59 protein-coding genes (1 of these 59 running past the window's edge) are annotated in these 55,663 nt (G+C 69.0%); 25 read left to right on the forward strand and 34 right to left on the reverse strand.

Annotated features, from left to right (window positions below; all coding sequences use genetic code 11):
• Positions 1-955 carry the 5' portion of a TIR domain-containing protein gene (locus AC1DXJ_RS10925; RefSeq protein ID WP_477613394.1) on the reverse strand. It extends 158 nt beyond the left edge of the window, so 955 of the gene's 1,113 nt are visible here — the first part of the coding sequence; the start codon lies at positions 953-955; its stop codon lies beyond the left edge, outside the window.
• A 91-nt stretch (positions 956-1,046) separates the two neighbouring features.
• Entirely contained in the window at positions 1,047-2,366 is a 1,320-nt protein-coding gene (locus AC1DXJ_RS10930; protein ID WP_477636923.1) for a serine hydrolase domain-containing protein, read from the reverse strand.
• 238 nt (positions 2,367-2,604) lie between these two features.
• On the opposite strand from AC1DXJ_RS10930, the gene AC1DXJ_RS10935 reads away from it, so the two are divergent.
• The 3 genes from AC1DXJ_RS10935 to AC1DXJ_RS10945 all read left to right on the forward strand — a co-directional run bounded on the left by AC1DXJ_RS10935 (position 2,605) and on the right by AC1DXJ_RS10945 (position 5,382).
• Positions 2,605-2,907 carry a putative quinol monooxygenase gene (locus AC1DXJ_RS10935; RefSeq protein ID WP_477613396.1) on the forward strand — a complete coding sequence of 101 codons (303 nt, stop codon included), beginning with the start codon at positions 2,605-2,607 and terminating at the stop codon, positions 2,905-2,907.
• Between the two features lie 41 nt (positions 2,908-2,948).
• Positions 2,949-3,701, forward strand: coding sequence for an AraC family transcriptional regulator (locus tag AC1DXJ_RS10940; protein WP_477613397.1), 753 nt, complete (start codon positions 2,949-2,951; stop codon positions 3,699-3,701).
• A 769-nt stretch (positions 3,702-4,470) separates the two neighbouring features.
• Positions 4,471-5,382: an ATP-binding protein gene (locus tag AC1DXJ_RS10945; RefSeq protein ID WP_477613398.1), complete on the forward strand. Its 912-nt coding sequence runs from the start codon at positions 4,471-4,473 to the stop codon at positions 5,380-5,382.
• Positions 5,383-5,556: 174 nt separating this feature from the next.
• Here AC1DXJ_RS10945 and AC1DXJ_RS10950 read toward each other — a convergent pair whose 3' ends face one another.
• From AC1DXJ_RS10950 to nrdR, 3 genes are all read right to left on the reverse strand, one after another.
• Positions 5,557-6,015, reverse strand: a complete 459-nt coding sequence (locus AC1DXJ_RS10950; protein WP_477613399.1) for an SRPBCC family protein — start codon at positions 6,013-6,015, stop codon at positions 5,557-5,559.
• Between the two features lie 252 nt (positions 6,016-6,267).
• Positions 6,268-9,198 (reverse strand): vitamin B12-dependent ribonucleotide reductase, encoded by a 2,931-nt coding sequence (locus AC1DXJ_RS10955; RefSeq protein ID WP_477615317.1) that lies wholly within the window; start codon positions 9,196-9,198, stop codon positions 6,268-6,270.
• Between the two features lie 177 nt (positions 9,199-9,375).
• Positions 9,376-9,888, reverse strand: a complete 513-nt coding sequence (gene nrdR, locus AC1DXJ_RS10960; RefSeq protein ID WP_477615318.1) for a transcriptional regulator NrdR — start codon at positions 9,886-9,888, stop codon at positions 9,376-9,378.
• Positions 9,889-10,423: 535 nt separating this feature from the next.
• Here nrdR and AC1DXJ_RS10965 point away from each other — a divergent pair.
• Positions 10,424-10,912 (forward strand): hypothetical protein, encoded by a 489-nt coding sequence (locus AC1DXJ_RS10965; RefSeq protein WP_477615319.1) that lies wholly within the window; start codon positions 10,424-10,426, stop codon positions 10,910-10,912.
• Between the two features lie 30 nt (positions 10,913-10,942).
• Here the strand turns inward: AC1DXJ_RS10965 and AC1DXJ_RS10970 are convergent, their stop codons facing one another.
• Positions 10,943-11,668 (reverse strand): ZIP family metal transporter, encoded by a 726-nt coding sequence (locus AC1DXJ_RS10970; RefSeq protein WP_477615320.1) that lies wholly within the window; start codon positions 11,666-11,668, stop codon positions 10,943-10,945.
• A gap of 177 nt (positions 11,669-11,845) precedes the next feature.
• Between AC1DXJ_RS10970 and AC1DXJ_RS10975 the strand changes: the two genes are divergently transcribed.
• Both AC1DXJ_RS10975 and AC1DXJ_RS10980 read left to right on the forward strand, forming a co-directional pair.
• Positions 11,846-12,445, forward strand: a complete 600-nt coding sequence (locus AC1DXJ_RS10975; protein WP_477615321.1) for a GNAT family N-acetyltransferase — start codon at positions 11,846-11,848, stop codon at positions 12,443-12,445.
• Between the two features lie 79 nt (positions 12,446-12,524).
• On the forward strand, positions 12,525-13,358 hold the full coding sequence (locus AC1DXJ_RS10980) for a hypothetical protein (RefSeq protein WP_477615322.1): 834 nt from the start codon (positions 12,525-12,527) through the stop codon (positions 13,356-13,358).
• Here AC1DXJ_RS10980 and AC1DXJ_RS10985 read toward each other — a convergent pair.
• The 3 genes from AC1DXJ_RS10985 to AC1DXJ_RS10995 form a co-directional block, all read right to left on the reverse strand.
• The gene (locus AC1DXJ_RS10985) at positions 13,348-14,049 is read right to left on the reverse strand and encodes a DUF998 domain-containing protein (protein ID WP_477615323.1); all 702 of its coding nucleotides are present in this window, start codon (positions 14,047-14,049) and stop codon (positions 13,348-13,350) included. The two genes, AC1DXJ_RS10980 and AC1DXJ_RS10985, sit on opposite strands and share 11 nt — an antisense overlap.
• Before the next feature lie 116 nt (positions 14,050-14,165).
• Positions 14,166-14,765: a dihydrofolate reductase family protein gene (locus AC1DXJ_RS10990; RefSeq protein WP_477615324.1), complete on the reverse strand. Its 600-nt coding sequence runs from the start codon at positions 14,763-14,765 to the stop codon at positions 14,166-14,168.
• A 113-nt stretch (positions 14,766-14,878) separates the two neighbouring features.
• Positions 14,879-15,307: an SRPBCC family protein gene (locus AC1DXJ_RS10995; RefSeq protein ID WP_477615325.1), complete on the reverse strand. Its 429-nt coding sequence runs from the start codon at positions 15,305-15,307 to the stop codon at positions 14,879-14,881.
• Positions 15,308-15,354: 47 nt separating this feature from the next.
• Between AC1DXJ_RS10995 and AC1DXJ_RS11000 the strand changes: the two genes are divergently transcribed.
• Entirely contained in the window at positions 15,355-16,506 is a 1,152-nt protein-coding gene (locus AC1DXJ_RS11000) for a winged helix DNA-binding domain-containing protein (RefSeq protein WP_477636924.1), read from the forward strand.
• Between the two features lie 20 nt (positions 16,507-16,526).
• Here AC1DXJ_RS11000 and AC1DXJ_RS11005 read toward each other — a convergent pair whose 3' ends face one another.
• Complete coding sequence (locus AC1DXJ_RS11005; RefSeq protein ID WP_477636925.1) at positions 16,527-17,024, reverse strand: hypothetical protein; 498 nt, start codon at positions 17,022-17,024, stop codon at positions 16,527-16,529.
• 106 nt (positions 17,025-17,130) lie between these two features.
• Positions 17,131-17,529: a LysM peptidoglycan-binding domain-containing protein gene (locus AC1DXJ_RS11010; RefSeq protein WP_477615327.1), complete on the reverse strand. Its 399-nt coding sequence runs from the start codon at positions 17,527-17,529 to the stop codon at positions 17,131-17,133.
• Between the two features lie 255 nt (positions 17,530-17,784).
• Here AC1DXJ_RS11010 and lexA point away from each other — a divergent pair, with 255 nt between their 5' ends.
• Positions 17,785-18,510, forward strand: a complete 726-nt coding sequence (lexA, locus tag AC1DXJ_RS11015; RefSeq protein ID WP_477615328.1) for a transcriptional repressor LexA — start codon at positions 17,785-17,787, stop codon at positions 18,508-18,510.
• Between the two features lie 211 nt (positions 18,511-18,721).
• Entirely contained in the window at positions 18,722-18,934 is a 213-nt protein-coding gene (locus AC1DXJ_RS11020; protein WP_477615329.1) for a hypothetical protein, read from the forward strand.
• On the opposite strand, the gene AC1DXJ_RS11025 is transcribed toward AC1DXJ_RS11020, so the two are convergent.
• Entirely contained in the window at positions 18,910-19,323 is a 414-nt protein-coding gene (locus AC1DXJ_RS11025; RefSeq protein ID WP_477615330.1) for a DUF4259 domain-containing protein, read from the reverse strand. The two genes, AC1DXJ_RS11020 and AC1DXJ_RS11025, sit on opposite strands and share 25 nt — an antisense overlap.
• Before the next feature lie 69 nt (positions 19,324-19,392).
• Positions 19,393-19,932, reverse strand: coding sequence for an N-acetyltransferase family protein (locus AC1DXJ_RS11030; RefSeq protein WP_477636926.1), 540 nt, complete (start codon positions 19,930-19,932; stop codon positions 19,393-19,395).
• A gap of 18 nt (positions 19,933-19,950) precedes the next feature.
• On the opposite strand from AC1DXJ_RS11030, the gene AC1DXJ_RS11035 reads away from it, so the two are divergent.
• Complete coding sequence (locus AC1DXJ_RS11035; protein WP_477615332.1) at positions 19,951-20,628, forward strand: class I SAM-dependent methyltransferase; 678 nt, start codon at positions 19,951-19,953, stop codon at positions 20,626-20,628.
• A gap of 6 nt (positions 20,629-20,634) precedes the next feature.
• Here AC1DXJ_RS11035 and AC1DXJ_RS11040 read toward each other — a convergent pair whose 3' ends face one another.
• Both AC1DXJ_RS11040 and AC1DXJ_RS11045 read right to left on the reverse strand, forming a co-directional pair.
• Positions 20,635-21,495, reverse strand: coding sequence for an NAD-dependent protein deacetylase (locus tag AC1DXJ_RS11040; protein ID WP_477615333.1), 861 nt, complete (start codon positions 21,493-21,495; stop codon positions 20,635-20,637).
• A gap of 19 nt (positions 21,496-21,514) precedes the next feature.
• A complete protein-coding gene (locus tag AC1DXJ_RS11045) occupies positions 21,515-22,798 on the reverse strand; it encodes a patatin-like phospholipase family protein (RefSeq protein WP_477636927.1) in 1,284 nt (427 codons plus the stop codon).
• A 294-nt stretch (positions 22,799-23,092) separates the two neighbouring features.
• Between AC1DXJ_RS11045 and AC1DXJ_RS11050 the strand changes: the two genes are divergently transcribed.
• Positions 23,093-24,022, forward strand: a complete 930-nt coding sequence (locus AC1DXJ_RS11050; RefSeq protein WP_477636928.1) for a LysR family transcriptional regulator — start codon at positions 23,093-23,095, stop codon at positions 24,020-24,022.
• A gap of 61 nt (positions 24,023-24,083) precedes the next feature.
• On the opposite strand, the gene AC1DXJ_RS11055 is transcribed toward AC1DXJ_RS11050, so the two are convergent.
• The 6 genes from AC1DXJ_RS11055 to leuS all read right to left on the reverse strand — a co-directional run bounded on the left by AC1DXJ_RS11055 (position 24,084) and on the right by leuS (position 31,973).
• A complete protein-coding gene (locus AC1DXJ_RS11055) occupies positions 24,084-24,470 on the reverse strand; it encodes a ComEC/Rec2 family competence protein (protein WP_477615336.1) in 387 nt (128 codons plus the stop codon).
• Positions 24,471-24,500: 30 nt separating this feature from the next.
• The gene (locus tag AC1DXJ_RS11060; protein ID WP_477636929.1) at positions 24,501-26,474 is read right to left on the reverse strand and encodes a ComEC/Rec2 family competence protein; all 1,974 of its coding nucleotides are present in this window, start codon (positions 26,472-26,474) and stop codon (positions 24,501-24,503) included.
• Positions 26,471-27,430, reverse strand: a complete 960-nt coding sequence (locus AC1DXJ_RS11065; RefSeq protein WP_477615339.1) for a ComEA family DNA-binding protein — start codon at positions 27,428-27,430, stop codon at positions 26,471-26,473. Before AC1DXJ_RS11065 ends, AC1DXJ_RS11060 begins: the two co-directional genes overlap by 4 nt.
• Positions 27,431-27,505: 75 nt before the next feature.
• A complete protein-coding gene (gene plsY / locus AC1DXJ_RS11070) occupies positions 27,506-28,141 on the reverse strand; it encodes a glycerol-3-phosphate 1-O-acyltransferase PlsY (protein ID WP_477615340.1) in 636 nt (211 codons plus the stop codon).
• The gene (locus AC1DXJ_RS11075) at positions 28,138-29,034 is read right to left on the reverse strand and encodes a DegV family protein (protein WP_477615341.1); all 897 of its coding nucleotides are present in this window, start codon (positions 29,032-29,034) and stop codon (positions 28,138-28,140) included. Before AC1DXJ_RS11075 ends, plsY begins: the two co-directional genes overlap by 4 nt.
• Positions 29,035-29,075: 41 nt before the next feature.
• On the reverse strand, positions 29,076-31,973 hold the full coding sequence (leuS, locus tag AC1DXJ_RS11080) for a leucine--tRNA ligase (RefSeq protein WP_477615342.1): 2,898 nt from the start codon (positions 31,971-31,973) through the stop codon (positions 29,076-29,078).
• 269 nt (positions 31,974-32,242) lie between these two features.
• Between leuS and AC1DXJ_RS11085 the strand changes: the two genes are divergently transcribed.
• On the forward strand, positions 32,243-32,776 hold the full coding sequence (locus tag AC1DXJ_RS11085) for a hypothetical protein (RefSeq protein WP_477615343.1): 534 nt from the start codon (positions 32,243-32,245) through the stop codon (positions 32,774-32,776).
• Between the two features lie 51 nt (positions 32,777-32,827).
• Here the strand turns inward: AC1DXJ_RS11085 and AC1DXJ_RS11090 are convergent, their stop codons facing one another.
• The gene (locus AC1DXJ_RS11090; protein WP_477615344.1) at positions 32,828-33,013 is read right to left on the reverse strand and encodes a hypothetical protein; all 186 of its coding nucleotides are present in this window, start codon (positions 33,011-33,013) and stop codon (positions 32,828-32,830) included.
• A gap of 160 nt (positions 33,014-33,173) precedes the next feature.
• On the opposite strand from AC1DXJ_RS11090, the gene gntA reads away from it, so the two are divergent.
• From gntA to AC1DXJ_RS11105, 3 genes are read left to right on the forward strand one after another with little or no spacing between them, the layout of a single operon-like run.
• Entirely contained in the window at positions 33,174-33,893 is a 720-nt protein-coding gene (gene gntA, locus AC1DXJ_RS11095) for a guanitoxin biosynthesis heme-dependent pre-guanitoxin N-hydroxylase GntA (RefSeq protein ID WP_477615345.1), read from the forward strand.
• Entirely contained in the window at positions 33,890-34,504 is a 615-nt protein-coding gene (locus tag AC1DXJ_RS11100) for a DUF1989 domain-containing protein (RefSeq protein WP_477615346.1), read from the forward strand. Before gntA ends, AC1DXJ_RS11100 begins: the two co-directional genes overlap by 4 nt.
• Positions 34,505-34,515: 11 nt before the next feature.
• Positions 34,516-35,238: a GAF and ANTAR domain-containing protein gene (locus AC1DXJ_RS11105; RefSeq protein WP_477615347.1), complete on the forward strand. Its 723-nt coding sequence runs from the start codon at positions 34,516-34,518 to the stop codon at positions 35,236-35,238.
• A gap of 49 nt (positions 35,239-35,287) precedes the next feature.
• Here AC1DXJ_RS11105 and AC1DXJ_RS11110 read toward each other — a convergent pair whose 3' ends face one another.
• From AC1DXJ_RS11110 to AC1DXJ_RS11120, 3 genes are read right to left on the reverse strand one after another with little or no spacing between them, the layout of a single operon-like run.
• Positions 35,288-36,880, reverse strand: a complete 1,593-nt coding sequence (locus AC1DXJ_RS11110) for a phytoene desaturase family protein (RefSeq protein WP_477615348.1) — start codon at positions 36,878-36,880, stop codon at positions 35,288-35,290.
• Positions 36,881-36,926: 46 nt separating this feature from the next.
• Positions 36,927-37,571 carry a lysoplasmalogenase family protein gene (locus AC1DXJ_RS11115; protein WP_477615349.1) on the reverse strand — a complete coding sequence of 215 codons (645 nt, stop codon included), beginning with the start codon at positions 37,569-37,571 and terminating at the stop codon, positions 36,927-36,929.
• A gap of 20 nt (positions 37,572-37,591) precedes the next feature.
• The gene (locus tag AC1DXJ_RS11120) at positions 37,592-38,062 is read right to left on the reverse strand and encodes a DUF4396 domain-containing protein (RefSeq protein WP_477615350.1); all 471 of its coding nucleotides are present in this window, start codon (positions 38,060-38,062) and stop codon (positions 37,592-37,594) included.
• Between the two features lie 80 nt (positions 38,063-38,142).
• Here AC1DXJ_RS11120 and AC1DXJ_RS11125 point away from each other — a divergent pair, with 80 nt between their 5' ends.
• Positions 38,143-38,781, forward strand: a complete 639-nt coding sequence (locus AC1DXJ_RS11125) for a hypothetical protein (RefSeq protein ID WP_477615351.1) — start codon at positions 38,143-38,145, stop codon at positions 38,779-38,781.
• Here AC1DXJ_RS11125 and AC1DXJ_RS11130 read toward each other — a convergent pair.
• Positions 38,769-39,665, reverse strand: coding sequence for an arylamine N-acetyltransferase family protein (locus AC1DXJ_RS11130; RefSeq protein ID WP_477615352.1), 897 nt, complete (start codon positions 39,663-39,665; stop codon positions 38,769-38,771). The two genes, AC1DXJ_RS11125 and AC1DXJ_RS11130, sit on opposite strands and share 13 nt — an antisense overlap.
• A gap of 356 nt (positions 39,666-40,021) precedes the next feature.
• Between AC1DXJ_RS11130 and AC1DXJ_RS11135 the strand changes: the two genes are divergently transcribed.
• Positions 40,022-40,750, forward strand: a complete 729-nt coding sequence (locus AC1DXJ_RS11135; RefSeq protein ID WP_477615353.1) for a helix-turn-helix transcriptional regulator — start codon at positions 40,022-40,024, stop codon at positions 40,748-40,750.
• A 26-nt stretch (positions 40,751-40,776) separates the two neighbouring features.
• On the opposite strand, the gene AC1DXJ_RS11140 is transcribed toward AC1DXJ_RS11135, so the two are convergent.
• Positions 40,777-41,325 (reverse strand): DinB family protein, encoded by a 549-nt coding sequence (locus AC1DXJ_RS11140; protein WP_477615354.1) that lies wholly within the window; start codon positions 41,323-41,325, stop codon positions 40,777-40,779.
• A 16-nt stretch (positions 41,326-41,341) separates the two neighbouring features.
• Complete coding sequence (locus AC1DXJ_RS11145) at positions 41,342-41,752, reverse strand: hypothetical protein (RefSeq protein WP_477636930.1); 411 nt, start codon at positions 41,750-41,752, stop codon at positions 41,342-41,344.
• Between the two features lie 102 nt (positions 41,753-41,854).
• Between AC1DXJ_RS11145 and AC1DXJ_RS11150 the strand changes: the two genes are divergently transcribed.
• A complete protein-coding gene (locus AC1DXJ_RS11150; RefSeq protein ID WP_477623461.1) occupies positions 41,855-42,064 on the forward strand; it encodes a DUF6582 domain-containing protein in 210 nt (69 codons plus the stop codon).
• A gap of 147 nt (positions 42,065-42,211) precedes the next feature.
• Here the strand turns inward: AC1DXJ_RS11150 and AC1DXJ_RS11155 are convergent, their stop codons facing one another.
• The 4 genes from AC1DXJ_RS11155 to AC1DXJ_RS11170 all read right to left on the reverse strand — a co-directional run bounded on the left by AC1DXJ_RS11155 (position 42,212) and on the right by AC1DXJ_RS11170 (position 46,290).
• Positions 42,212-43,285, reverse strand: a complete 1,074-nt coding sequence (locus tag AC1DXJ_RS11155) for a YihY/virulence factor BrkB family protein (protein WP_477615357.1) — start codon at positions 43,283-43,285, stop codon at positions 42,212-42,214.
• 122 nt (positions 43,286-43,407) lie between these two features.
• The gene (locus AC1DXJ_RS11160; RefSeq protein WP_477615358.1) at positions 43,408-44,298 is read right to left on the reverse strand and encodes an NAD(P)H-hydrate dehydratase; all 891 of its coding nucleotides are present in this window, start codon (positions 44,296-44,298) and stop codon (positions 43,408-43,410) included.
• Positions 44,295-45,044, reverse strand: a complete 750-nt coding sequence (locus AC1DXJ_RS11165; RefSeq protein WP_477636947.1) for a histidine phosphatase family protein — start codon at positions 45,042-45,044, stop codon at positions 44,295-44,297. Before AC1DXJ_RS11165 ends, AC1DXJ_RS11160 begins: the two co-directional genes overlap by 4 nt.
• A 550-nt stretch (positions 45,045-45,594) precedes the next feature.
• Positions 45,595-46,290, reverse strand: a complete 696-nt coding sequence (locus AC1DXJ_RS11170; RefSeq protein ID WP_477615359.1) for an ANTAR domain-containing protein — start codon at positions 46,288-46,290, stop codon at positions 45,595-45,597.
• 189 nt (positions 46,291-46,479) lie between these two features.
• Between AC1DXJ_RS11170 and AC1DXJ_RS11175 the strand changes: the two genes are divergently transcribed.
• The gene (locus AC1DXJ_RS11175; RefSeq protein ID WP_477615360.1) at positions 46,480-47,133 is read left to right on the forward strand and encodes a PAS and ANTAR domain-containing protein; all 654 of its coding nucleotides are present in this window, start codon (positions 46,480-46,482) and stop codon (positions 47,131-47,133) included.
• 36 nt (positions 47,134-47,169) lie between these two features.
• Here the strand turns inward: AC1DXJ_RS11175 and AC1DXJ_RS11180 are convergent, their stop codons facing one another.
• On the reverse strand, positions 47,170-47,400 hold the full coding sequence (locus AC1DXJ_RS11180; RefSeq protein WP_477615361.1) for a DUF3263 domain-containing protein: 231 nt from the start codon (positions 47,398-47,400) through the stop codon (positions 47,170-47,172).
• Positions 47,401-47,550: 150 nt separating this feature from the next.
• On the reverse strand, positions 47,551-48,180 hold the full coding sequence (locus AC1DXJ_RS11185; protein WP_477615362.1) for a DUF2231 domain-containing protein: 630 nt from the start codon (positions 48,178-48,180) through the stop codon (positions 47,551-47,553).
• 414 nt (positions 48,181-48,594) lie between these two features.
• Between AC1DXJ_RS11185 and AC1DXJ_RS11190 the strand changes: the two genes are divergently transcribed.
• From AC1DXJ_RS11190 to AC1DXJ_RS11215, 6 genes are all read left to right on the forward strand, one after another.
• A complete protein-coding gene (locus AC1DXJ_RS11190; protein ID WP_477615363.1) occupies positions 48,595-48,963 on the forward strand; it encodes a SpoIIAA family protein in 369 nt (122 codons plus the stop codon).
• Positions 48,960-51,143, forward strand: coding sequence for a response regulator (locus AC1DXJ_RS11195; protein WP_477615364.1), 2,184 nt, complete (start codon positions 48,960-48,962; stop codon positions 51,141-51,143). The genes AC1DXJ_RS11190 and AC1DXJ_RS11195 overlap by 4 nt, the downstream gene beginning before the upstream one ends.
• 349 nt (positions 51,144-51,492) lie before the next feature.
• The gene (locus tag AC1DXJ_RS11200) at positions 51,493-52,488 is read left to right on the forward strand and encodes an NADP-dependent oxidoreductase (protein ID WP_477615365.1); all 996 of its coding nucleotides are present in this window, start codon (positions 51,493-51,495) and stop codon (positions 52,486-52,488) included.
• Between the two features lie 44 nt (positions 52,489-52,532).
• Positions 52,533-53,399, forward strand: coding sequence for an alpha/beta fold hydrolase (locus tag AC1DXJ_RS11205; RefSeq protein ID WP_477615366.1), 867 nt, complete (start codon positions 52,533-52,535; stop codon positions 53,397-53,399).
• Between the two features lie 302 nt (positions 53,400-53,701).
• On the forward strand, positions 53,702-54,304 hold the full coding sequence (locus AC1DXJ_RS11210; RefSeq protein ID WP_477615367.1) for a TetR/AcrR family transcriptional regulator: 603 nt from the start codon (positions 53,702-53,704) through the stop codon (positions 54,302-54,304).
• A 492-nt stretch (positions 54,305-54,796) separates the two neighbouring features.
• Positions 54,797-55,606: a PaaX family transcriptional regulator gene (locus tag AC1DXJ_RS11215; protein ID WP_477636931.1), complete on the forward strand. Its 810-nt coding sequence runs from the start codon at positions 54,797-54,799 to the stop codon at positions 55,604-55,606.
• Positions 55,607-55,663: the final 57 nt, after the last annotated feature.

Raw genomic sequence — 55,663 nt, forward strand, 5'->3', positions numbered from 1 at the left:
GGGTGGTCCAGAAGCCGACGGCGCGGTCTTCCGTCTCAAGCTTGATCTCGCCCGTTCCATGGATTGCCGGTGCGTTCGGGTGACGCGGGCGCTCGCCCTTCCAGGCGTAGAAAATGCCGCCGGGGTCCTTCATCTCCTTGGTCGCCTCGCTCCAGTAGCGAGCGGATAGGGTGCCGTCCTCCTGCCAGGTGCGGCCGTTCACTTCTAGCAGGCGTTCGCGGTCCCGTGAGATCTGCAACAGGCTTACCGCAGAGGGCTCCAACGTGCTTCGCTCGGTCATCGAGAACTGCCACCACAGACCCACGATCCGGGACAGTCCACCGATATCCTCGATCGCCTTCCGCAACTTCTGGTTGACGGACTTGACCTCGGCCGCCTTGGTCGCGTCGCCATACCGGACGCAGGCAAGCCCAAGCAGTTCGGTCGGCAACTTTGCCCCATTGGCGTGCAGGATAAACGTTCGCTCCATACCAAGGACACCGCCAAAAAGGCCCGCCTCGAAGACGACGTTGTCGCGTGGGGAGGCCTTCCCCTGGGCTGCTGCATCGGCGTCGGGAGCGTTGGTTCGGCGCGGGTCCAGTCGTCCTGGGCGAAGACGAAGGCCGCGAAGTCGACCTCGCGAGTCAGCTCGACCAGCCGTCCGAGGGGTCGTGGTACCAGGATTGAAGGTCGCGGTCCACGGCTCGACGTTCGCTACGTCCTTGAGGCCACGGGTCAGAGCCTTGAGCGTCTGGCCTGACTGCCCGACGAGCCCAGGAAGATGCGGGGCTTGGCCATGGGTACTCCCACTTCTCACGTCGACCGGCTCTCTACCGATCAGCGCACCGAAGCAGCCTCGGGCACGGGGCCGGGCGGTTGGCCAGCTGCACTGCCTGCGCCCAGCGTCGTGGCATGGCCATGTCCGTGTCCTGCTCAACGCCAATGAACTGGACCCTCTGGATTGGCGAGCTGCCACCTTCTCAGCGATCGTCAGCTGATGGCGCGACCTGTTGCGTCGTATCGCCGCATGTCGGCAGTCCTGCTCGCGTTCTGTTGGCGCTTCCGGGTTAACCGCCAACAGCAGGCAGGATCGCGTCCGCCACCAGTCCGCGGAGGTGCTCGAAACGAAGGTTGTTTTCGCCAGCTTCGGTGGCGGTCACCACGACCAGGCGCAGGTCGGGGACGACTTCGACGAGCTGTCCTGCGAATCCGACGGCGGCATATGCGTGACGGCCGTTCTCCTTGGTGACCCACCATTGGTACCCGTAGTTCTCCGAGAATGTGAAACTCGTTCCTTGAGTGGCGACTTGCGCGGTGGTTGAGTCCTTCACCCACGCCTTGGGGACGAGTTGGCGGCCGTTCCACTGGCCACCGTCGAGGTAGAGCTGGCCGAGCTTGGCCAGGTCTCGTGGCGCCATTTTCAGGGCGCCAAAGCCGATCTGGATACCGGTGGGGTCTTTCGGCCACGCGAAGTTCGCCTTGTCGTATGCCGCGATGGCTGCGTGGTCCTCGATGTTCGGCTCGAAGGCGTTGCGGGTGTCGATGCCGAGTGGTTCGAAGAGTCGCGGTCTGGCGTACTCCAGCGCGGATGCGCCCACTGCGTCGGTGAGGATGGCGGAGAGCAGGTGCGATCCAGCGGATGAGTAGGCGAATGCTGTGCCGGGTGGCGTGACGGTGCCGGTCCGCAAGATATTGGCCACCCAGTCTGGCCCGGACATTGAGGCGGGTGGGTCCCCGTTGGGCAGGTCCGGCGGCAGTCCGGCTGTCATCGTGAGGAGTTGGCGCAAGGTGATGGCCGACACGGTCGGATCCATGTCAGCGGCGTGCTGGGGAAGCAACGTTGCCAACGTGTCGTTGAGGGAGTGCAGCCGTCCTTCGGATAGGGCGATTCCAACGAGGGTTGCCATGACGCTCTTGGTGACCGAGTGCACGTCGTGCGACTGCGCCGGCGTGCTGGAGCGGTAGAGCTGCACGATTGGGCGGTTGTCCACGGTGACCAGAACGGCGCGGACAGTGGAGGTCGCTGGGGACAGGATGTTCGACAGGTATTTTTCAGTGGCTGCGGTCAACTTCTCAGGGTGCGGTATCGCGGGCCTTGCGGTGGACGCCCGGCCTGCGCTGACCGACGTCCTGACGTCTGTGGCCGGACCCGTCCCTGCGCAGCCGCTGACCAGGACCACCCCCACCAGCCAGGCGATGACCGACCGGCCCGACCTTTGCCGAGCCGGCATGGGCGGTGCGGCGGATATTTGATTGGCTGAGATCATTCGCGCCTCCAGATCACCAAGTGTCCCGCTGACGTGGGCCGTCGTGAAGGGCCGCCAGCCTGTACCGACATCAGGATCTTGAGGTCGCAGAGCGTTGTGGAGGCGGCGCGCCGTCGCCACTGGTGGCGGGTCCACGAGTTTGCGGCACGTCCTAGTGCGTCGGCCACTCAGCCGCATCAGAGCGAGATCCGGGTTGGTCTTTCGCCGCATGTCGACTAGTCCGCCGATGGCGGTATTCGCGGTGATGGGTGGGTGTGTCCGTTAGCCGTGTGTATGGGTCCGCTGTACGGAGGCGGACCCGGGGTCCTGCAGGCGAGGCTGGAGCAGCCATCCACACCAGCAGCATTTAGGAGACAAAGTGTTCATCGCCATCCTGGATTTCGGGACCTCCGCAGCAGACCGCCCCCTCGCCTTGGACCAGCTCGAAAGCGAGCGGCCCCTGGTCCGCTCGATGCCGGGCAACCTTGCCTTTCGCGTCTACGAGTCGCGCGAGGACGACCGCATCGTGACCGTCGTTCATGAGTGGACTGACCAGCCGTCGTTCGTCGCCTACCTGGCCTCCGACGCCTTCACCCGGTCCAACGCCGTCCTGCGACCGTTGGTCACCGAGGGGCCGGTGAGCCGTCGGTTCCGCGCCGAACTCGTCGAGTCCGTCGCCTGACGGGTACTGCGTCCCTACGATCGGTGCGTGGGAGTCCACCCGTGACCCGTGAGGCGTTTGCGTTCACCCGGTCCTTCGCGCCGACCGGGCCAACCGAGCTGGTCGTCGACCGGCACTACTTGTTGTGTGCTTCCAAGGGCGCACTGCGGCTCGAGGCCCAGGGGCAGCGTTGGTTGCTGCCCCCGGCCCGGGCCGCCCTGCTACGCGCCGAGCGGCCGGCCACGGTCACTATCCCGCAGCCGGCGACGACTGCGTCGGTCCTCTTCCATGTCGACTTCGTGCCACCACCGCCGCAGGACCTCACGGTCTTCGACCTCGACCCGCTGGCTCGGGCACTCGTTGCCGAGTGCGGCGGGTGGCCGGAGGCGGACGAGCCGCTGCCCCTGTACGCCCGGACCATGTTCGCTGCGCTGGCTGCGGTGGTGTGGCGGCTGGCCGAGCGACCCAGCCCCGTCGTCATGCCGGCCGGGCGCTCGACCGAGGTGCGGACCGCGTTGCGGCTGACCGAGGAACGGCTCGCAGATGAGGTCCGGTTCGAGGCCGTCGCGGCTTTGGTCGGGCTCGTACCGCGCTCCCTGGCGCGCCGCTTCGAAGCCGAGGTCGGGATGACCTGGCGTGCCACCCTCCGACGGATGCGGGTCCTGCGGGCAGTCGAACGGCTCGCAGCCGACGACACCCCAGTCACCACGATCGCCCACGAGGTGGGCTACGGCTCACTGTCGGGATTCAACGCCGCCTTTCGCGAGCTCACCGGGAGCACACCATCGGAGTACCGCGCCACGTTCACCCGCTGAACCCTGCAACGAGCGCACCTCGCCGAACCGACCGCTCCAAGCTTGGGGGCAACCAAGACCATGCGGCCACGCCGACGGCCACGCTCCAGGGTCCGGTCGACACGGTCAGGAACGCGCAGCCAAAGGTCTGTCCGCCGCGATGTGAGCGGTGAATATGCCTTCATGGAGCCGACAAGCGGTGTCCCCGCGGCTGGGTGCCGGCTTGTTCCGGCACCGTGTGGCGTCAGTGATCTCAAGTGGGACGGTGAGGACGCTGACGTCTCCGTCATGGCAATCCCAAGACGAGAGTTGGGCATCGTGCGTCCAGGGACCATCGGGTAGATCTGTTTCCCCGTCTGCTGGTGCAGGTGGGCCGACGCCCTCACACTGGGGGCATGGACGTCAAGCGCGCGATGTGTCGTCTTGTTGGTCACCGATGGCACCACCACCGGTCCCCGGATAACGCAGTCAAATCCACCTGCCGCAGGTATGGCCTCATCGAGTTCGGTCACAACGACGGGCCCGATTGGCGCGCCCAGCACATTCCTTCGGGTGGAGGCCCGGCCGGCCCGGGCTGACGGGGGAGTTCTCGTCTTGCTCCGCCGCTGAAAGTGTCCAGCAGACCGATGGTGCGGACCTGACCTGGCTAGGACGCTTTGGGCTTCCCGAGGAGGATTCTTGGCCTATGCCCTCATCAACGTCCCTCACCGTCCCACGACGGTTGTGACGTAGAACCATAGGTACTGGCGCAGGGTTTCGGGCTTGGGTGGGACGTCGGTAGCCTGCGGGAGTGGCGCCTTACGTCGCAGGCAGACCCGTCCCTGAAGGGGAGACGTGGGCGCGGTCCGCGCTCGCCCAGCTGGCCGACGTGCCGGGCGCCTACCGGGCGGGGCTGGCACTCGCGGAAGGCGGTGGGCGGCGGCTGCTGTTCACCGCGAGTGACCGCGATGGTGGAAGCAGCGTCCCGTGGTGCGAGATCGACGCCTATGAGGAGGTCCCGCTGACGCACACCGTGCGCACCGGGGAGGCTGTGCTGGGTTCACTGGCCGAACTGGCTGGCCGTTATGTGCGGTTCGCCGACCGCCAGCCTCCGAACACGCGAGGGGTGGCAACGGTCCCCATCGTCGCGGCCGGTCACATGCTGGGCGGTTTCGCGTTGTTCTTCGACACTTCGCAGCCCTTCGACCAGCCACAGCTGATGGACCTGGAGAACCTGGGGGCGCGGCTTGGCGGGGAGCTCCGCCGAATCCAGCGGGCCACCACCCGTGCCAGCATGTCCCTGGAGACGGAGCCGGTGCCCGAGGGCGCACACGCAGCCACCTACTCCGTGGCTGCCGACCCCCGAGCAGTCGCTCACGTGCGCCACTTCGCGTCCAGAACTCTCACCGCATGGGGCATCGATGGAGCCACGATCGACAACGCCCTCCTGTGCCTGAGCGAGTTGGTCACCAACGCCGTGATCCACACCGATGCCGGCTGCGAGCTTCGCATCGTCCTCGACGAAGATGTCCTTACCACGACCGTCCGTGATAGCGGCTCGAACGTCGTCATCGACCCCAGCCACGTCAGTCAGGACCCGCTGGCCGTCCACGGCCGGGGGCTGCAGCTCGTAGACGCGTTCTCCTCGAGGTGGGGGTCCCAATTGGACGCAGGCGGGATGGCTGTGTGGTTCGTACTCGAGCCGGCGCAGCCATCCCAGTGAGTGCCGTGTCCACCCGTCACCCCGCAATTGCGCCCTGACCAGCCGCGTCAATCCGCCGCCAAGCGGTCAAGCAGCTTGCGAACGTGTTAGCGGATCTGCGAACGGCCTCTGCGCGCTCTCAATCTTCAGCCGTAGGCGACCTGAACTCGACGGGGGCGAACGCGTGCACAGCGGTCAGGGCGTCGGTGGCCGCTCGAGTCTGGCCAGCGCCCTGCGCATGGAAGCAGCGATTGGCTTGCCGCCGGTGAGCTGGATCAGCACGGTGGCCAGCCGGCCGACCATCGAGGTTGGCCTACGGTTCCACGTCACGTGTATGCGGGTGCCGCCGTCCCCTCGGGGCGCGATTGCGGCTGCAACGTAGCTGCCTGGAGCGCAGAAATTGCTCTCCCGAACGGTCCACGTGACCAGCTCACCCGCCGACCAGTCGTAGTGCTCCTTGGCCCAGATGGTCGCCCCGGGCATCTTGCTGCCTTCCTGCACGTCGGCGAAGGTATCGCCAACCGTGTAGACCTCGTAGAGGCTGGGCTCTATGCCCGGCCAGAGCTCCGGCCGTCGATCGGAGAAGTCCAGTAGGGCTGCCCGCACGGCTTCAGGCGGGGCGCTCGTCTCCACGTCCAGTTCGACCTTCGGCATCCCGGCCTCCTTACAACAGGAAGGACGCCGTAAGACAAGCGCCATCCACAACCCCAACGCTACCCGCTGGTGGAGTGAAGGCGAAGGTCTCCTGCCGCTGGAGCAGAGCACGGAATGCACTTTGGGGCCTGGCAACTCGTACGTCATACCGGCTCCTATGCGTCTCAGACCAGGCGGGAGGCAGGCCCACGCGACAACGGTGGGCCCGGAGCGATCTCGCTCCGGGCCCMCCGTTGTTTGACTGGCTGGGGGTTAGCTGCAGCCGCTGGTGCTTCCGCAGCCTTCGCAGACGTAGCAGGAGCCGGCGGGGCGCATCTTGGTGCCGCAGGTGAGGCACATCGGGGCGTCGGCGGAGATGCCCTGGAACTTCTCAAGGAGCTCGGCGGACGAGTGGACCTCGACCGAGACCTCGCGGGCGCTGGCTGCGCCGGCGCCGGACTTCACCGAGTCGGCGTCGAGTGCCTTGCCCTCGACCGTGGGGGTCGAGGTCGCGGCGGCCGGCTTGGTGACGGGGGCGGACTGGCTGAAGTTCTCCAGCTCGTCCTCGAGCTCCTCGTCCGACTCGTCAGCCTCGGTGGCCTGGTAGGACCCGGTCTCGAGCTGACGTGCGCGCTCCTCGGCGGTGTGGATGCCCATGAACGAACGGGTGTCGAAGTCCATGTGGTCCAGCGCCAGACGACGGAACACGTAGTCCATGATCGACTGCGCCATCCGCACGTCGGGGTCGTCCGTGAGACCAGCAGGCTCGAACCGCAGGTTGGTGAACTTCTCGACGAAGGTCTCCAGCGGCACGCCGTACTGCAGGCCGATCGACACCGCGATCGAGAACGCGTCCATCACGCCGGCCAGGGTCGAGCCCTGCTTGCCGAACTTGAGGAAGATCTCGCCCAAGTCGCCCGACTCGTAGGTGCCGGCCGTGAGGTAACCCTCGGCGCCACCGACCGCGAACGACGTGGTCTGCGAGGTCCGGCGCTTCGGCAGACGCTTGCGCACCGGGCGGTACTCGACGACCCGCTCGATCTTCGCCTCGGCCGCAGCCGTGACCTTGTCAGCGGCAGCGTCCTTGGCGGTAGACCCGCCATCGGACAGCGGCTGGCCGACCTTGCAGTTGTCGCGGTAGACCGCGATCGCCTTGAGGCCGAGCTTCCAGCCCTGCATGTGGACGTCCTCGATCTCCTCGACCGTGGCGTTCTCGGGCAGGTTGACCGTCTTGGAGATCGCGCCGGACAGGAACGGCTGGACGGCCGCCATCATCCGCACGTGGCCCATGGCCTCGATCGACCGCGCACCCATGGCGGTGTCGAAGATCTCGTAGTGCTCGGTCTTGAGGCCGGGAGCGTCGATGACGTGACCCTTGTCGGCGATGTACTCGACGATCGCCTCGATGGTCTCGCCGGTGTAGCCCAGCTTCTTGAGCGCACGCGGGATGGTCAGGTTGACGATCTGCATCGACCCGCCACCGACGAGCTTCTTGAACTTCACCAGCGAGAAGTCCGGCTCGATGCCGGTGGTGTCGCAGTCCATCATGAAGCCGATGGTGCCGGTCGGGGCGAGCACCGACGCCTGGGCGTTGCGGTAGCCGTTCTTCTCGCCGACCTTGACCACGTCGTCCCACGCCTTGGTGGCTGCGCGGTGGATCGAGGTGTCCATCGTGTCGAGCGGACGGATCGCGTCGTTGGCGCTCTGGTGCTTGCGCATCACGCGCTTGTGGGCGTCCGCGTTCCGGGCGTACCCGGCATACGGACCGACGACGCCCGCGATCTCGGCGGAGCGCTTGTAGGCGGCACCGGTGAGCAGCGAGGTGATCGCGGCAGCGAGCGAGCGGCCACCCTCGGAGTCGTAGCCGTGACCAGTCGCCATGAGCAGCGCGCCGAGGTTGGCGTAGCCGATGCCCAGCTGGCGGTAGTCACGCGTGGTGTCGCCGATCGCCTCGGTCGGGAAGTCCGCGAAGCAGATGGAGATGTCCATCGCCGTGATGACGAGCTCGGCCACCTGCTGGAACTTCTTGGCGTCGAACGTGTCGTCGTCCTTGAGGAACTTGAGCAGGTTGAGCGAGGCCAGGTTGCACGAGGAGTTGTCGAGCGACATGTACTCCGAGCACGGGTTGGACGCGGTGATCCGGCCGGTCTCGGGGTTGGTGTGCCAGTCGTTGATGACATCGTCGTACTGGATGCCCGGGTCGGCGCACTCCCACGCGGCCTCGGCCATCTTGCGGAACAGCTCGCGGGCGTCGATCGTCTCGATGACCTCACCGGTGTTGCGAGCGCGCAGCCCGAACTCGGTGCCGTCCTCGACCGCCTTCATGAACTCGTCGCTGACGCGGACCGAGTTGTTGGCGTTCTGGTACTGGACACTCACGATGTCCTTGCCGCCGAGGTCCATGTCGAAGCCGGCGTCACGCAGCGCGCGGATCTTGTCCTCTTCGCGCGCCTTGGTCTGGACGAACTCCATGATGTCGGGGTGGTCGACGTCGAGCACGACCATCTTGGCCGCACGACGGGTCGCGCCGCCGGACTTGATCGTCCCCGCGGACGCGTCGGCGCCACGCATGAAGGAGACCGGGCCCGAGGCGGTGCCACCGGAGCTCAGCAGCTCCTTGGACGAGCGGATCCGCGACAGGTTGAGGCCGGCGCCGGAGCCGCCCTTGAAGATGAAGCCCTCTTCCTTGTACCAGTTGAGGATCGAGTCCATCGAGTCGTCGACGGCGAGGATGAAGCAGGCGGAGACCTGCTGGGGGCTGTGCGTGCCGACGTTGAACCAGACCGGCGAGTTGAAGCTGAACACCTGGTGCAGCAGGGCGTAGGTCAGCTCGTGCTCGAAGATCTCGGCGTCCTCCGCGGAGGAGAAGTAGCCGTGGTCCTTGCCCGCCTTGACGTAGGTCAGCACGACGCGGTCGATGAGCTGCTTGAGCCCGGTCTCGCGCTTGTCGGTGCCGAGCGCGCCGCGGAAGTACTTCGTGGTCACGATGGTGGAGGCGTTGACGCTCCAGAAGTCGGGAAACTCGACCCCGCGCTGCTCGAAGATCGTCTCGCCGGTCTTCCAGTTCTGCTGGACGACGTCGCGCTTCTCCCACGTCACCTCGTCGTACGGGTGCACACCAGGGGTGGTGTAGATCCGCTCTACCTTGACTCCCTTGCCGGAAGTCTTCCGGGCACCTGCACGTGCCCCTGCGGTTTCAGTCATTTCTGGTGGCCTCCCTAGCCCCTGGGTGTTTCTACTGTTGATTGTCTCCTGCGGCACTGACAGTGCCGCGATGCTCTGGTGGTGCGTTGCCCTTGGTGGTGCGTCGCCTGTGGCCGTGCTTCTCGTCTGGTCTCTCGTCGTGCGTGGCCGTGCGGGACGGCGGGTATGCCGCGGGGCCTAGCCCGGCGGCATACCCGCCTGGGTCTGTGGTCGCGAGCGCGGCTCCGGCTCGGTGCCGGTGGCGTCGCGCTCGGCGCGCAGCAGGGTGATCGCACCCTCGAAGTCCTCGAGGCTGTCGAAGGCCTGGTAGACGCTGGCGAACCGCAGGTAGGCGACCTCGTCGAGCTCGCGCAACGGTCCGAGGATCGCCAGGCCCACCTCGTGGGCCTCGACCTCGGCCTGCCCCTGCTGGCGGATGCACTCCTCGACCCGCTGGGCCAGGATCGCGAGGTCGTCCTCGGTGACCGGACGGCCCTGACAGGCCTTGCGGACGCCGACGAGGACCTTGCTGCGGCTGAACGGCTCGTTGGCGCCGGAGCGCTTGGTGACCGTCAGGCTCGCCGTCTCGATGGTGGTGAAGCGACGACCGCACTCGGGGCACTGGCGACGCCGGCGGATCGAGCTGCCGTCGTCGGTCGTGCGCGAGTCCATCACGCGGGAGTCGGTGTGCCTGCAGAACGGGCAGTGCATGTCGGTCTCCTCCCGGTGGGGTCTGCTGGTGCGGATCCGGCCCCGTCCTGTGGACGGAACTGGGGACTTGCTGGGGACAACGTGTGGACAACCCGCCCTAGCCTGTGCACTACATGTGGACGAACTACAGCGGTGTAACCACTAGATGTAGGGATAGTGTGCCTCGCTGTGACCTGCGACGCAAGCCGTTCCCCGAAACTTGTGTCGAAGTGTGCATCGCCGCAGGTCAGAGGCTTGTGGCGGCGCGGCGCGACACGCCCAAACTGGTGCTGGTGTGACTGATGTGACGTCAGAGGCGCCCAGATGTGGGGTCTGTCCCGAATCCGCTCCCCCACATGTGGTGCTCCGGCTCGTAGAGGGCCCGTGGAGGGCTCATGGGGGGCTCGTGGGGGCGCTCACTGGCCCCATCCGCAGGCACCCGACGGGAAACCGGCTCACTGCCCGGCGACTGGTGCCTACGCAGAGTGAGGGACCCCTCCCCGGGCGCTCGGGTGCAGCATGGGGCCGTTGCAGGGAACCATCGGAGGAGGTTCTCATGAGCCAGGGAGAGATGAATCGTCGTCAGCTGGTCCGGGCCGCAGCGGGGGTGGCCGCCGGAGGGGTGCTGATCGGGGGCACGGGGGTGGCGTCCGCTTCGGCGGGCGAGGGCCATTCGGGCCGGGGGCTGGTGGGCACGTGGGTGGTGGACCACACCGACGACCCGCCCGCCGAGCCCGACCCGGGGCGGACCCTCGTCAGCCTCGCGACGGGGGGTGTCCTCGTCGCCAACGACCTCAAGCCGCCAGGGCCTGGCGCCACGGGCGCGTGGGCATCGACCGGTCACAACCGCTTCAAGGCCACGGCCTGGGGAGCGATCGCCGGGCAGCCCGGCGGTGATCCCGACGTGACCTTGAGGCTGAAGATCCGCGGCAAGGTGCAGGGGGACACGGTCTCGGGGACCTACCGGTTCACCGTGTTCGCGCCGGACGACAGCATGCTGTTCGAAGGCACCGGGACGTACACCGGCACCCGCCTCGAGGCCTGACAGGAGGGGCGGCGCCGCGTCCCACCTCGGTTACGCCATCGAGAGCAGGAACGCGGCGCTGAACCCCACCACCGTCAGCAGCCCGACGAGGCGTCCGGCGTGCTCCACCGCCTCGGGGACCATCGTGTCCGCGAGCATCGTGAGGATCGCCCCGGCGGCGAACGCCTGGATGGTCGCGACCACGGCCGGATCCGCTCCGTCGAGCAGTACGCGACCGAGCGCCGCCGCGACGGTGGAGGCTGCGGCGACCGCGAGCCACATGCCCATGATGAACCGCGCGCTGTGCCCGGCGGACTTCATCCCCGCTGAGGACGACAGTCCCTCGGGGATGTTGGACAGGAACACCGCGGCGACGACCGCCACGCCCACGCCTCCCCCGCCGATCGTGCTGACGCCGATCGCTGCCGACTCCGGTATGCCGTCGAGCAGGGCTCCGAGCGCGAGCGCGGTCCCAGCCGCGCCGGCTTGCGGGCCGTTGGGGCTCTTGCGCCGGTGCCCGCCGCGGCTGTCGATCCACCAGTCGCCGAGGAAGAACACGACCGACCCGGCCAGCAGCCCCAGGACGGTCGACACTCCCCCTGCCTTGTCGTAGGCCTCACCGGCGAGCTCGAAGGTCAGTGCACTGACGAGCACCCCCGAGCCGATCGCCATGACCCAGCCGATGACGCGCTTGGAGGCGGGCAGCCAGATGCCGGCCGCCGCCCCGATGAGCAGAGCCGCTCCCCCGACGAATCCCCAGAACGCTGCTTCGAACACCCGCGCCTCCTGTCCTCGACCACGCTTGACCTGCGCCGATGCGGCAGCGGGCCCTCGGACCCTACCTGCGCCCAGCTCTCGAGAGGGTGGCAGATCGACCCCTCCGGCGGTGATGGGAGTGGTTTGCCACCCTCTCGACTCGGGCGGGTCGTCTGTGCCTGGTGCTTTGCTGGACTCGTGACGGCAACGGAGACGTGGGAGACGCACCCGGTGACGCCCGACCGGTTCGAGGACTTCGCCGACGTCATCAACAAGAACCGGCGCGCCAACCACTGCTGGTGCCTGTCCCACCGCCTCCAGGCCAAGGAGATCGAGGAGCTCGGCGGGACGGGACCGGGCGCCCGCGAGCGCGCGATGCGCAGCCTGTGCGAGCGCGAGCACCCGCCAGGAGTCGTGACCTACCTCGACGGCGAGCCCGTCGGCTGGTGCAACATCGGCCCTCGTTCGGAGATCACCCGGCTGACGAAGTCGACGCTCATGCGTCCCGTCGACGACCTTCCGGTGTGGAGCATCGTCTGCGTCGTGGTGCGTTCGGGGTTCCGCAGGCGTGGCGTGACGGAGCACCTCATCGAGGGTGCCGTGGCGTATGCCGCGGCGAACGGCGCGCCCGCCGTCGAGGCCCACCCGGTCGATCCCGGCGAGCAGCGGATGGACCTCACGATGGCGTTCGTCGGGACTCGTCACATGTTCGAGAAGGCGGGGTTCGCGGTCGTCGGGACCACCGACGCGGTCGCCAGCAAGCTGCCCCGGCTGGTCATGCGCCGCACCCTCACCTGACTGCCGGCTGCGCGCCACACGTGGCACCTTCGTGCAAACGGACGATGTCGTCCGCAAAGGCACGGAGGATCGTCGGAGCATGGCCACGATTCCCGAGGACGACTGGCGCCGACGGCCCGGCATCTTCTTCGCCGTCAACGTGATCTCGATGGCGGCGCTGCTCGTCGCCGTGCTGATCTACTCCAAGGACCCGGAGCCGAGCCGGCTCTACTGGTCGTTCTCGTTCCAGTCGGTCGTGCCCCTGTGGGTGCCGTGGGCAGGGGCGCTGGGCGGGGCGACGATCAGCCTCGTCGGCATCGTCAAGCACGCCCACAACTGGGACCCCGACTACTACCTGTGGCACCTCGCCCGCCCGCTGCTCGGTGGCGTGTGCGGCACCATCGGCGTGCTGATCGTCGTGCTGCTCATCAAGAGCGTCACCGCCTCCCCCACGACGCCCGCCAGTGGCGGCTCGGCGGCCGCGGTGCCCGTGGCCTACGACGGGCCGGGCATCGCCATCCTGGCCGTGATCGCGTTCGTCATCGGCTTCCGCGAGGAGACCTTCCGGCACCTCATCGAACGCGTCGCCGACGTCATCCTCGGTCCGGGCGCGGCCACGACCAAGGACATCGTCGCCTTCGTGCCTCGCAGCCTCGACCTCACCACGACAGGCACCAACCCAGTGGGCAGCACCGTCCACCTGTTCAACGGCAGCAAGGACGCGCTCGGCATCGCGGCGGGCTCCCTCGTGGTGGAGCCGTCCACGGCCGGCTTCGTCGCCGAGCTCGAGACCGAGGGCGCCATCGCCCCCGGCGACGCGGTCTCCGTGACCGTGACCTGGACGCCGGCCGGCCCCGGCACCGCGACGGCCAAGCTCACCGCACAGCTCGGCGGGTATGCCGCGGACGTCCAGCTGCGGGGAGTCAGTACCTGAGGTCGTGGCTCCGCAACCTCAGCGCCAGGGCGACCAGGCAGGGGAACGTCACGGTGAGGATGACGACGCGCTGGGCCAACCCGGCATACCCGTGCAGTGGGGTATCCTCGCCGATCGCGAAGGCGCCGAGCGTCACGAACCCGACCAACGCCAGCAGCCCCGCGACGAGGGTCCAGCGTGGCAGCACTGTGCCCCATCGCGGATCGGCCCGCAGGCTGTGCGACAGGGCGAGCAGCGCCAGCCCTGAGCTGAGGAAGAAGGTCACGCCGCCGACGAAGTGGTACCCGGGGTCGTAGGCGACGCCTTGGGCGTCCTGCTCGATGGGGAAGGCCGCGGCGATGAACAGTCCGACGCTGCACAGCCCGAGGAGGGGCGGGCCCAGCCGGCTCAGCCGGCTTCGAGCGACACCGCGGTGCATCCCCCCAGCGAACGCCGCCATGAGGACGCCGAACACGACGAAGTTCGCCTGCTGGACCCAGCCGTGCGGTCCGGCCTCGAGGTTGCTCACCGGCTCGCTGACCCAGTCGTAGGTGTCGTGGCGGGCCAGCTGCTGGACGAGGAAGACCGAGGTGAACAGGATCGGGCCCGTGATGCCGGCGAGGGCAGGCCAGTGCAGGTCTGCCGTGCCGGCGTGGGTGGCGCCGCCGGTGGTGGTGGGGATTGCCTTGTGTGGGGAGATCGAGGTGGTCATGGCTGCCTCCTGGTCGGGTGGGTGCTCATGCCCTCGACGCTACGAAGGGCCCGCCTCATCCCGCGTCGGCCGATCCGCCCACTCGCGCACTCACCTGGATGGGTCGATCGACCCATCTAGCCCTTGTTCACGCTGTAGTCGATGAAGGTGGCGTACTCGCTCTGCCGGACGCCCTTGTGGGTCAGCTCGATGTCCTGCTCGAAGCCGTCGAACAGTCGCTTGCCCCCGCCCAGGATGACCGGGGCCACGATGATCGACAGGTCGTCGACGAGCCCAGCGGCCAGGGCCTGCCGGATCACGTCGGCGCCGCCCATCACGTGCACGTCCTTGTCCCCTGCGACGGCCCGCGCCTGCTCGACGGCCTCGGCCAGACCGTCGACGAACGTGAACGCGTCGCCCTCGGGCTGGTCCTCCGGTCGGTGCGTGACGATGAAGAACGGCACGTCCCAGGGGTTCTGGTCACCCCAGTGCCCGGCTGCCTCGTAGGTCGCGCGCCCTCCGACCACCGCACCGAAGTTGGCCATGGCCTCGTCCATCCACGCCTTGTCGACCTCCCCCATCTGGCCGGTTGGCTCCTCGGCATAGGTCCACGGCCCGCCGAACACCCAGTAGTGCAGCCGCTCGCCGCCCTCACCGAGCCCCTTGTCCGGGCCGTCGTCCGGTCCGGTGACGTAACCGTCGACCGACGTCGTGATCCCTGCGATGACCTTGCCCATGACTGCCGCCTTCCGTGGTCCGTGCCCACGGTCGGCGTCGGCCCGGTGTTCGTGTCTCCTGGTGTTCCTGTCAGCAGTACCGACCGGCAACGGTCCACGAACTCATCGGTCCCTCAGGCGGGGCCGCCCTCGCACTGCGCCTTGAGCCCCGCCGACTCCATCGCGAGGTAGCGCTCGGTGAGCCCGTGGTAGAGCCGGCCGACCAGCGAACCCACGATCCCGCTCTGCTCCACCGAGAGGCGGACCCTGCTGCCACCGCCGGGGAGCGCCTCCACCGAGTGCCTCGCCGTGGTGAGCGCCCCGGGGCCGGACGACACCCACGTGAACATCCGTCCGGGGTCGAACTCGGTCACCACCCAGTCCACCGTCGGGACCTTGGGCTGGCTGATCTTGGCGGCCGAGCCCGTCCGCAACGGGCCGTCCTCGAGGCGGCGAACCCAGCGCACCGAGGCGGTCCAGTCCGACCAGTGCTCGACGTCCGTGAGCACCTCCCAGACCCTTTCCGGCGGGGCGGCGATGTCGACGGTCGTGCTCTGCTCCACCCCTCCATGGTCGCGCACCTGTCGGCGGTATTCGAGAGGATGACGCCATGGATCACGCGAGCGTCCTCGCCCAGCGGCTGGCCACCCAGCGGCTCAGCTCGGCGCCGCTGCCCCGCGCCGCAGACGTCGTGCGACTGCTCACGTGTGTGCAGAGCCAGGAGCGCGACCACGCCTTCTTCTCGCTCGCCATGCGCTCCCGCAAGGACCGGTATGCCGCGGTGCAGCGTGAGTTCGACACCGGCGCCTTCCTGCGCACCCACATCCTGCGGCCGACGTGGCACTTCGTCGCTCCCGAGGACCTGCGCTGGATCCTCGCCCTCACCTCGCCGCGCGTGCTGTCGAGCATGGGAGCGCGGCACCGCCAGCTCGGCCTCGACGACACGAAGCGGCTCGGCGACGGGTTCGAGCTGCTGGCAAAACTGTTGCAGGACAAGAACTTTCTCACTCGACCCGAGCTCGGTGAGGCGTTCGTCGAGCGCGGTTCACGCATCAAGCCCGGCGAACAGCTCGGCCACCTGCTCATCGTCGCGGAGATGCGCGGCCTGGTCTGCTCAGGGCCGATGAAGGGTGTCCACCACTCCTACGCCCTCGTCGACGAGGTCATTGCGCCGACACCCGAACGCAGCCGGGACGAGGCTGTCGTGGAGCTGGTCCGACGGTTCTTCAGCGGCCACGGGCCGGCCTCGGTCAAGGACTTCACCCGGTGGGCCACCATGACGGTCAGCGACACCAAGGCAGCGCTCGCACAGCTCGGCGACCACCTGGAGGAAGTGGAGGTCGACGGCATCCCGCACTGGTTCGACCCGACGCAGGTGCGCCGGGTCAGTCGAGGCGCCCCGGCGGCATACCTCTTCCCGACCTATGACGAGGCGGTGCTGACCTATCCGCAGGTGAACTTCTCAGCGCTGCCCGGCCACCCCTATGCCGAACACACCGACCCGTTCTGGGCGAGCGTGGTGCTCGACGGCACCAACGTCGGGCTCTGGAAACGGACCGTGCGACCCGACGCCGTGCAGGTCGAGGTGCACCTCGCTCCTGAGGTCTCGACTCGAGGACGCACCCAGGTCAGGGTGGCGGCCCAGCGCCTCGCTGGCTTCCTTGGGCGCGACCTGTCCCTGGTCGAGAACGAAGGCACCCCGCACCTCTGGGGCGGCGAGCTCGGCCACCCAGCACGCAGGCCGAAGCGGGCCGACCGCTGAGCGGTCGGCCCGCCACCGTCCTAGGAGACGAAGCCCCGGAAGGCGTCGGTGATGCAGCCGACTGAGCCGGCATCGAGCGTGCAGGTGCGGTTGTCGCCCGCCAGCTTGCCGCCGCCCGAGCTCACGCCCGGCAGGGTCGAGTCGATGACCCACCAGTCCCCGAAGGTCCGGTAGCCGCCGCCTTCTGGGAGCACGTTCGGGTTCTGGAACGCGGGGAGGGTGATGAAGGCCTGATATCCGACCGTCACCGTCGCCGTGCCACAGGTGAGCTGCTTGACCCCGCTGAAGACGAGCTGGTTGTGGGTCCGCAGGTCGGCGGCGTTCTCGAGGTCGGTGACCTGGGTGCATGCCGAGAGCGGACCAGTCGCGGCCGTGATGTCGCTGGGTCCGTCCACGAACTGGGTGTCGACGGTGAACGAGGTGGGAGTTCCCGCCGCGGCGATGGCCGGGAGCACCGAGAAGGTCACTGCTCCGGCAGCTGCGGCCAGGGCGGCCGCCATCCGTGTGGTGGTGTGCATGCCGACCACGGTCCTACGAGGTTCGCGCCCAGCGCATCGTGGTTATCGCGTAGCGCGAAATGCGTAGGGCACTCGACCGGCGCGCTCAGTCGGCAGCTGGCGGGTCTCAGCCGACGGCGGGGATGAGCAGCGTCTGACCGGCGTGGACGTTGCTGTCGGTCAGGTCGTTGGCGACCTGGATCTGGGCGACCGCCTCGGCCATGGACAGCTGCGGGAGCTGCTCGACCGCGATCTGCGACAGGGTCTGACCGGACTGCACCGTGGTGGAGTGGTCGATCACGGTGGCGGACGCGCCACCGGAGAACACGGCGATCGCCAGGGCCACGGCCGTCACCACGACGGTGAGCGTGATCGCGAGCCGGGCTGCACGGGTCAGGCGCAGCGGGGCGGCGGGAGCGACGGCGACCTCTGGGCCGGTGGGCACCGAGACCAGGCGGGGGCGAGCCGGGCGAACGGGGACCCGCACCGGTGCGGGGGCGACGTCCCAAGCGACTGCTGCACTCATCAGGTCCTCCATCGTGACGTGCTCTGCTGCGTTCCTCGAACGGGTGTGCGAAGAACTGCTTGACTGATTTCTAGCACGCATGTTCGAATCAATCAAGACACGCGTCGAACACATGTTTGGCACAGGCGTTCGAAGGCCATACGCTGTGTTCATGCCGCTAGCACATCAGAGGGCACTGACAACGGCTCCGCGAGCACCCGGCATACGGCACCTGACCTGCACCTGCACCCGAAACTGCTCAAGTGAGGAAGCGGCATGAGCGACGACAACGTCAAGGAACTGCCCGACCGCGATCGCGGTGACGGGCTCACCGTCCGGCAGCGACGGGTGCTCGAGGTGATCCGCAACTCGGTCGACCGGCGCGGCTACCCGCCGAGCCTGCGCGAGATCGGCGAGGCGGTCGGCCTCACCTCCCCCAGCTCGGTCGCCCACCAGCTCTCCACCCTCGAGCGCAAGGGCTTCCTGCGCCGCGACCCCAACCGGCCGCGCGCCATCGAGGTGGTCTCCCCCGACTCCCCCGCCGACATGCGGGGCTACCGCGGCGGCGCCTCCGCCGAGGACGAGACGGCGACCTACGACGAGACCGGGTCCGGCGACCAGCGCCCGGCTGCGACCTACGTGCCCGTGCTCGGGCGCATCGCCGCCGGTGTGCCCATCCTCGCCGAGGAAACCGTCGAGGACGTCTTCCCTCTCCCCCGGCAGATCGTCGGCGAGGGCCAGCTGTTCCTCCTCCAGGTCGTCGGCGACTCGATGATCGAAGCCGCGATCTGCGACGGCGACTGGGTCGTCGTCCGCCAGCAGCCCACGGCCGACAACGGAGACATCGTCGCGGCGATGCTCGACAACGAGGCCACCGTCAAGACCTTCAAGCGCAAGGACGGCAAGGTGTGGCTGATGCCGCACAACGCCGCCTTCGACCCCATCGACGGAGACCACGCCACGATCCTCGGCAAGGTCACGGCGGTGCTTCGTCGGGTCTGAGCTCGACCCTCAGGTCCGGCGACGTGTGCCGCGGAGCGCCTCGTGCGCTCCGCGGCACACGTGCGTGCAGGCGCGTCGTGGGGCCGGCACGAGTCGACCCATCATCCGTTCGGCTGATGGCTCATTCGCCCGAATGGACTGAAGCGGACCTCGCGGGCCCGTGTGCGTCACGTGCCCCGTAACAGGCGACTCGCACGTGCGTTCTCTACACATGGAGGCCCAACCCGACCCCGATCTCACCGACCAGGTGCTGGGGTCCGAGATCGAACTGCTCGCGGACCTGATCGACGCCGCGAGCCACGCCTGCTCGCAGCTGAACCTGGACCAGATCGACGCGGCTCTCGGGATCTGTCGGGCACAGGGTCAGCTCCCCGCCCAGTCCCCCGCCCATTCCCCCGCTCAGTCACCCAGCGCGTCGAGGTAGTGCGTGATCTTGGTGGCGAAGCGTTCGCCGCCGTCACCCTCGGCCCACAGCTCCCACAGCTCGTTGTCGTCTGACTGCATCGCCCGGTGCAGTGCCCGGGTGGCGAGCTCCTCCAGCTGTTCGTCCACCTCGATGGGTTCCTCGTCGACCCACCAGGGCACATTGCGTTCGCCCACGACGGATTCGAAGTCGTCGCAGGCAGCCACGAGCACCGCTGCGGCCACCGCCTGCGACATGGTCGGCGCCTCGATGTACCCCCGCGCGCGGACCACTTGGTCGAGGGCCGCCTCGACCCGCTTGCGTCGCACGTCCTGCTCGGACTCCTCGAGCTCGTCGAGCAGGTCGAGTGCGTCGTCGTTCTCGAACGGCCCGGCTCCGGTGGCGCCCATCTCCCAACCTCCACAGCGTGCGAACGATGCTCCTTCGAGGGTGCCAAGAGACGCAGCGACACGCCAGTCCTACTCGTGCGGAGTCATCCGTTGGTACCAGGCCGTGTCGACGTAACGACCGAACTTGTGTCCGACCTCGTGAAGCACTCCCACCCGCTCGAAGCCGCACGCGACGTGCAGCGCCACGCTGGCGTCGTTCGGTAGGGCGATCACGGCCACCTGGGTGTGCACCTCAGGTGCGGCGTCCAGCCGCGCCAGCAGCGCGGCATACAAGGTCCGTCCGAGGCCGAGACCGCGCGCGCCCTCCGCGAGGTAGACCGACACCTCCTTGGTGCCGTCGTAGGCCGGCCGCGGGCGAAAGGCACCGGAGAACGCGTACCCGAGCAGCTGCTCGTCCGCGCAGGCGACGAGGACGACGTTGCCGACGTTGCCGGCACCGGTGGCGGCGAGCTTCTCACCGAGGTATGCCGCGCCGCGGGGTTCGGTGTCGAAGGTCGCCACCGAGGTGCGGACCTGCTCGTCGTAGATGGCGGCCATCGCGGGGAGGTCCGCCGGCGTCGCGTCACGGACGACGATTGCGCGGCCGCTGTCCGGGGCAATGCTGCTCATATCGGCGATGCTAGGGGGATGAGCGACGAGCACGGCCACCGCCACGACCACAGCCACGGGACGCACGACTCGGCTGAGGCTTCGAAGCTGCCCGACCCCGACCGCGGTGGGCCGACGGACCGACAGGCCTTGTGGGACGAGCGGTATGCCGCCCACGAGCACGTCTGGAGCGCGACGCCCAACGCCGAGGTGGAAAGGATCGTGGGCGCCTGGCCGCCCGGTCGCGCCCTCGACCTCGGCGCCGGCGAGGGCCGACACGCCGTGTGGCTGGCCTCGAAGGGCTGGCGGGTCACGGCGGTCGACTTCTCGGCGGTGGGGCTGGCCAAGGGCGAGAAGGAGGCCTCCAGTCGCGGGCTCCGGATCGACTGGGTGGTGGCGGACGCCCGGTCCTGGCACCCGGCGCCCCTATTCCTCTTCGACCTCGTCCTCGTGTCGTACCTCCACCTGCCCTCCGACGTGGTCTCCCGCACCCGGACGTGGCTGACGCCGGGCGGTGCGCTGGTGGTCGTCGGCCACGGCCTGCGCAACCTCACCGAAGGGGTCGGCGGCCCGTCCGACCCGGCGCTGCTGCACACACCCGAGCAGCTGCGGGCGGCGGCCGGGGACCTGGACGTCGAGCGCTGCGAGGAGTACGTGCGGCCCACCGAGCAGGGCGACGCGATCGACGTGGTGCTGATAGCCCGGCGACCGGCGTGAGGTTCGTCAGGCGGCCAGCCGGCTGAGCAGTTCCTCGAGGGTCGGGGCGAGGGGCGCGTCGAGCTGCACGGTGGCCTCGCCGTCGCCTCGGGTTGGTCCGCGGGTGATGATCGCGACCGGGATGTCGAGCGCTGCCGCACGGCGGACGAACCGATAGCCGCTCATGACCTTGAGGCTGGAGCCCAGGACGACCAGCGCGCTGGCCTGCTCCGTGAGGCGAAAACACTTCTCCACCAACGGTTTCGGCACGGACTCGCCGAAGAACACGACGTCTGGCTTGAGCGTGTCGTGACCGCAGACCAGGCACAGGGGTGTGCGGAAGGCGGCCACGTCGAGGTCGTTGAGGACGATGTCGCCGTCCGGACGGATCTCGTCGCTGGTCACCGTGTAGGTGGGATTGGCCTCGCGCATCCGGTCGTCGAGGTCCCAGCGGGAGGTGCGGTCGCCACAGGTCAGGCAGACGACCCGCGCCAGTGACCCGTGCAGCTCCTCGACGTCGGTGGCGCCGGCGCGCTGGTGCAGGCCGTCGACGTTCTGGGTGATGACCGGGCCGACAAGCCCGCGGCCCTGGAGCCTCGCCACGGCCTCGTGGCCCGAGTTGGGCTCGGCCCGGTTGAACCGCTGCCACCCCACATAGCTGCGCGCCCAGTAGCGCTGCCTCGCCTCGGAGGACCCCAGGAACTCGGCGTACTGCATGGGGGTCACGCGGCGCGTGCCGTCAGGGCCCCGGTAGTCGGGGATGCCCGAGTCGGTCGAGATGCCGGCGCCGGTCAGGACGAGGACGTTGCCGCGCTCCAGCAGGGCGGCGACCGCGGCCAGCTCGTCGGCCGCGGGCGCCTGTTCGGTCACGGCGGCGGTCTGCGTCACGCGGCAAGGGTACGTCGGGTCAGGACCTGCCGAGGAGTCGGCGCTTCGCCGAGTCGACCAGGGCAGCACTCGCCACCTGGGGATCGGCCACCTCGTCGTGCGGCGGAACGGCCGGGGTGTCGCGGGTGACGAGCTCTGGGGAGTGCGCCCGGACCTGGGCGTCGGCCACGAGGTAGCCGTGGCGTTCGAGGATCTGCTGCTCCGCTGGGCTGAAGGCATCGAGGTCGGTGCGGACGGCGTTGACCAGCTCGGTCGTCTCGCKGGGGTAGGAGCCGTCGACGACCGTGTCGAGCGCCCACGACGTGCCGCGGAGGACGCCTCGCGCATAGCTGGCCTGGAGCCACCGACTGCGGACCGACTGCCCGCCGTTGGTGGCGATGCCGAGGATGCGCAGCGTCCGGCCGACGACGGTCCGCTCCGTGCGCGCGCGGAAGACTCCCCCGCCATCACTGACCAGGACCGTGGCGTGCCGCTTCCAGACGGGCTCGAGCCCGAGGTTGTCGTAGATCCCGCCGTCGGTCAGCCGGATGCGCCGCATGATCGAGGCGCGCTCCTGCTCCGACTCGAGGCCGCGGTGTCCCCCCGTGAGGTGCATCGCCACCCCGTCCACCACCATCGGCGCGAAGAACGGCGGGAAGGCGCAGGAGGCCGCCACGATGTCGGCGATCCGCAGCCCGGCCGGCGGCGCGGCATACCCCAGCCGGTAGTCCCCCACCCGCCCGTGGGGATGGTGGGCGGTCGGGCCCTCGAACACCCAGTCGACGCCGTAGCCGATCTCGGTCGCGCCAGTCACGACTCCGGGACCACCAGTGTCGTTGTCGCGCAACGGTTTCGACCACCAGGGGACGACTTCGGCGAGTTCGTCGGCCAGCGCCCGGACGGCCGCGTCGGGGCCGAACCACTTCCACGGCCTGACCCTGGACAGCAACGCCGGCGTCCGGACGTTGCGGGAGGCGAGCCGCTGCAGGGGCATGGCCACGCACTCCTCGAAACCCTCGACGATGCCGCCCGCCGCCGGGAACCGGAGCTCGGGGTCGGCGAGCAGGTTGGCCACGATCGAGCCGCCGGAGACCCCACTGATGGTGGTGAGCTGCGACAGCACACCGAGCTCGTTGAGCCGGCGAACGGCACCGAGGTGGAACAGGGCGGCGCGGTAGCCGCCACCGGACAGGCAGAGCGCCACGCCTGTCCGGTGCGGCGCCGCGGCCCCCTGCGGGTATGCTGCGTCTGTGGGGCCAGGCGCGTCGCTCTCGGTGGCTGCGCGCTCGTTCGCGTGCGTGGTGCTGGTGGGCTCAGGCTTCATCGTGGACCGATGAAAGCAGAGGCCGGCGACACCCGCCCGTCGGCATGGCTCGGCGACTTGTTGCCGGCAGATCGTCACCAGACCCCCCAAACGCGGCTCCCGTGACCACCAGCCGGCAACAAGTCGCAGGCGCCCCCACCTGTTGCCGGCAGATCGTCTCCAACCCCCCAAACGCGGCTCCGCTGACCACCAGCCGGCAACAAGTCGCAGGTGGTGGGTCCCCCTGGCCGGCATCATCCATCACGATGCCATCAACAACTAACCATCTTGATAACGAACAGTTATGCTTCATCCATGATCGACGCCGCAGGTCTCCGTGTCATGAAGGCCATCGCCGACGAGGGCAGCTTCACCGGGGCTGCGCTGTCCCTCGGCTACTCCCAACCCGCGATCTCGCAGATGGTGCGCCGCCTCGAGCAGCGCACCGGCACCGTGCTGGTCGAACGAGTCGGCCGCAACGTACGCCTGACCGAGGCCGGACAGGTGCTCGCGCGCCACGCCGTTGGCGTGCTGTCCGCCCTCGATGCCGCCGAGGAGGAGGTCGCCGCCATTGCGGGCCTGCGCGCCGGCCGGGTCYGCCTGATGGCGTTCCCGTCCAGCTCGGCCACCCTCGTCCCGCGCGCGCTCGCCCTCGTGAAGAAGCGCTTCCCCGACGTCCAGGTCACCTTCACCGAGGCCGAACCCCCGGAGTCGCTCGCTGCGCTCAAGGCCGGCGAGTGCGACCTCGCGGTGGCCTTCGCCTACGAGGGCACCGACGTCGGCCGCGGAGAGGAGGACATGGAGCTCTTCGTGACCCACAAGCTCCTCGACGACGAGGTCCGCCTCGCCCTCCCCCGCGAACACCCGCTCGCGACGCTCGACGTGGTGGACCTGTCCGCCCTGGCCCAGGAGAACTGGATCGCGGGGTGCCCGCGGTGCCGTGGCCACCTCCTGCAGATGTGCGCGACGGCCGGGTTCTCCCCCCACGTCGGGTTCGAGACCGAGGACTACGTTGCCGTGCTCGGGCTGGTCGCCGAAGGCTTGGGCGTGGCGCTCATCCCCGACCTCATCCTGCGGACGGCCCACCACCACGATGTGGTCACCCTGCCGATCAACCCGGCCTCGCGCCGGTCCATCAGCGTGGTCACCACGGCCGACCTGCAGCGCGTCCCGGCCGTCCAGGCCACCATCGAGGCCCTCGTCGAAGCCGCGAAGGCCAAGCCCCGCGTCCTCGCCAGCACCTGACAGGCCGAACGACGCTGGGGCCTCCCGACGGCGGTCGGCCCACTGTCGCTGACGGGTCTGCTCATCGGCGGCGCCAGGTGACCGCCACGTCGTCCCCCTGCGCAACCACGGCGACGTCCCCGCGCTGGTCGGTGCGATAGACGGCATACCCGTTGTGTCGCAAGACCTCCAGAGCCTTGAGTGATGGGTGACCGTAGTCGTTGTCCTTGCCCACGCTGATCACCGCGACAGGCGCGCGGACCGCCTCCATGAGGCCCTCGTCGAGGTTTCCGGAGCCGTGGTGGGCCACCTTCACGACGTCGAAGCGTGACGCCTGCGCCGACATCGACGGGCTGCGCCGCAGCTCGAGGAGCACGGCGTGGGCCCCTTCTCGCTCCACGTCGCCGAGGAGCAAGAGGTCGACTGGGCCGGACCGCACCGCCAGCACCACGCTGGCGTTGTTGGGCACGGAACCCGACGCGATCCGTCGGGCCGGCCATCACACGTCTGCCGTGACTCCCGTCCAGGCCAGGTGGTCGCCGGCATAGAGGTCACGGATGGGTATGCCGCGCGCCCCGGCCCACGCCTGCACCTCCGTCCACTGGTAGGGCGGTTCATGCACCGGGCTGGCGAGGATCTCGCGGACCTCGCGGCCTGCCAACGCACCGGGGAGCCCGTCGACGTGGTCGGCGTGAAAATGGCTCAGGACAACCGAATCCAGCACTGATATGTCGAGACGGCGCAGGCAGGAGTTGATCGCGACGGGATCCGGCCCGGCATCCACGAGCACCGCGTGACCGGGAGTCGTGGCGAGCACGAGCCCGTCGCCCTGCCCGACGTCGCAGGCCACGAGGCGCCAGCCGGGTGGGGGCCAGGTGACCGCCGAGGTCGGGGCCGCTGCCGCGAGCACGAGCAGGCACACGCTGGTGGCGATGACCGGGTGGAGCCTGACGCGGTGGCTCCCCCACCTGCCGCTGAGGAGGACGAAGACGGTCAGGACCGTCAGCAGGATCGCTCCAGGCGCACCGTCCGGCCACGGCAGGGTGCCGCCGGGGACGGTGGCACAGGTACGGGCGACTCGGGCGATCCCCAGTGCCGGCACCGCCCCGACCCAGCACAGGATCCTCGCCCCGAACGGCCAGATCGGGGCCACGGTCGCGGCAGCCACCCCGGTGACGGTCGCGGGGGCGACCAGCGGAGCAGCGAGCAGGTTGGCCAGCACGCCGACGACCGACACCGAGCCTTGGAGCAGCACGACCACCGGGGCGCACATCGCCTGTGCCGCAACGGGAATGGCCATCGCAGGCCCCCATCCCTGGATGCGGCCCGGGAGCCGGCGCCCGATGGCTTCTCCCCAGCTGCGGGTGAAGAGCAGCAGCCCCAGGGTGGCGAGGGTCGAGAGGGCGAAACCGTAGGACCGGCTGAGCCAGGGGTCGACGACGAGCAGGACGACCACCGCCGCAGACAGGACGGGTATGCCGGCCGCTCGCCTCGACCGGCTCAGCCCGATCAGCCCGATGGTCCCCATCGTCGCGGCCCGGATGACGCTGGGTTCCGGCCGGGCGAGGACGACGAAGCCGGCCAGCACCAGAACCGCCACCAGCGGGCGCCAGCGACGTCGCACGCCAGCCAGCGACGCGCCGCCGAGAGCGCATGCGAGGACGATGGCGACGTTGCTGCCCGATACGGCGGAAAGGTGGGTCATACCGGTCGCGAGCATGGCGTCGGTGAGGTCCTGTGGCGTGTGGCTGGTGTCCCCGATGACGAGTGCAGGCAACAGGCCACGCGCATCGGGGGGCAGCGGGGCTGCCGCCTCACGCATTCCCGACCGCAGGTGTTCGGCCGCCCTGGCGACCAGGCCGGGCGCAGCGAGCGAACGAGGCGTGCCCCGGGGTCGCAGGACCGCGACGACGTCGTCCCCTGGTTCGGCCGCGAGCAGGATGCCTTGGACCCGGACCCGCTCGTGCCAGCGCACAGCCTCCCAGCGCTGGTCACCCATCACGAGGACCGGTGTCGACACCCGCGCAACGCGGCCTCGTCCCGTGACCTCGTCGACGCGCAGCGTGAGGCTCACGGTCGCGCCGTCGAGACGGCGGCCACCGACGACCACGGGATCCCTGGTCACGACACCGGACACGGTCACTGAGGCCTGCTGCGCCGCCAGGGACCGGATCGGGCCCGCCTCACGCGAGGACACGTGGGCAGCCGTCGCCGCGAGCACGAGCGCCACGGCAGCCAGGACCAGTCCGCCCAGCCCCGCGCCGCGCCGCCGGGAAACAGGTCGGGGCAACCACCAGACCAGGACGGCCGCGAGACCAGCGCTGACCGCGGACGCGACGACCAGGAACGGAGGTCGGACACCGAGCGTGGCGGCGCTGACCGCCCACGCCGTCACCGCGGGAACCAGCAGGCGCAGATCAAGTAGCCGAGGCTGGTCGACGCCCCGCCGCAGCGCTCCGGCGCTCCGGCTCACACCGTCACCTTGGGTTGCAGTGCGGCGAAGATCTTCTCCCCGATCCCGCTGACCTCCCCGAGCTCGTCGACCGAGGCGAATCGTCCGTGTTCGGTGCGCCAGTCGATGATCCGCTGGGCCAGGACCGGGCCGACGCCCGGCAGCTCTTCGAGGTCGGCAGCGGACGCGGAGTTGAGGTTCACCCTGCCGGAAGCCGCCGCGCCCGCGCCCGCGCCCGCGCCTGCTCCCGCGCCCGCGCCTGCTCCCGCGCCTGCGCCTGCTGTGCCAGCCCCCGCGACCACGACCTCGCCGGGCTTGGGCACGCGGAGCTGCTCGCCGTCGACCAGCGGTCGAGCCAGGTTGATGGCCGCGAGGTCCGCCCCCTTGCGAACCCCGGCCTTGGCCACGACGTCGGAGACCCGGGACCCGGCGGGCATGGTGAACACACCAGGGCTCTCCACCTGGCCGACGACATGCACCGTCAGCGTGCCCACAGGTGGTCCACCACCACCGGAGGCCGTGCTCGACGAGGCGAACCCGCTGCTGGTCGGCCCCCTGTTCCCGAGGGCCGACCCCGACTGTGACGGCGCCACCACCTGGGGCGTGCTCGCCGCCCTGGCCCAGGCCACGCGGGCTCCGAAGCCCACTGCCGCCACGAGCACCACCAGCAGGAGACCGGCCGCCGCGGCACGCGGCCCGCTGAGCCGGGCGCCCCGCAGGGACGCAGGGATGGTCAGGAACCGGGGGCCGGGTGGGACAGGACGGCGGTGGCGACCACCCCGTACGCCGCTGGCCGGGCGCGACGGGCCACTGGCTGGCTTGGCCGCCGCCGTCTCGATCCACGTGCGCTCCGGCAGCCAGGGGACGACCTCGGGCCGTGGMGACCCAATCGCCGGAGGCTCACGCGCGCGGTCTGCGGCCTCCAACAGGGCCCGCGCGCGGGCTGAGGTTTCCGACGGTCGGCGACGGGACGGCATACAGGCACGCTAGGAAGCCGACCAGGCACGCGACACGTCGTCGCAGCGGCCCTGTGGACAGCGTCCCGAGCCGGCTCAACCTGTGGACGACGCGTCCCGTCGCGCCGAGATCCACAGCTCGATGTTGCGCCGGTGCCGGTAGATGACGAGCAGGGCGAGGACCACGCACCAGGCCCCGGTCTCACGCGTGCCCACAGGCACCCACCGGAACCAGGTCAGCACTCCCAGCACCAGGAGCAGCACGCACGCCGACACCGAGGCTCCCGCCACCCAACGCATGCGCCAGACCAGCAGCCCGAAGACCACGAGCATGCCCACGCCGTACCACGGCTGCACGGCGAGGATCGCCCCCAGGGAGGTGGCCACCCCCTTGCCGCCCTGCCCCTTGAGGAACGGCGACCAGATGTGCCCCAGCACGACCGCGAGCCCGACCCACAGCCCCGTCACCGACCCGAGGAAGTGTTGGGCGACCAGGACGGGCAGCAGACCCTTGAGCACGTCGAGGATCCCCACAACCACCCCCCAGCGCGCGCCCAGGACGCGTCCGGCGTTCGTCGCCCCGGGGTTGCCCGACCCCGCGTGGCGCAGGTCCTTGCCGAGCAGCCTGGCCAGGATCGTCGCCGGGTTCACCGCCCCCACGACGAACGCGGCCACCGAGGCCGCCACGACCTCCACCAGGACCCCCGTCGACACGTCCGCCAGAGCGGTCATGGTCTCGGCCGGGGTGACACGGCGACGGCGATGGTGCCCGGGCCGACGTGGGCGCCGACGACCGCGCCCAGCTCGACCACCTGGACCGCGCCCTTGCCGGCCTGTCCCCCGTCTGCCGTGGCTCCGACGTCGGCGACGCGTTCGCGCAGCCGCCCGGCGAGGTCGTCCGCCCGTGCCTGGGAGTCGAGGTGGTGCACTGCGATGTCGACGAGCGACCCGGCCTTCTCGGCGACCTGCGCGGCCGACACGGCCAGCTCCTCCAGCCGCGCCAGTGCCCGCGACGAGGTGCGCACCTTCTCCAGCGGCCGAATGCTGCCGTCCACGAGCCCGAGGATGGGCTTGATCGCGAGGGCTGAGCCCAGGAAGGCGGACGCCGAACCGATCCGGCCGCCCCGTCGCAGGTGCTCGAGCGTGTCGACGTAGAAAACCACAGTCGATGCCTCGGCTCGCGAACGGGCCTGCGCCGCAACGTCTTCCAACGACGCGCCCTGCTCGGCCAACTCTGCCGCGGACAGCACGGCATACCCCATCGCCATGCCGAGCGACCGCGAGTCGACCACCGTGACAGGCACAGGCGACTGCTGCGCGGCGAGGTGCGCCGACTCGATCGTCGAGGACATGTCGGCCGAGATGTGCACCGAGACGATCCCGTCGGCTCCGCCTGCGGCCGCCTTCTCGTAGGCATCGAGGAAGGCCTGGGGCGAAGGACGCGAGGTCGACACGGGCTTGAACGCTCGCAGCGCAGCGGCGACCTCGCCGGTCGTGATGTCCACGCCTTCGCTGAACTCGGTGCCGCCGACGATGACGTGCAGCGGCACCACTTGGATCGAGTGGGCCTCGAGCTCCGACCCCGGCAGGTATGCCGTGGAGTCGGTGACGATCGCGATGCTCACGTGCGCAGGCTATCGGTGCGGGCCACCGGTGCAGCGCAGGATCACATCGGGACGATGTTGACGAGCTTGGGGGCTCGCACGATCACCGTGCGGATGCCGCCCTCGGTCGCCGCGAGGACCTTCGGCAGCGCCAGCACCTGCTCGCGCAGGGCGTCCTCACTGATGTCCGCGGGCACCTCGAGGCGGTCGCGGACCTTGCCCTTGATCTGCACGACGCAGGTCACGGTGTCCTCGACCAGCAGGGCAGGGTCGGCCACGGGGAACGGCTCGAAGGTGATCGACTCGGTGTGCCCCAGCCGTTGCCACAGCTCCTCGGCGATGTGGGGGGCGAGCGGCGCCACCATGACGACCAGCTTCTCGGCCGCCTCGCGAGGCACGGCCTCCAGCTTGGTCAGCGCGTTGTTCAGCTCGATGAGCCGAGCGATGGCCGTGTTGAACCCCAGCGTCGGGAAGTCCTTGGACACCGCGTCGATGGTCCGGTGCAGGGCCCTGGCTGTCGCGTCGTCCAACGGCACCTCGGCCACCCGCACTGCGCCGGTCTCCTCGTCGATGACGTTGCGCCACAAGCGCTGCAGGAACCTCTGAGCGCCGACGACGGCACGGGTCTCCCACGGCTTGCTCAGCTCCAGTGGACCCATCGACATCTCGTAGACGCGCAGGGTGTCGGCGCCGTACTGCTCGAACATCTCGTCCGGGCTGACGACGTTCTTGAGCGACTTGCCGATCTTGCCGAACTCGCGGGTGACGGGTTGGCCCTGCCAGGTGTAGGACGTCTCGCCACTGGCGTGGTCGGGCACCTCGACGACCTCGGACGCCTCGACGGGCTGGCCTCGGTCGTCACGGTAGGCAGGCGCCTGGATGTACCCCTGCGAGAAGTACTTGCGGAACGGCTCGTCACTGGTCACGTGACCCAGGTCGTGCAGCACCTTATGCCAGAACCGCGCATACAACAGGTGCAGCACGGCGTGCTCGACCCCACCGATGTAGAGGTCCACCCCACCCGGGTCGACGACCCCCTCGGGCGAACCGACCACGGGTGTCTCCCGCGGGCCCATCCAGTAGGCCTCGTTCTCGGGGTCGACGAAGGCCTCGTCGTTCGCGGGGTCGAGGTAACGCAAGTAGTACCAACAGGATCCGGCCCAGTTGGGCATCGTGTTGGTCTCCCGGCGGAACTTGCGCATGCCGCGACCGTCGCCCAGGTCCAGCTCGACGTTGACCCAGTCCTCGACCCTGCCGAGAGGCGGTTCGGGCTGGCTGCTCGCATCCTCGGGTTCGAACGTCTTGGGCGAGTAGTCCGGGACGTCCGGCAGCTCCACCGGCAACATCGAGTCCGGGACGGCGTGACTGACGCCGTCCTCGTCGAAGACGATCGGGAACGGCTCGCCCCAGTAGCGCTGTCGGCTGAACAGCCAGTCACGCAGCTTGTAGCTGACTGTGGGCTGGCCGAAACCCTTGTGCGCCAACCACTCGATGATCGTCGCCTTGGCCTCGGCGACGCCCATGCCGTCGAGCGACACCTCGTCGTTGGACGAGTTGATCGCGGGCCCCTCACCGGTGAACGGCTCGTCCTCCGGGTGGCCCTCGGACGGCTGCACGGTGCGCACGCGCGGCAGCCCGAACTGCCCGGCGAAGTCCCAGTCGCGCTGGTCCTGTCCGGGCACCGCCATGATCGCGCCGGTGCCGTAGCCCATCAGGACGTAGTCGGCGATGAACACCGGGATCCGTTGCCCGTTCACGGGATTCGTCGCGAACGCGCCGGTGAAGACACCGGTCTTGTCCTTGCCCTCGGTCTGGCGCTCCACGTCGCTCTTGCGTGACGCCGCCAGCCGGTATGCCGCGACGGCGTCTGCCGGGGTCGCCTCCCCACCGGTCCACGACGGGTTGGTGTCGGGCGCCCACTCCCCCTCCGGGACAAGCACGTCCACCAAGGGGTGCTCCGGCGCCAGCACCATGAAGGTGGCGCCGAAGAGGGTGTCGGGCCGGGTGGTGAAGACCTCGATCGACGCGTCCTCGCCGACGACCGGGAAGGCGACCCGTGCACCCTGGCTACGACCGATCCAGTTGCGCTGCATGGCCTTGACCTTGTCGGGCCAGTCGACGCGGTCGAGGTCGTCAGCCAGCCGGTCGGCATACGCGGTGATCCGCATCATCCACTGGCGCAGGTTCGTCTTGAAGACCGGGTAGTTGCCGCGCTCGGAGCGCCCGTCGTTGGTGACCTCTTCGTTGGACAGGACCGTGCCCAGGCCGGGAGCCCAGTTGACCGGCGCCTGCGAGGTGTAGGCCAGCCGGAAGTCGTCGAGGATCTCGGACCGCTCAGCCGCCGACAGCTCCGCCCACTGCTGACCGTTGGGGGTGGGGCGGTCGCCGGCCTCGAACTGCTCGACCAGCTCGGCGATGGGGCGGGCGCGCCCCGTGCCACCGTCGGGGCGCACTGCCTCCGGGTCGTACCAGGAGTTGTAGATCTGCGTGAAGATCCACTGGGTCCACTTGTAGTAGCCCGGGTCGATGGTCGCGATGGTGCGGCGGTCGTCGTGACCGAGCCCCAGCCGGCGCAGCTGGCGCTTCATGACGACCATGTTCTCCTCGGTCGTCTTGCGCGGGTGCTGACCGGTCTGCACCGCGAACTGCTCAGCCGGCAGGCCGAAGGCGTCGTAGCCCAGGCAGTGCAGGACGTTCTTGCCGGTCATCCGGTGGTAGCGCGCGAAGACGTCGGTCGCTATGTAGCCGAGGGGGTGCCCGACGTGCAGGCCCGCGCCGCTGGGGTAGGGGAACATGTCGAGGACGAGCAGCTTCTCGCGACCCGCGACCTTGTCGGGCTCAGCCCAGGGACCCGCGGGGTTGGGCGCGTGGAAGGTGCCCTCCTCCTGCCAGCGGTCCTGCCAGGCCAGCTCGATCGTCTGGGCCAGGTCGGCGGTGTAGCGGTACGGCGTCTCGCTCATCTCATCCTCACGTCAGCTTGTACACATCTGAGTCTTCACACAGAAGAACCCCTCACGCAGGAGGGGTTCGCCGCGGTGACGTGGACCAGGCGGTCCGGACCGTCAACGCGGCTCGGGAAGAAGCAGCGACCGTGCCATGGCCAAAGGCTACCGCAGCGTGCTCCGGGCGGCCCATGTCCCCTCCGCGCCGGCGCCGCGCGGTCCGGTCTCGCCTACGGATACGTAGATCTGACGATGACAGGACGAGGTGGGGGTCGTACGTTTGGGCCATGCGGACAACGGACCGGATTGTGGCGCTGGTGCGGCGGACGACGCCGCTCCTGGGGCTGGTCGGGGGGCTCCTGTTCTTCGCCTACTGGTTCGTCAGGGCGCGTGAAGTGTCATTGCCGCTGCTCGTCGGCCCACTCCTGGACCTCGCGACCGTCCTGCTCCTCGGCACCGCCGTGCTCGGCTACCAGCTGGAGCAGGGCCTGGCGCCGGGGGCGTGGATCGGCTGGGCCGGCGTGGCCGCCGTACTCGAGGGACTGGTCTCGTCACCGGCATCGGTGTGCCTGGGCCTGTTCCTGCTGGGGGTCTCGATCGCTCGCTGCGGTGTCCACCCGCGCGTGCCGGGGATCATCATGGCCACCAGCGGCATGGCCCTCTTCATCACGTACTTCATGTCCTCGGGTTTCGGGCGCGGATACGCCGAGGTCGGGTTGCTCTCCAAAGTCGTGATGGGGCTCGCCCTGATCGGCGTCGCCGCCTCGCTCGCAGACCTCCTCGTGCTCGAGCGGGGAGCCGAGCAGCACGCTCGGGCCTGACAGCCCCGAGACGGGCCTGACAGCCCCGAGGCGGGCCTGACCGCCACGTGCTCAGTCCGGCGGTTCCTTGGGGGTCTGCCCTCCATCGGCGGGGGTCTGCCCTCCATCTGCCGGGTCGGCCATCAGCTCGGCGCTGTCCAGGAGCACCGGCTCTTCGTACCCGGGTGGGTACGGCGGGTCCGGGGTCACGGGTGGAAAGATCGTCCCGTCGGGCTGCAGGTGTGAACTCTGGGTCATGGGTGACCACCTCCGTCAGCTACTGAAGTGCCCTTTGCAGCAGGGTTCAAACGTGCCCCAGATCAGCCCTTGGTGTTTGCGCAGGTCAGCCGGTGGGTACAGCCACTGGGCCCGGAGGTGATCAACCCTGCCCCGGGCTTTCCCATCGTCAGGAGCACCAGTGTCCAACGACAGCCTCCCTGCCCTCCTGGAGGACTTGGCCGGCGACCACGACGCCTCCAGCCCCGTCGAGGAGATCGCCGAGGGTCTGGAGGCAATGGTGCTGCACCCGGACTACCCCTGCCTGGGAGCGCGTTCGGTGTTCAACCGCGATCGGGCCACGGTCGTCGTGCTGGAGGAGCTGGGCACGACCGCGAGCACCCGGCGCCTGCTCAGCGCCCTGACGTCGTTCGGGCGGGAGACAGATCGAGAGGCGGGCTTTGCGTCCCTGGTGGCCGTCTTCCGCGCGACCGAGGTCGCGGGCGAAGCCGATTTCGAGGAGCTGCTGTGGCGGCAGCTGGAGCTGCTGCACGAGGCCGACCACCAGCCGTGGGATCCACGCGTGTCCGACGACCCTGCCGACCCGCATTTTGCCTTCAGCGTCGGCGGGACCGCGTTCTTCGTCGTCGGCCTGCACCCGCAGTCCTCCAGGATCGCCCGACGGACTCCCCTGCCCACCCTGGTCTTCAACCTGCACGAGCAGTTCGAGGAGCTCCGGGGGTCGGACCGCTTCGACCGCATGCGTGACACCATCAGGCGCCGCGACCTCGAGCTGCAGGGAACCCTCAACCCGATGGTCGCCGACCATGGGCGGAGCTCGGAGGCTCGGCAGTACTCCGGTCGGGCAGTACCCCCGACCTGGGTGGCGCCGGCCAGCTTCGACGACGAGGAGACGACGTGAGCACCACGCTGGCACCGCAGACCGGGACGGGGTTCCTCCTCCTGGCCGGGCAGGTGCTGACCGTCACCGACCCTGAGGGCGGACAGGTGAGCGACCTGTTCTGCTTCCGTGCCGACGACCACGACGAAAAGCTCTCGAGCGGTCGCACCATCGACTACGCCAACACGATCTACCTCACGACCCGTCATGTGCTCTACAGCAACCGCAGCGCCCCGATGCTGACGGTCGTCGAGGACACCTGCGGTCGTCATGACTTCCTGCTCACCCCGTGCAGCCAGGACACCTTCGACCTGCTCTACCCCGAGTTCGACGGGGCCTACCACCCCAGCTGCCTGGAGAACCTCAGCTCCGGCCTCGCACCTTTCGGTGTCCGGCCCGACCAGATCGGGACGACGCTCAACATCTTCATGAACGTCTGGCCCGAACCCAGCGGGGAGCTCCACATCGACCCCCCGGCCTCCGTCGCGGGCGACCGGTTCTCCGTCCGGGCCGAGATGGACCTTCACGTGGGCCTGACGGCCTGCTCCGCCGAGAAGTCCAACGGTGGGGTGTGCAAGCCCATCGAGTACCTCGTGACGGACGACGTGGCCACGCGAACTGGCAGCGGGTGATACTGGGCGTCATGCAGACGCCCATCCCGCGGGAGACGACCGAGGCCTTTGCCTCCCTCGCCAAGCTCGTCTACTCAGGAACCGGGTCGAGTGACGTCCTCGCCGCGATCTGCCGGACCGCCGTCGACGTCATCCCCGGGGCCGACCACGCCTGCATCTCGACGCTCGACGCGGACCAGCAGCTCCACACACAGGCCTCCACGGACGACGTCGCGAGCCTGATGGACCGGCTCGAGTCCGAGGCCGGCGAGGGGCCGTGCCTCGACAGCATCCTGGAGGACTCCGTCCAGCACGATGCCGACATCACCACCGCGACCAAGTGGCCCCGGCTCGCAGAGCTGACCCTGGCTCGCACCCCGGTCCGGGGAATGGTGGGCTACCAGCTCCTCGAGGGCCTGGGCGCCCGGGCGGCGTTCAACGTCTTCTCGGACACCCCTGGCGCCTTGACCGAGGAAGCTGCCGACGTCGGCGCCGTGCTCGCCGCCTTCACCTCCGTCGCGCTCGCGGCCACCGAACAGCGGGCCACCGCGGAGAGCCTACGGCTCGGGCTCCAGAGCAACCGCGAGATCGGCAAGGCTGTCGGGCTGCTCATGGCCGCCCACTCGGTGGGCGACGACGAGGCGTTCCACATCCTGCGCGCCGCCTCGAACCACACCAACACCAAGCTCGCGGCTCTGGCCGAGCAGATCAACGCGAACCACCGCGAGGGTCTGCGCGACGAAAGCCTGGACTGACCGCTGCGCGGCCGTCCACGCGCGAAACCGCCTCGTCACGAGCTGCCCCCTAGGACCTGAGCAGCCGGTCCCAGGCACTCCGGCTGAGGGCGCGGCGCAGTCCACCGGTGAGGCGTGCGTTCGCCCCGAGTGCGGCTCGAGCGGCGTTCCAACCGCAGGCGCCGTGGACTCCGCCACCGGGGTGCGCGGAGGCGCCGGCGAGGTAGAGCCCCGGCACCGGTGTCTCGGGGCGTCCCAGTCCCGGGGTGGGACGGAACACGAGCTGCTGGTGCAGTCCCGCGGTCCCGGCGTTGATGGCCCCGCCGAACAGGCTCCGGTTCTGCGCCTCCAGGTCCCCCGGCCCCTGGACGTAGCTCGCCACCCGGCCGTCGCGGAACCCGGGTGCGACACGTTCGACCGCGGCCTCGACCCGCTCCACGTGGTCGGCCAGCTGCTGAACCGACCAGCCCGGGCCCTGCGGGACGTGGGTGTAGGCCCAGGCCGACTCCGTGCCTTCAGGGGAGCGCGTGGCATCCGACGTCGTCATCTGCCCGAACAGGATGAACGGCCGCTCGGGGGTCCGCCCCACGGTCAGGTCCGCGGCGAAGTCGACGAAGCCTTCGTTGTCGACGCCGAGGTGCACGGTGCCTGCGCCCCTCGCGGCGTCGGCCGTCCAGGGCACCGGCCGGTCGAGCGCCCAGTTCACCTTCACGGTGGCGTGGTCCCACTGGAACCTCGCCAGGTCACGCTGCAGTCGGGCCGGCAGCGGGTGGTCGGCCAACAGGTCCCCGTAGAGGCTCGGTGCCGGCACGTCGGCGAGGACCGCACGCCCAGCCCCCAGGAGGGTGCCGTCCGCGAGCCTGACACCCGTGGCGCGGCCATGAGCGGTGGTCACAGCGGTGACCGGCGTGCCGGTCAGCACGCGCACTCCCGCGCTCTCGGCGCGACGACGCAGCGCACCCGCGAGCTCGCCCGCCCCGCCCTGTGGCACAGGGAACCCGACGTCCTGGCCAAGCATGCACAGCAACCAGCCGAACATCCCGCTTCCGGCGGAGTCGGGCGCCAGGTCGCTGTGCAGGGCGTTGCCGGTGAGGAGCAGTCCGCCCCCCTGGCCGGAGAACCGCTCCTGTCCGAGCCGGCGGCTGGGGGTGATCGCAAGGCGCGCGAAGTCGAGGGTGTCCGCGGCGCCGAGACTGCGCAGCATCCGGGCGGCCGAGGCGACCGGGGGGAAGGGGGTGAACAACGCGTCCAGCAACGGGTCGCGAATCCGGTCCCAGCCGCGGACCAGCTCCAGCCAGGCCTCCCCGTCGCCGGCGGCCTCCGCCTCCAGTCCGGCGGCGGTGTCCTCGGCGCGCGAGCAGAGGAGGGCCGCGCTGCCGTCGTCGAGCGCATGGGCGAGCACGTGCGGGGCGCGCCGCCAGACCAGACCGTGCTCCTCCAGGTGCAGGTCGCGGATGATCGGGCTCGCGGCCGCCAGCGGGTAGAACGCGCTGAACAGGTCGGTGACATATCCGGGCGACGTCACCTCCGCGCTGCGGACTGCTCCACCCACGTCCTCGTTGGCCTCGACGAGCAGGACGTCCCACCCTGCGTCAGCCAGGGCGATGGCGGCCACCAGGCCGTTCGGTCCCGCCCCGACGACGACCGCATCCGCAGTGCTCACGCGCCTTGGTCCCTCTCGCTGGAGAATCGCTGGTTCGCCCACTGTGTCACCTGAGGACGCCGAGCACGATCAGGACCTGGCCGAGGTGGTAGGTCACCATCACCGTCAGCGGCCCGAAGCGGCGCGCCCGGACGAACCGGTCCAGCGCCAGGACCGCGTCGCTCACCATGAAAGCGGTGGCCCCCAGTGCCACCAGCAGGTGCCCCGTCGCCCACGCCGCGACGACCATGGCGCCGATGACCCCCATGTATGCCGCGACGGCGCCTGCCAGCACCGCCCCACCTTCGGCGCGCGCCGCCGGGACCACGCGACGACCCACCACGGCGACCATGGTCACGACGACTGCCAGGCCGACGAGACCGAGGTCGGCACGCGGCATACCGAGGTGGGAGAAGGCGACCACGAACGCCACGTGGGCCGCAAGGAAGCTCCCGAGCCCCACGATGAACCGCGGTTCGCTGTCGGAGAGGAGGGCGACGTCTCCGGCCAGGCTGAGCCCGAGCGCCGCGAGCAGCCACCAGCCCGCAGTGGACTCGGACGCTCCCATCGCCGATGCAGCCACCGCCAGCAACACCAGGACGAGTGGTTTGAGGACCCATTCGCGCCGCCGGCCACGCACCGCGACGGCCCACCAGTCCAGGGGTGCGGCGACCGCCACGGCCGCCAGGCTGGTCAGCGCGAGCTCGGGCACGGGCCCAGCGTGACAGACGCTCAGTGGTGGTATCGATGCATCACGGCGTGACCTCGCCCACGGGCGATGAGCCAGCGGTTCACCGGCACGGTGACGACGAACGCAATCGCCAGGGAGGCCAGCAGGGTGCCCCAGAACAAGGAGCTCGCGAGCCCGGCCTCCATCGCACCGGGGATGGCGACGACGAACGCGTTGTCGACCAGCTCCATCACCGAGATGGACACGGTGTCGGAGGCGAACGCGACGCCGATCGCCGCCATGAGCGGCAAGCCGGCCGCCAGGACGGGCCGCAGAGCCAGCGAGTAGCCGAAGACGAACGCCAGGGCGATCGACACGACGACGGTCACGAGGTTGCTCCAGCCGAGCGCGGAGCCGATGACCATCCCCAGGACCTCGCCGATGGCACAGCCGGTGAGGCAGTGCAGCGTCGCGCTCACCGCCTGCCGCCAGAGGGACTGCGTCATCACATGGGGGTGCTCGTGCTGGCTCATGACGGGGCCAACCATACCCCCTATGGGTATATTCCATGCCATAGGACCCGGTGTCGGGCCCTGCACCTACGCTCGCGACCATGACCGCACCCGTCCCCAGCCCCGACGACCTGCGCATCGTGGTCGACGCGATCATGGTCGGCTTCGCCCAGGTGCCCGACGACGGGTGGGCGCGGCAGGCCCACGGCCTCGTCTGGGACTGTCGCGACACCGCCGCCCACGTCGTCGACGACTTCGCCGCCTATGCGATGAACCTGTCGAGCCGTGAGGTCCACCTCGACGAGTACGTCCCGTTCCTCGACCCGCCCCAGTGGCAGCCCACCACCCCGCCGAACCTGGTGTGGCCCGACCCCGCCAAGGGCACGGCGGCCATCGTGCGTTGTCTCGACGCCGCCGGGGGGCTGCTTGTCGCCGTGACCGCGACCGCTCCCCCGGGCCACCTCGGCTACCACCCTGCCGGCAACTCCGACGCGTCGGGGTTCGTCGCCATGGGCATAGTCGAGGGGGCGGCCCACGCGTGGGACGTGCTGACGGCGCACGGCATCGACTTCAGCATCGACGACGACATCTGCGTGCGTGTCCTCAACCGGCTCTTCCCCGGCTCCGTCCGCACCGGCGACGGCTGGCACGACTTCCTCACCGCCACCCACCGCACCGAGGCCAACCGGGCCCCGCACTGGCGCTGGGACTCGACCGTGCGCGACAGCTACGGCGACTGAGTCTCCCGACCTGAGCGCAGCCGGCGCACGACGGCCAGGAGGCGTTCGGTCTCGTCTTCGGTCAGGCCGACGCGCAGCTCACCCAGCAGGGTCCGGAGCTCCCCCACCGCCAGCTCGCGGTGTTCGGTGGGCTCGCCGGGACGGCGAACCGTGACCGCCTCGTGCGTGACCGTCACGTGCCGGTCCGGCAGGTGACGGGTGAGCATGAGCCCGTGCCGGAAGTGCGACGTCGGATAGGTGCTGGTGAAGTGGTGCCCCGCCCGCACGTCGACCTGCTGGACAGGCAGGTCGTCGGTGGTGTGCATGAGCTCCCAGGCCCCGTCCCGCTGGCGTTGCAGCTCCCACGTCGGACCACCGGCCCGGGTCTCGTGGCGCAGGAGGCGGTAGGCCCAGCCCCCGTGGTCGTCCAGCGCTCCGTCCACGAAGCGGATCGGGTGCATCAGGCTCAGGCCGAAACCGGGGTCGGCCAGCCACGACGTTCCGTCGACCTGGATCGCGAGCACGCAGTGGGTCCTGGCCGAAGCGGTCACGTCGCCGACCCGTGCGAGCCGCCGCTGCACGTCGTACCCGAGGGCGGTGAGGACGGCGCCGAAGAGCGTGGCGTGCTCGAAGCAGTACCCCCCACGACCACGACCGACGAACTTGGCCTGGACGTCGGGCAGCTCCACACCGGGGTGCTGCTCGAGCAGGACGTCGATGTTGTCGAACGTGAAGGTGCGCACGTGCGCCTCGTGCAGGGCCTGCAGGGTGGCGAGGTCGGGCTTCTCGACCCGGACGCCGACCCGCGTGAGGTAGCCGTCGACGTCCACCACCGTCGACGGCAGCCTCAAGACTGCGTCGGGTTGGCGCACACCGGTGTTGCCCTTCTCGAACGCGGTCGCCACGTCCGCATGCTACGTCGCCGGTGTTCGGGCTGCGATGCGCCACCGCGCGATGAACGACCGGACGAAGAGCGCCCGGTCGTTCATCGTGGGCAGGCGTGCCGGTCGCTGCCAGCGCCCAGGCATCCCCTGTTGCCTTCCCGACGCTCACCTCGACCGACCTCAGCCACGGCCAAGCGGACGGTTCCCACCGTTCGTGCGAACCGCTGGCAGCCGCCCTCACCCAACCCAGCCGGCGCCACCACTCGGTGTGGGTCGCCGCTTGATGAAGGGTTCCACGCGCGCCCGTGGCACGAGTAGTGTCAAAAGCGGAACTTTGGCGCGTCATTGCGGGGGCGGCTGTGGGGGATCAGGACCTGGTGAGGCTCAGTGTCGAAGCTGCCCACCTGGCCGTGCGCGGCCAACCGTACGGCGAGCTGCTCGCGAACGCCGTGCACCGTCAGCTGCGCGCCGACGCCGGCGCCGGCCTGACGACCTGGACTGTGGGGGCTGACGGAGCGGACCGCGTGTCGGTGGACATGGCCGGGCAGGACCCGCTGGATGCAACCTACGTCGAGCGGGCCAAGGCGGTGGTGTCGCAGCACCCGTCGTTCAGCGCGGGCCTGCCGGAGCTGGCGACCCACCGGGTCAGCGACCTGACCCCCATGGGCCCGTTCTGGGACTCTGAGCCGTACGAGGCGATGCATGGCTTCTGCGGCGGACGCTACCCGGCCGCCCTGACTCTGCTCGCGACCCCCACCACCCTGATCTTCCTCGGCGTCCACCGCAGCCGTCACGACTTCAGCGACGACGACATGCGCCGCCTGGAGCTGGTCCGTCAGCCCCTGGCCAGCGCTCTGGTCTTCCGACACCAGCTCGAGGACGCCGCCCGTCGGATGCAGACGATCCTGCCGCCCAGTGTGACGTTCACCGACCGTGAGGCCGAGGTCCTGGCCCTGGTCGCGCGGGGCTGGACCGACCGGCGCATCGCCCACCGCCTCGGCATCACCGAGCGCGGCGTCCGCAAACGGGTGTCGACGGCCCGCGAGCGCGTCGGTGCCCACAGCCGAGCCCAGGCCGTCGCACTCTGGTCCAAGCTCAACCCCTGAGGGCAGCGGGACCGCACGGCGCGGCGTCAGGTCCAGAGCGTGAGCTGCCTGCGATGGTGCGCGTAGTGCAGTGCGGGGTAGGCGTACACGTCGAACAGGGTCATGTGCGGCTCGAAGTACGGGTCCCACCTCGTCGGGAAGGGCATCCCCTGAGCCAGCCGGTCCTCGGGTGCCTGCTCGAGGCTGCGGACCAGCGCGCCTATCGTCCGGTCACACAGCCAGCCCATGCGGGCGTGGTCGAACACGAGCGCCCCGCCGCACGAGCCGGCGTAGTTGACCCAGTGGAACGGCACCGTGCCCGCGTCCAGGAACCACACGAAGGTCCGGCCGACCGACGGTGGCAGAACGGAGAGAAGACGAACCAACGGCACGAGTCGTCTGACGATCAGGAACCCGAACACCATGTGGAAGAGCAGCTGCTCGTTGGTCCATCTGGTGCCGTTGGAGCGTGCACGGAGCAGTGCTGGGGTCGTCGCCGCCAGCAGGCGGTGCAGGTCGTCCCTGCACCAAACAAGGTCGGCGACGACGGCGTTGCGGTCAGCAACCTCCCCGCCATCGCTCTCGCGGTGCCTCACGGGGCGGCCACGACCATCAGGGCAGGTGTCGGTCCAGGCGGCGCAGCAGCGACCCGACGACCGGCCAGTCCTGGGCGCCGGCGCGCATCACGCGGCCACGGACCACCGCGACGCCCCGCCGGACCCTGACGCCCGGGGCGCCGCGCCCGGCGTCGGCGCGGGCTCGCGCACGTCGGTGGAGCCATCGCGCGCACCCGGTGCACACCCCCACCTCCGGGTGCGTCCCCAGCCGGGTGAGGTCGCGCTCGTCGAAGCCGTTCCCGCAACACCAACAGAACAGCCGCTCCACCCGCTCGTGCTCCACCGCCGCCTCTGCTGCCATGAGCCCATCGTCACCCCACCACCCACCCTGTGGCCAGAGGTGTCGCACGCTGAGGGCCTCGTCGAGGTGCACACCGGGGCGGTCGGGCTCCTGCGTGACCTGCAAGACCTCCACCTTCCAGCCGCGCTTGTCCACACCTCGGCCCAGGGCGGGGGTTTGAGCTTGGCGCCTGCGGGTATGACCTCAGCCTCTGGAAAGGAGTCGACCGTGTCGAAGGATCTCAGTGACAGCGAGAACCGCAAGAAGCTGAAGAAGTCGTCGTTCGCGCTGCCGGAACAGGAGAAGTACCCGATTCCTGACATCGAGCACGCTCGGAATGCTCTGGCCCGGGTGGCCCAACATGGAACAGCGGCCGAGAAGAAGCAGGTCCGGTCGGCTGTCGAGAAGAAGTATCCGAGTCTGAAGAAGGACGACTGACGAGCCGGATAGCCACCCTCACACCCGACTGGCGGTCGACTCACCCAGAGGTCGACGTGGGCGTCCACCCGCAAAGGGTGCGCTGATGGTTCGCTTTCGGTGTCGATCGCGAGATCGCGTTCGCGCTCCAGGACTCGTCGCGGTAGCTCAACGAACGTCGTGATCGCCACCACGAGTAGCCCGCAGGCGGCGCCCACGCTCCACGTCCTCGGCTTCCTTCGCGTCCGCCTTGTCCGTGCCCCGGGTGTCGCGGGCCGGCAGCTGCACCGTCTCCTCGGCGGGTATGCCGGACTGGAGCTCCCGTCCGCGCTCGAGCTCGGCGTCGAGCTCCGCGCCGAACAGCAGCGCCACGTTGGTGATCCACAACCACAGGAGGAAGACGACGACGCCTGCCAGTGCGCCATACGTCTTGTCGTAGTTGGAGAACGAGCTGACGTAGAAGCCGAAGGCGGCCGACGCGAGGATCCAGACCACGATCGCGACGACCGCACCCACACTCACCCAGCGGAAGCGTGGTTGCTTCACGTTGGGTGTGACGTAGTAGAGGATCGCCACCACGAGGACGACCACGAGAAGGATCACCGGCCACTTGGCGACGTTCCACAGCAACACCGCGGTCGAACCGAGCCCCATCGCATCACCCACGGCCCGGGCTGCGGGACCGGTCAGCACCAGCGCCATCGCCACCAGCGCGACCAGGACGACCTCCACCAGCGTCACTGCGAGCATGACGGGGCGCAACTTCCAGAACGGCCGTCCTTCCCGGATCTCGTAGATCCGGTTCATGGCACGCCCGAACGAGCCGATGTAGCCGGAAGCAGACCACAGGGCAGTCACGAGCCCCACCACGAAGGCGATCCCGGCGGCCCCCTCCCGATTTGCCATGGTCTTGAGCGTCGGTCCGAGCGTGTTCGCGGCCGAGCCGGCGCCGACGTCGCGCAGGATCCCCAGCAGGGTGTCGACGGTCTGCTGGCCCTGGCCGAAGAGGCCGACAAGGGACAGGAGGGCGATGACAGCGGGGAACAGCGCCAGGACGGCGTAGTAGGTCAGGGCCGCCGCGAGGTCGGTGCACTGGTCTTTGCTGAACTCGCGAAGGGTCTTTCGCGCGATGTACTGCCACGACTCACGCGTGACCTCCGTCGGCGAGTCGGGGACGGCAGCATCCGGGCTTGAGGATTGGCGTTCGGCTTCGTGGTGCGTGGAGTGGGTTTCGGCGGACATGACGCTCCTTCAGGCGGGGAGGGCTGGGTCGGTCAACCTCTGGGCGCAGCGTCCCCGACCTCATCTCTCGTGGGTATGGGTTTCGTGGTCTGAGCGGGCCAATGCGCATAAACGACCATCGTTCAGGTTGCCTGTGACGACAGCTGCGTCATCACCCGCGGGACCCACGGGAGCACCTCTCGGGCGAGGAAGCCCAGTGGCGCCTGGTGCTCGCTGACCGCCCTGCCGGCCGTCAGGTGGAGCACCACGCCCCAGGCTGCCGCGCCCTCCGCCGGGACGCCTCGCGCCAGTAGTCCGGCGACGATGCCTGCCTTGACGTCGCCAGACCCTGCGACCCCGAGACCGGGAACTCCCGGGTGGCGCCACACGACCGCCGAGCCAGGTGCGGCGATGTACGTCGTTTCGCCACCCGCGACCACAGTGGCGCCGCACCGGTCCGCAAGCTCGGCACAGCACTCCCCGGGATGGGCTGCGACCTCGCTCTTGTCCCGCCCGAGCGTCTCTGCGAGCTCGGACTCGTTCGGTGTCAGGACCGCCCTTCCGTCGAGATGAGCGACCCCGTCCGGGTGTTCGGTCAGGTAGGCCATGGCCAAGGCATCCAGCACCAGAGGACAGTCCAGTCGCGGCACCAGTTCGTCGAGCAGGTCGTTGGCCGAGTCCGGTGACATCAGCCCCGGCCCCAGCAAGAGCGCGTCGCAACCGTCAGCGAGCTTGAGCACCTGTTCGGCCGCCTTCGCGGCGATCTCGCCGTCGCTGGTCTCGTGCAAGTCGGTCACCAGCGCCTCTGGGAGGGCGACGCTCACCGCGACGGCCACGCTCTTCACGGTCGCGACCTGTGCCTTCCCGGCGCCGGCCCGCATCGTCGCCTCCGCAGCCAGAAGCACCGCGCCGGGAGTCCGCCGGCTGCCCCCGACCACGACCACGCGACCCCGTCCCTCCTTGCCCCCGCCCGGGTCCGGTAGTGGCCACGCGCTGAGTTGATCGGTGCCCAGGTCGCGGACGGTCCGGCTCATGACGCGCTCCCCCGCCCTGCGTGCTCTGGCTCGTGCGTGGCCGGAACGCCGCTCGACTCCACCACTGCGGACGACGCGTACTCGACGAGCTCGGGTACGCCCGCCGGTCCGCGTCGGTACGTGGTGGTCGAAGCGTTGGGGACGTCCACCGTGCGGTCCAGCGTGAGGACTGTGGCCTCGTCCATCCCCTCGAGCACGTAGCGGAAACAGGTGATCACCGCCTGGTGGGTGAAGATCCACAGCCGGTCGGTGGCCGGACGGGTGCCGACGTCACGCAGGAACGAGCGGACCCGCAGGGCTACGTCACACCAGCTCTCACCGCCGGGTGGCCGGTAGTAGAACTTCCCGAGGTGCTCACGCCGCCGCGCCTCGTCGCCGTACTGGTCGCGGATGCCGGTGCCGGTGAGCCCGTCGAACAGTCCCAGCTCGCGTTCGCGCAGCCGCTCGTCGCGCATCACCGGGGTAGCGAGACCAGCCGTGGCGAGCGCCAGCTCGGCCGTGTCCGCGCTTCGCCGGTAGGGCGAGCTGACGACGGCAGTCGGTCTCGCGGTCGCGCCCAGCGCGCGCAGGTGTCGGCCCAAGGCGTCCGCCTGTTCGCGCCCCGTGTCCGACAGGGGCACGTCCGCGTCGCGGTCTTGCAGGTCGAGTCGGGCGGCCCCGGCTTCACGGGCCGCGCGATCTGCCAGGTTGCCGATGCTCTCGCCGTGACGCACCAGCACGAGGCTGGCCGGTCCGAGTCGCTGCATGTCGAGCACGAAGCTCTCCCTCCTCGCGAGGACCGCCGTTGGCCCGCTCTAGGTGTGCGATGCATGTACCTGCCCGCTACCCCGTCCCCGTGCCGGGCAAACGAGCCCGCGCCATCCGTCCCGCGATCGTGATCGCTGCCGTTGTGCGCGTTTGAGTCGGAATGGTTGTGGGAACGGTGAGGTGAGCACCCATGGACACGCCGGGTGTGATGCGACCCCGGGAGACACCAATGACCTCGCCCACCGCGCCGACCAGCCCCCAAGCCTCGAGCTGGGCGGACGAGCTCGGCACCTACCTGAGCCCTCGATGCTTTCCAGCCACGCACGATCACCTTGCCGCCACCTTGATCAAGCAGCATGCTCCGAGCCATCTCCTGTGGCACCTGTCGGTCGCCACCAGGACACAGGAGTTCCGGTCGTTGGACGAGCTCGTCGAGCACTTGGTCATAGCGGCTACGCGCGCCCCAATGACCAGTTTCGGCGATCCCGCCTGACCCACAGCGGTGCGTTCGGGCTCCCGGATCAGCAGTGCGCAGCGCCCGACATCGGTCTAGAGAAGGCGCGTCTTCACCAGGATCCGGGCGAGCTCCGCATCATGTATGCCGGCTCGTTGGGCGGCCTCGTGGAGTCGTTGGCTTGCCGTCTGGTCACCCACGCGGTGCACGGCCATGATCATGCCGACGGCTTGGTCGGTGACGAACTGGTCCCGCATCCTCTCCAGTGTCTGTTGCGCCCGACGCACCCCGGAGAGGGAGAGGTCGGCATTGGTCACGGCGCCTGCCGGCCACCCGCCGCATTCGGCGGCGAGCTTGGAGTGCAGCCCGTCAAAGGCCGTGGGTGTGCTTCCGTAGAAGTTGACTCCGCCGACGACGACCCGGTCCTCCAGGAGGGGGATGGACAGCGTGCTGGCGACGCCGGCAGTGTTTTCCGCTCGCGAGAACAGCAGCCAGTTGCCCTCGTCGAGGGGATCTGATCCGGTCGTTGCCACGATGGCGCCCTGCTGCATGGACTCGACGCAGGGGCCGTTGCCGAGGTACTGCACCGCGTCCAGAGACGCGACGTCCAAGCCGGTGGCGACCCATGTGAACGCCAGTCCTTGCTGCAGGAAGGACAACGTCAGGCCAACACACTCCGGGGCAAGCGCGCCCACCCGGTCGGCCATGGCGCCGAACCGAGCCGTCAGGTCCTCATCCTGGAACCGTGACATCTCGGCCAGCGCCAAGCGCGTCTCGGGAATTCCTTCCATGCTCTCGCTGACCTCCGCTAGACCGTCTACCCATCACATCTACCCGATCCCGCGTCAACTATGCAATGCACCGACCACCCGCTTCGAGCCCGTGGCGTCGGCGGATTCCGCGTCGTATTCTTGGCCTTGGTCGAGAAGTGGCCTTCCCACTTGGGAGATCCCTCAGGGTCGTCATGTAGGAGGTAGCCGGTGACCCGCGACGGTGCGCAAAGCGACGGCCAGACGATGTCGTTCGAGTACGAGGCCGAGAGTGGCCGCTGGACCTGGTCCGAAGGCCTGCGAGAACTCCACGATCTGGCACCTGACGAGGTACCCACCACCGATCTCATCCTGGATCACATGGTCGAAGAGGACCGTCCGGTCATGATTGCCAGGTTTCAGCATCACCTCGTCCACCCAGGCCCGTACTCGTGTGTCTACAGCCTCGTTCGCGGCGATGGCCAGATCCGCCGAGTCATCTTCGTCGGGGAGAGCGAGGCCGTCGGTGGAGAGGTCAAGCGGCTCACTGGTTTCGTCGTCGACCTCACCGAACCCATACGCGAGACCGCCAGGGCTGCGGTGGCCGCCTCCGCGGAGCATCGGGCAGCCATCGAGCAGGCCAAAGGGGCGTTGATGCTGACGTTCGGCGTTGAGGAGGACGGCGCCTTCGAGCTGCTCCGGGCGTACTCCAGCCGGCACAACATCAAGCTCGCGGAGGTGGCGCACCGCATCGTGGCCGGCCTCTGCGACCCTGCCTTCAGCCGGGACGAGCCGGTCCGCAGCCTGCTTGACATTGTCATGTCCCTTGAACCCAGCGATGGTGCAGGCAGTCTTCCGACCCGTTCATCGTGGCACTCGACCTGACGCATTCGTGTGCTGGCGCGAGGCTGACGTGTCTGGTCACCTACCGCCGAACTGCGCGCGGCTCGGGGGGACGAGCCGTCTGCGGATGCGCCGCACCGTGAGCGGGTCGTACGCCATCGCTTCGGGACGCATCGCAATCGCGATCAGCCGACGGTCGTACTCGGAGGCACTCATGCCCCACCGCTGCGCGACCTCTTGGTCCCTCGCACCGGCGTGGCGCCACCATTCTCGTTCGAAGTCGAGGATGGCCATCTCCGTGTCAGTCACAGAGGACCTCCTTCAGCAGGGCGCCCGACGACGGGTGCAGATAGGCCTTCCTTACCCGCTGGAGGTGCTCGTCAATCCACAACTCGGTCCCCGATTCTCGGGGCTTGGGGTAGCGAGCCGCCATCCGCTCCCGCCTGCCGCCGGTGGGGTTCACCCGGGATCCGGTCGGCCGAGGCTCGGCCCCACCGCGTCAGTTTCGTATGCCGGGTGCCGAGTTCCGGCCTTCCTCGCGATTGCGAGGTGACCACCGAGGTATCCCGCCCCGCTGGCGACGACGGTAGCCGCAAGGCTGGCGGCCACGCCCGAGCCGTGCTGGCCGCGACGTCGCAGACCCAGGGACACGGCATACAAGCCAACAGCCCCGAGGTTCAGCGCCGCGTGCAGCGCGCCGACACGGTTCTCCGGCCGGTTCAGCTGACGCCACTCAGCCATGCCCGTGACGACGGTGGGCAGCACAGACACGAGGCCCGCCGCCAGCAACAGGCGCGCAGCGGGGCGGTCAGCTCGCCTGCCACGCACGTCGAGCAGCACCGCCGAAGACCAGAGCCCGATGGGGACATCCGTCATGACCGGGTGAAGTGCGTGACCCGTACCTGCGCCCAGCAGCAGCGAGCGAGTGGGCTCCGCGGCGAGCGGCCTCGACGCAAACTCGAGCACACGACCCAGTCGGTCCAGAGCCGCCGACGACTCGAGGCGGTGCATCGCGCGGACGACCATGTCGTCGCCTTCGCCGCCCTGCGGGACTGCATCGGGTAGGGCATACGAATCCGTGAGTGTCATCCCCACCCATTACCCAGGCGCGGAGATCCCAACCCCGAGCGACAGGGAGAGGGCCCCTGACCAGCGATTCCGCTGGCCAGGGGCCATCTCGTCTTCGGTGGAGGGGATCCGCCAGGGGACGCGAATCGGCCCTGTGAGCAGCAACCCCTCTGTGTGGAGGTTGGCCCGCAACGAGCGGGCGCTCCTCAGTGGGTGTGGCTTGGCTCGCTGATGGCGCGAAGGGTTGCGGGGGCCGCAACAGGCACTCGGCGGACCACGACCGATCAGCCGCCTGTCGGCAACGTCAGGCTGTCCACCTAGATATAGGACATCACCACTTGGGGGATATGCCCCGACCGATGCCGTTCTGTCGTTTACGGACGGCACTAGGGTACCTTGGCGCTAGACCGGGGACTCTGGCTGGGAGGTGGCGGGATGAGTGCCGAGGACAAGTGTTACGAGGTCTCGTGGGACGAGGCAAGCGGTACGGCACGGACCGATTGGCTCCCGGGTGCGGTGTGCGGCATTGAGGAGGCTCGCGCTGTGGATGCCGAGATCAAGGCCCTAGGACGGGGCAAGGTGCTCTCCTTGGTCGACCTTCGTCAGGTTGAGTCGATTGACCGTCCCGCTCGGGAGTTCTTCATGGACCGCAATCCCAACTACCGAGCCGTCGCGCTCATCGCCGCCTCGGCCTCTACGCGAATGCTGGCCAACTTCTTCATGGGGCTGAAGCGAGGCGCGATCCCGGTGAAGATGTTCACCTCCGAGGCCGATGCAGTCGCGTGGCTGCAAGTGCAGGCATGACCGAGGCCCGTCAGACGGGCATCGACAGCATCATCGAGCTGCTCACCAGCCTCGCCGCCGGCGACCTTGATGCCCGCGGGGCACGCCCCGCGGAGGACGACGACCTCGACGCCGTGGTGGTCGGAATCAACATGCTGGCCGAGGAGCTCAGCGCCAACCGCTCCGAGCTCGAGCAGCGCGTTGCCAGCCGCACGGCGGAGCTCGAGGTCGCCCGCAAGGAGGCCACGGAGGCTTCACGCTTGAAGTCAGAGTTCCTGGCCACGATGAGCCACGAGATCCGGACCCCCATGAACGGAGTCATCGGGCTCACCGAACTACTCGGGCACACCGACCTGGACGAGACCCAGGTCCAGTACGTCGACAACCTCCAGAACGCCGGGCAGGCCCTCCTCCAGGTCATCAACGACGTCCTCGACTTCTCCAAGCTCGAGGCAGGAATGGTCGACTTCGAACTCGTCGACCTCGATCCCCGGTCGTTGGTCGAGTCCGTGGCGACTCTGATGGCACCCGTGTCCGCGCGCCAGGAGCTGGAGCTGATCGCCTACTGCGCCCCCGAGGTCCCAGCGCGACTGGTCGGCGATGAGGGACGGCTGCGCCAGATCCTGCTCAACCTCGCCTCCAACGCGGTGAAGTTCACCGACAAGGGCGAGGTGGTGATCACCGCACGGATGAGCACGACGGACCCGGGCCGGGTGCGCTTCCAGGTGACCGACACAGGAATCGGCATCGCGGAAGATGCGCAGCACGCCATGTTCGACTCCTTCACCCAGGCCGACCCGTCCACCACGCGCAGGTTCGGTGGCAGCGGTCTCGGACTGGCGATCTCGCGCAGCCTGACCGAGGCGATGGGCGGCGCCATCGGAGTGGACAGTGAAGAAGGCGTTGGCAGCACGTTCTGGTTCGAAGTGCCGCTCCCCGTGTCGGCGACCGGTCCACCCCGGGTACCGCGCCGCGACCAGCTACAGGGACTGCGGGTCTTGGCCGTGGACGACAACGCCACCAACCGGCTGGTGCTCCACGCGCATCTCACGGAATGGGGAACGCGACCCGACGTCGTCGAGCATCCAAACGCGGTCGTTGGCATGATGCGCGCCGCACTCGCCTCTGGCGATCCCTACGCGATCGCGGTGCTCGACAGGTGCATGCCGTACATCGACGGCATCGAGCTGGCGGGCCTCATCCGCGCCGAGGATACGTTGGGCGGCACTGCGCTGATCATGCTTTCGTCGTCGATCGAGATCGACCGGGCCGAGCTGCGGCGCGCCGGGGTCCAGGGCGCGTTGAGCAAGCCGGTGCGCAGTTCCGAGCTTTTCGACCGGCTCCTCAGGCTGGTGACGGATGCTCCCACAACGGCGTCCGAGCAGGCGGAGAAGCCCGACGCGGCGCGAGCGGCGACGGCTTCGGGACGCGTGCTCGTCGTCGAGGACAACACCGTGAACCAGCTCGTCGCCGAGGGGCTGGTCACACACCTGGGCTACGACGTCGACATCGCCGAGAACGGTGCCAAGGCCGTGGAGGCCGTCACGTCCGTCGACTACGCGGCCGTGCTGATGGACTGCCACATGCCCGTGATGGACGGGTACGTCGCGACCCAGGAAATCCGGCGGCGGGAGAACGGCGGTATACGGGTGCCGATCATCGCCATGACAGCCGGCGTGACGCCCGCGGATCACGAAAGGTGCTTGGTGGCCGGGATGGACGCGTACATCCCCAAACCCGTCGCCCTGAGAACACTCAAGGACGTTCTGGACCGCTGGGCGCGCCCCGCCCATAGCCGGGCAAACCAACCCGACCCTGAGCCGCCGAGCTCGCTCGACAGCGACACATTGGCCTTGGACCCGGAGCGCCTCGCGGCCTTGGACCCCGAGCGCCTCTCAGCCCTACGCGAGCTCGGCGCAGCAGCCGGGCCCGGGCTCCTCCCGGCTCTAGTCGACGCCTTTACGACCGCTTCCCCGGCCCTGCTCGCGACGATGCGCCGAGCCCTCGACGCCAACGACACCAACAGCCTGCGAAGCGCTGCCCACGAACTCAAAGGGTCAGCGGCGAACCTAGGCGCCCGCCGCGTCGCCGACCTGGCCCGTCAGGTCGAAACCGGCGGACAACCAGCTGACGTCGCCTTGCTCGATTTGCTGGGGTCCGAGCTCAAGCTCGCAGAACGACTGTTGCGCGCTGCCCTCTGACAGAGGGAACGCGCAGCCCACGTGGCTATCGCATACGAGCCGAGCCCGGTCAGCCTTCCAGGTTCACCACCGCTTGCGGCAAAGCATGCTGATGGACACCGTCAGCGGGATCAAGACCATCGACGAGTAGCTGTCGGACGCCTTTGGACGCGGGACGCTCAAGACCCAGCACGGGTCCACGAGGGCCGAAAGGCTCGGCCGACCCGCTTCCGGCGTTGCGCACAAGGAGGATGTGGCGCCGCGTCCAGCCAGGTGACGCCTTCCGGCTGAAGACGGCTCCCGCTTGACAGATTAACTGAGCGCGCTCATTATTGAGGTCACTCAGTTAATCTGTCGAGGAGAAGTCAGCATGCGAGCGTTCGTCGTGAGGCAGTACAAGGGTCCGTTGCAGCAAGCGGATGTCTCCGAGCCCGTGGTCGGAGAGCGCGACGTGCTGGTAGAGGTCCAGGCTGCCGGGCTCAACATGCTCGACGAGAAGATCCGGACGGGCGAGTTCAGGCAGATCCTCCCGTACAAGCTGCCGCAGATCCTCGGCAACGACGTCGCCGGAACGGTGATCGGCGTCGGCGCGAAGGTGCAGGGCTTCAGGCTCGGCGACGAGGTGTATGCCCGGCCCGACAAGGACCGCATCGGAGCCTTCGCGGAACGCATCGCGGTTGCCGAGGCGGATCTGGCGCTCAAGCCCGCTTCGGTCAGCTTCGAGGAAGCGTCCTCATTACCGCTGGTGGCGTTGACCGCATGGCAGGCGCTCGTCGAGCGGGGCAACCTGCAGCCAGGACAACGGGTCCTCATCCACGGCGGCGCCGGCGGAGTAGGAACGATCGCGATCCAGCTCGCCAAGCACCTCGGTGCCACGGTCGCCACCACCGTCAGCACCGGCAACGTCGACTTCGTGCGCGCACTCGGGGCGGACGTGGTCATCGACTACCGCCGCCAGGACTTCGAACGGCTCCTTGACGGGTACGACCTCGTGCTGGACAGCCTCGGCGGGACAAACCTCGAGAAGTCGCTCCGCGTGCTGCGCCCCGGTGGCAAAGCGATCGGGATCGCCGGACCACCCGACTCGGCGTTTGCCCGCGAGCTCGGCGCCAACCCGATCCTCCGGCTGGTGATGACGGCCCTGAGCAGCAGCATCCGCCGCCAAGCCCGGCGGCTGGGCGTGACGTACGAGTTCCTCTTCATGCGGGCCAGCGGTGACCAGCTTCGCCAGATCACCGATCTCGTCGATGCCGGCGCCCTGCGCCCCGTCGTCGGGCGGGTCTTCGACTTCGACCAGACCGTGAAGGCAGTTCAGTCGCTCGAAAAGGGCGGCATCCGCGGCAAGGCCGTCATCAGCAGGGCCTGACCAGCCCACCTCATCACCCACGAACCAGGACACAGGAGCACATCATGAGCACGAACAGCCACGCACAGGACGACCTCATCACCTCCTACAAGGACGCGCCGACCCGCACCATCCACGCCGGCGGCGTGACCTACGCCTACCGCGAGCTGGGGCCGAAGGTCGGGGTCCCCGTCGTCTTCCTCGTCCACCTCGCCGCGAACCTCGACAACTGGGACCCCCGGATCATCGACCCCATCGCCGCTCAGCACCACGTCATCACCTTCGACAACCGCGGCGTCGGAGCTTCCACCGGCACCGTTCCCGACAGCATCGAGGCGATGGCCGATGACGCCGTGACCTTCATCAAGGCGCTCGGCTTCGACGAGGTCGACGTCTTCTCCTTCTCCCTCGGCGGCATGATCGCCCAGGCCCTCGTGGTGAAGCACCCCGGGCTCGTCCGCAAGCTCGTTCTCACCGGCACCGGCCCCGCCGGTGGCAAGGACATCGACAAGGTCGCCGGCACCACCTACTACGACATCCTCCGCGCCGCCGTGACGCGGTCGGACCCGAAGGAGTTTCTCTTCTTCAACCGCAACGCCACGGGCAAGCCTGCCGCCCGCGCGTTCGTGGAGCGCCTCAAGGAGCGCACAACGGACCGTGACAAGCCGGTCGCGGTCAGGGCGTTCCAGACGCAGCTCAAGGCGATCAAGAAGTGGGGACGGTCACCCGCCGCCGACCTTTCGCAGATCACCCAGCCCACCCTGATCGCCAACGGGGACAACGACCGGATGGTGCCCTCGGTGCTCTCCGAAGACCTGCACCGCCGCATCAAGGGCTCCGAGCTGGTCATCTACCCCGACTCCGGCCACGGCGGCATCTTCCAGTTCCACGACAGATTCGCCCCGGTCGCCGTCGAGTTCCTCGCCCGCTGACCGACCGGGCGACCCAACCCAGGAGGAATGAGCGACATGAGCAAGTCACTGGCGAAAGCGCCGATCGAACGAGATGCAGCCAACGGCGCTCGTGACCGAGGACTACGACGCAGTCGAGGCCGGCGAGTACGAGGTCATCGCCGATGACCTGACCGGCCAAGTCAAGGCGGCTCTCGGCGGACCGGTGGGGCGCTCTAACCGGAGTTCCGAGATACGAGAGCTCCTCTCACCGCCGTGGAAGAATGAGCGCCGGCACATTCGAGCCCACACCCCGGAGCCCACCGCAGAGAAGGGCGGCAGCCATGCCACTCACCTCCCAGCCCGTCGGACGGCGTGAGCGGAACAAGCAGCAGAAACTCGACCGCATCACCGCCGCCGCACGGGAGCTCTTCGCCGAGCGCGGCGTCGACGAGGTCACCGCCCAGGAGATCGCCGACAGGGCCGATATCGGTGCGGGCACGCTGTTCCTCTACGCCAAGTCCAAGGGCGAGCTCCTGCTGCTCGTGCAGAACTCCACCTACGCCGATGCGCTCACCCAAGGCAGGACGGCGGCCGAGAACATCCCCGACATGCTCGACGCGGTCATGGCGATCGTCCGCCCGGTCGTGGAGTGCAACCGCAAACAGGTCGACAACGGACGGACCTACCTACGAGAGATCGTTTTCGGCGACCCCGAGGAACCCCACCACCGCGACGCGCTCAACCTGACCGTGCAGACCGAAATGGCGATCGCCGATGTGCTGCAGCGGGACGATCGCATCCACTCCGACGACGCCGCTACCCTCGCGCACATCGTCTCCGCGATCATGTTCGTCAGCATGGCCGCGACAATCAACATCGCCAAACCGGCCGACGACCTCGTGCGCGAGGTGAGGGACCAGGTCCGGGTTCTGCTACCCGCGTGATGCCGTCGGAAATGGCCTCTGACCGGCGTTTCCGCCGGCCGGAGGCCATCTCGTCTTCGGTGGAGCTGAGGGGATTCGAACCCCTGACCCCTTCCATGCCATGCACATTCGGAACGTCCACCGGTGTCCCCGAACGTCCACATGAGCACGGACCATTCCGCCAATGTCCCTCGAAATGCGCCGAAACACGCCCCGGTTGTCAAGCAGTCGGTCAAGCATCCGTCTGGGCCACCTCGCGCCCCGTTGGGGTGCGACCGCATAGCGATGAAGTCAAAGCCCACTCTGATTCTGCGCATGGTCTCCCCGCGCAAGCGCACGAGGGCACGAGATCCCGAACCTGGTTGCCCTGCCCGGTAACCGGCAGCGGTCTGGTCGATCCCCAACATCTGGACGGGACCTCTTCTGCGCGGCGATCGGTCGGACGGGCAGTGAGTGCGTCCCGCTACGACGAGTCCGCTGCACGAGTCCGCCCTGCATAGATAGGCTCCCGGCGTGATTGACCTGACCCCCCGGCGACTCATCCTGACGATATACGGCTTGTACGCACGGGACGAGCACAACTGGTTGTCGGTGCGGTCAGTCGTCAAACTGATGGAGGACCTCGCCATTGATTCTTCGGGGGTTCGCTCATCGATCTCGCGACTCAAGCGGAGTGGCGTCTTGCAGCCGAGGAAGGTGGGCTCGTCCGCTGGCTACTCCCTGTCGGATGAGGCGCTCACAGTGCTGCGTGAGGGGGATGTTCGAATATTTGGACCCAAGCGTGCCACTGAGGCCGACGGACTAGTCGTTGTCGCGTTCTCGGTACCCGAGTCCGAGCGCGAGCGCCGGCACGAATTGCGCACCGTACTGTCCAGTCTGGGGTTCGGCACCGTCTCCCCCGGTCTGTGGGTTGCACCGAGCCTCCTCCACGACGAGGCCGTCAGGATCTTGGACCACCGCGGCATGGACGCGTACGTGGACGTATTCCGTGCGACCTACGAGAACTTCAGGACCCTCAGCGACCGAGTCGCCGAGTGGTGGGACCTTGACTCCATTCAGGCCGAGTACCTCGACTTCATCGCGACATTCGAGCCAGCCAGGACATTATGGAAGGGCGCGTCACAAGACCCCCGAGACGCCTTTGCCAACTATGTGCCCATGCTGACGGTTTGGCGGCGGTTACCGTACCTCGATCCGGGCCTCCCCCTGTCCGTACTGCCGTCCGATTGGAGTGGAAGCAGGGCATCCCAGCTCTTTGCCGATCTGGAGGCCCTCCTCAGGCAGCCCGCTCGCCAGCATGCACTCCAGGTTATCCACGCCTAACAGCTCGCGTGGGGGCTGGCACGCCGCCACGGTGTCGCGGCTACGTCATTGTTGCCC

The sequence above is a fragment of the Pedococcus sp. P2_D9 genome, assembly GCF_056404275.1.

What these genes read in the sequence shown, in the direction of transcription:
- AC1DXJ_RS11200 (WP_477615365.1), top strand. Translation starts at nt 51,493, where the DNA reads ATGCGAGCGTTCGTCGTGAGGCAGTACAAGGGTCCGTTGCAGCAAGCG.
- AC1DXJ_RS11160 (WP_477615358.1), bottom strand. Translation starts at nt 44,298, where the DNA reads ATGAGCCGGACCGTCCGCGACCTGGGCACCGATCAACTCAGCGCGTGG.
- AC1DXJ_RS11090 (WP_477615344.1), bottom strand. Translation starts at nt 33,013, where the DNA reads ATGACCCAGAGTTCACACCTGCAGCCCGACGGGACGATCTTTCCACCC.
- AC1DXJ_RS11025 (WP_477615330.1), bottom strand. Translation starts at nt 19,323, where the DNA reads ATGGGCGCCACCGGAGCCGGGCCGTTCGAGAACGACGACGCACTCGAC.
- AC1DXJ_RS11170 (WP_477615359.1), bottom strand. Translation starts at nt 46,290, where the DNA reads ATGGAAGGAATTCCCGAGACGCGCTTGGCGCTGGCCGAGATGTCACGG.
- lexA (WP_477615328.1), top strand. Translation starts at nt 17,785, where the DNA reads ATGAGCGACGACAACGTCAAGGAACTGCCCGACCGCGATCGCGGTGAC.
- AC1DXJ_RS10950 (WP_477613399.1), bottom strand. Translation starts at nt 6,015, where the DNA reads ATGCCGAAGGTCGAACTGGACGTGGAGACGAGCGCCCCGCCTGAAGCC.
- AC1DXJ_RS11030 (WP_477636926.1), bottom strand. Translation starts at nt 19,932, where the DNA reads ATGAGCAGCATTGCCCCGGACAGCGGCCGCGCAATCGTCGTCCGTGAC.
- nrdR (WP_477615318.1), bottom strand. Translation starts at nt 9,888, where the DNA reads ATGCACTGCCCGTTCTGCAGGCACACCGACTCCCGCGTGATGGACTCG.
- AC1DXJ_RS10990 (WP_477615324.1), bottom strand. Translation starts at nt 14,765, where the DNA reads ATGGGCAAGGTCATCGCAGGGATCACGACGTCGGTCGACGGTTACGTC.
- AC1DXJ_RS11035 (WP_477615332.1), top strand. Translation starts at nt 19,951, where the DNA reads ATGAGCGACGAGCACGGCCACCGCCACGACCACAGCCACGGGACGCAC.
- AC1DXJ_RS11105 (WP_477615347.1), top strand. Translation starts at nt 34,516, where the DNA reads ATGCAGACGCCCATCCCGCGGGAGACGACCGAGGCCTTTGCCTCCCTC.
- AC1DXJ_RS11000 (WP_477636924.1), top strand. Translation starts at nt 15,355, where the DNA reads ATGGATCACGCGAGCGTCCTCGCCCAGCGGCTGGCCACCCAGCGGCTC.
- AC1DXJ_RS11205 (WP_477615366.1), top strand. Translation starts at nt 52,533, where the DNA reads ATGAGCACGAACAGCCACGCACAGGACGACCTCATCACCTCCTACAAG.
- AC1DXJ_RS11155 (WP_477615357.1), bottom strand. Translation starts at nt 43,285, where the DNA reads ATGTCCGCCGAAACCCACTCCACGCACCACGAAGCCGAACGCCAATCC.
- leuS (WP_477615342.1), bottom strand. Translation starts at nt 31,973, where the DNA reads ATGAGCGAGACGCCGTACCGCTACACCGCCGACCTGGCCCAGACGATC.
- AC1DXJ_RS11005 (WP_477636925.1), bottom strand. Translation starts at nt 17,024, where the DNA reads ATGCACACCACCACACGGATGGCGGCCGCCCTGGCCGCAGCTGCCGGA.
- AC1DXJ_RS10965 (WP_477615319.1), top strand. Translation starts at nt 10,424, where the DNA reads ATGAGCCAGGGAGAGATGAATCGTCGTCAGCTGGTCCGGGCCGCAGCG.
- AC1DXJ_RS10980 (WP_477615322.1), top strand. Translation starts at nt 12,525, where the DNA reads ATGGCCACGATTCCCGAGGACGACTGGCGCCGACGGCCCGGCATCTTC.
- AC1DXJ_RS11120 (WP_477615350.1), bottom strand. Translation starts at nt 38,062, where the DNA reads ATGAGCCAGCACGAGCACCCCCATGTGATGACGCAGTCCCTCTGGCGG.
- AC1DXJ_RS10985 (WP_477615323.1), bottom strand. Translation starts at nt 14,049, where the DNA reads ATGACCACCTCGATCTCCCCACACAAGGCAATCCCCACCACCACCGGC.
- AC1DXJ_RS11190 (WP_477615363.1), top strand. Translation starts at nt 48,595, where the DNA reads ATGAGTGCCGAGGACAAGTGTTACGAGGTCTCGTGGGACGAGGCAAGC.
- AC1DXJ_RS11185 (WP_477615362.1), bottom strand. Translation starts at nt 48,180, where the DNA reads ATGACACTCACGGATTCGTATGCCCTACCCGATGCAGTCCCGCAGGGC.
- AC1DXJ_RS10955 (WP_477615317.1), bottom strand. Translation starts at nt 9,198, where the DNA reads ATGACTGAAACCGCAGGGGCACGTGCAGGTGCCCGGAAGACTTCCGGC.
- AC1DXJ_RS11195 (WP_477615364.1), top strand. Translation starts at nt 48,960, where the DNA reads ATGACCGAGGCCCGTCAGACGGGCATCGACAGCATCATCGAGCTGCTC.
- plsY (WP_477615340.1), bottom strand. Translation starts at nt 28,141, where the DNA reads ATGACCGCTCTGGCGGACGTGTCGACGGGGGTCCTGGTGGAGGTCGTG.
- AC1DXJ_RS11020 (WP_477615329.1), top strand. Translation starts at nt 18,722, where the DNA reads ATGGAGGCCCAACCCGACCCCGATCTCACCGACCAGGTGCTGGGGTCC.
- AC1DXJ_RS11165 (WP_477636947.1), bottom strand. Translation starts at nt 45,044, where the DNA reads ATGCAGCGACTCGGACCGGCCAGCCTCGTGCTGGTGCGTCACGGCGAG.
- AC1DXJ_RS11125 (WP_477615351.1), top strand. Translation starts at nt 38,143, where the DNA reads ATGACCGCACCCGTCCCCAGCCCCGACGACCTGCGCATCGTGGTCGAC.
- AC1DXJ_RS11085 (WP_477615343.1), top strand. Translation starts at nt 32,243, where the DNA reads ATGCGGACAACGGACCGGATTGTGGCGCTGGTGCGGCGGACGACGCCG.
- AC1DXJ_RS11210 (WP_477615367.1), top strand. Translation starts at nt 53,702, where the DNA reads ATGCCACTCACCTCCCAGCCCGTCGGACGGCGTGAGCGGAACAAGCAG.
- AC1DXJ_RS11010 (WP_477615327.1), bottom strand. Translation starts at nt 17,529, where the DNA reads ATGAGTGCAGCAGTCGCTTGGGACGTCGCCCCCGCACCGGTGCGGGTC.